Source organism: Priestia sp. SIMBA_032, from assembly GCF_046535215.1.
Classification (GTDB): Bacteria; Bacillota; Bacilli; order Bacillales; family Bacillaceae_H; genus Priestia; species Priestia aryabhattai.
In genome coordinates, this window is record NZ_JAWRXD010000007.1 from 1 (window position 1) to 57,671 (window position 57,671).

At 38.9% G+C, this 57,671-nt stretch carries 54 protein-coding genes, 1 rRNA gene and 1 riboswitch; of the genes, 46 read left to right on the forward strand and 9 right to left on the reverse strand.

What is annotated here, in order from left to right; genetic code table 11:
- The 14 genes from rrf to purD form a co-directional block, all read left to right on the forward strand.
- Positions 1-77, forward strand: a 5S ribosomal RNA gene (gene rrf, locus SB717_RS40265); the annotation flags it as partial.
- A gap of 165 nt (positions 78-242) precedes the next feature.
- A complete protein-coding gene (locus tag SB717_RS20925; RefSeq protein ID WP_016762769.1) occupies positions 243-443 on the forward strand; it encodes an NETI motif-containing protein in 201 nt (66 codons plus the stop codon).
- An 84-nt stretch (positions 444-527) separates the two neighbouring features.
- Positions 528-629: riboswitch (purine riboswitch) on the forward strand.
- A gap of 128 nt (positions 630-757) precedes the next feature.
- Complete coding sequence (purE, locus tag SB717_RS20930; protein WP_013055034.1) at positions 758-1,246, forward strand: 5-(carboxyamino)imidazole ribonucleotide mutase; 489 nt, start codon at positions 758-760, stop codon at positions 1,244-1,246.
- Positions 1,239-2,384, forward strand: a complete 1,146-nt coding sequence (gene purK / locus SB717_RS20935) for a 5-(carboxyamino)imidazole ribonucleotide synthase (protein WP_074682538.1) — start codon at positions 1,239-1,241, stop codon at positions 2,382-2,384. Before purE ends, purK begins: the two co-directional genes overlap by 8 nt.
- Positions 2,381-3,673 carry an adenylosuccinate lyase gene (purB, locus tag SB717_RS20940; protein WP_013055036.1) on the forward strand — a complete coding sequence of 431 codons (1,293 nt, stop codon included), beginning with the start codon at positions 2,381-2,383 and terminating at the stop codon, positions 3,671-3,673. The genes purK and purB overlap by 4 nt, the downstream gene beginning before the upstream one ends.
- A 74-nt stretch (positions 3,674-3,747) precedes the next feature.
- Positions 3,748-4,455: a phosphoribosylaminoimidazolesuccinocarboxamide synthase gene (purC, locus tag SB717_RS20945; RefSeq protein WP_013081439.1), complete on the forward strand. Its 708-nt coding sequence runs from the start codon at positions 3,748-3,750 to the stop codon at positions 4,453-4,455.
- 7 nt (positions 4,456-4,462) lie between these two features.
- Positions 4,463-4,714, forward strand: coding sequence for a phosphoribosylformylglycinamidine synthase subunit PurS (gene purS / locus SB717_RS20950; protein ID WP_014461938.1), 252 nt, complete (start codon positions 4,463-4,465; stop codon positions 4,712-4,714).
- Positions 4,711-5,397, forward strand: coding sequence for a phosphoribosylformylglycinamidine synthase subunit PurQ (purQ, locus tag SB717_RS20955; RefSeq protein ID WP_013055039.1), 687 nt, complete (start codon positions 4,711-4,713; stop codon positions 5,395-5,397). The genes purS and purQ overlap by 4 nt, the downstream gene beginning before the upstream one ends.
- Entirely contained in the window at positions 5,381-7,612 is a 2,232-nt protein-coding gene (purL, locus tag SB717_RS20960) for a phosphoribosylformylglycinamidine synthase subunit PurL (protein ID WP_410904590.1), read from the forward strand. Before purQ ends, purL begins: the two co-directional genes overlap by 17 nt.
- The gene (gene purF, locus SB717_RS20965; RefSeq protein WP_013055041.1) at positions 7,588-9,003 is read left to right on the forward strand and encodes an amidophosphoribosyltransferase; all 1,416 of its coding nucleotides are present in this window, start codon (positions 7,588-7,590) and stop codon (positions 9,001-9,003) included. Before purL ends, purF begins: the two co-directional genes overlap by 25 nt.
- Positions 9,004-9,029: 26 nt before the next feature.
- A complete protein-coding gene (gene purM, locus SB717_RS20970; RefSeq protein WP_045292052.1) occupies positions 9,030-10,067 on the forward strand; it encodes a phosphoribosylformylglycinamidine cyclo-ligase in 1,038 nt (345 codons plus the stop codon).
- Positions 10,064-10,642: a phosphoribosylglycinamide formyltransferase gene (gene purN / locus SB717_RS20975; RefSeq protein ID WP_014461934.1), complete on the forward strand. Its 579-nt coding sequence runs from the start codon at positions 10,064-10,066 to the stop codon at positions 10,640-10,642. Before purM ends, purN begins: the two co-directional genes overlap by 4 nt.
- Positions 10,643-10,745: 103 nt before the next feature.
- Complete coding sequence (gene purH / locus SB717_RS20980) at positions 10,746-12,284, forward strand: bifunctional phosphoribosylaminoimidazolecarboxamide formyltransferase/IMP cyclohydrolase (protein WP_025752921.1); 1,539 nt, start codon at positions 10,746-10,748, stop codon at positions 12,282-12,284.
- A 13-nt stretch (positions 12,285-12,297) separates the two neighbouring features.
- A complete protein-coding gene (purD, locus tag SB717_RS20985; protein WP_410904591.1) occupies positions 12,298-13,572 on the forward strand; it encodes a phosphoribosylamine--glycine ligase in 1,275 nt (424 codons plus the stop codon).
- A gap of 30 nt (positions 13,573-13,602) precedes the next feature.
- On the opposite strand, the gene SB717_RS20990 is transcribed toward purD, so the two are convergent.
- Complete coding sequence (locus SB717_RS20990) at positions 13,603-13,860, reverse strand: YgaP family membrane protein (RefSeq protein ID WP_016762773.1); 258 nt, start codon at positions 13,858-13,860, stop codon at positions 13,603-13,605.
- Positions 13,861-13,962: 102 nt separating this feature from the next.
- On the opposite strand from SB717_RS20990, the gene SB717_RS20995 reads away from it, so the two are divergent.
- A complete protein-coding gene (locus tag SB717_RS20995; protein WP_410904592.1) occupies positions 13,963-15,711 on the forward strand; it encodes an adenine deaminase C-terminal domain-containing protein in 1,749 nt (582 codons plus the stop codon).
- A 147-nt stretch (positions 15,712-15,858) separates the two neighbouring features.
- Complete coding sequence (locus tag SB717_RS21000) at positions 15,859-16,164, forward strand: YerC/YecD family TrpR-related protein (protein WP_013055048.1); 306 nt, start codon at positions 15,859-15,861, stop codon at positions 16,162-16,164.
- Positions 16,165-16,202: 38 nt separating this feature from the next.
- Here SB717_RS21000 and SB717_RS21005 read toward each other — a convergent pair whose 3' ends face one another.
- Positions 16,203-17,585, reverse strand: a complete 1,383-nt coding sequence (locus SB717_RS21005) for a glycine--tRNA ligase (RefSeq protein WP_410904593.1) — start codon at positions 17,583-17,585, stop codon at positions 16,203-16,205.
- Positions 17,586-18,097: 512 nt separating this feature from the next.
- Here SB717_RS21005 and pcrB point away from each other — a divergent pair.
- The 4 genes from pcrB to SB717_RS21025 are packed head-to-tail and all read left to right on the forward strand — an operon-like array spanning position 18,098 to position 24,308.
- Entirely contained in the window at positions 18,098-18,796 is a 699-nt protein-coding gene (pcrB, locus tag SB717_RS21010; RefSeq protein WP_071278091.1) for a heptaprenylglyceryl phosphate synthase, read from the forward strand.
- 52 nt (positions 18,797-18,848) lie between these two features.
- Positions 18,849-21,074 carry a DNA helicase PcrA gene (gene pcrA / locus SB717_RS21015; RefSeq protein ID WP_028412524.1) on the forward strand — a complete coding sequence of 742 codons (2,226 nt, stop codon included), beginning with the start codon at positions 18,849-18,851 and terminating at the stop codon, positions 21,072-21,074.
- Positions 21,075-21,094: 20 nt separating this feature from the next.
- A complete protein-coding gene (gene ligA / locus SB717_RS21020; RefSeq protein WP_410904594.1) occupies positions 21,095-23,101 on the forward strand; it encodes an NAD-dependent DNA ligase LigA in 2,007 nt (668 codons plus the stop codon).
- A gap of 13 nt (positions 23,102-23,114) precedes the next feature.
- Positions 23,115-24,308 (forward strand): CamS family sex pheromone protein, encoded by a 1,194-nt coding sequence (locus SB717_RS21025; RefSeq protein ID WP_074682553.1) that lies wholly within the window; start codon positions 23,115-23,117, stop codon positions 24,306-24,308.
- Between the two features lie 40 nt (positions 24,309-24,348).
- Here SB717_RS21025 and SB717_RS21030 read toward each other — a convergent pair whose 3' ends face one another.
- Entirely contained in the window at positions 24,349-24,834 is a 486-nt protein-coding gene (locus tag SB717_RS21030; RefSeq protein ID WP_074682555.1) for a DUF3920 family protein, read from the reverse strand.
- 365 nt (positions 24,835-25,199) lie between these two features.
- Here SB717_RS21030 and gatC point away from each other — a divergent pair, with 365 nt between their 5' ends.
- The 13 genes from gatC to SB717_RS21095 all read left to right on the forward strand — a co-directional run bounded on the left by gatC (position 25,200) and on the right by SB717_RS21095 (position 39,222).
- A complete protein-coding gene (gatC, locus tag SB717_RS21035; protein ID WP_013055055.1) occupies positions 25,200-25,490 on the forward strand; it encodes an Asp-tRNA(Asn)/Glu-tRNA(Gln) amidotransferase subunit GatC in 291 nt (96 codons plus the stop codon).
- 16 nt (positions 25,491-25,506) lie between these two features.
- The gene (gene gatA, locus SB717_RS21040; protein WP_013055056.1) at positions 25,507-26,964 is read left to right on the forward strand and encodes an Asp-tRNA(Asn)/Glu-tRNA(Gln) amidotransferase subunit GatA; all 1,458 of its coding nucleotides are present in this window, start codon (positions 25,507-25,509) and stop codon (positions 26,962-26,964) included.
- 14 nt (positions 26,965-26,978) lie between these two features.
- The gene (gene gatB, locus SB717_RS21045; protein ID WP_114897148.1) at positions 26,979-28,409 is read left to right on the forward strand and encodes an Asp-tRNA(Asn)/Glu-tRNA(Gln) amidotransferase subunit GatB; all 1,431 of its coding nucleotides are present in this window, start codon (positions 26,979-26,981) and stop codon (positions 28,407-28,409) included.
- A 234-nt stretch (positions 28,410-28,643) separates the two neighbouring features.
- A complete protein-coding gene (locus SB717_RS21050) occupies positions 28,644-29,576 on the forward strand; it encodes a diacylglycerol kinase (protein ID WP_028410196.1) in 933 nt (310 codons plus the stop codon).
- 95 nt (positions 29,577-29,671) lie between these two features.
- Complete coding sequence (gene rlmD / locus SB717_RS21055) at positions 29,672-31,045, forward strand: 23S rRNA (uracil(1939)-C(5))-methyltransferase RlmD (RefSeq protein WP_410904595.1); 1,374 nt, start codon at positions 29,672-29,674, stop codon at positions 31,043-31,045.
- A gap of 176 nt (positions 31,046-31,221) precedes the next feature.
- Entirely contained in the window at positions 31,222-31,659 is a 438-nt protein-coding gene (locus SB717_RS21060) for an SMI1/KNR4 family protein (RefSeq protein ID WP_410904596.1), read from the forward strand.
- Positions 31,660-31,802: 143 nt separating this feature from the next.
- Positions 31,803-31,976, forward strand: coding sequence for a hypothetical protein (locus tag SB717_RS21065; protein ID WP_410904597.1), 174 nt, complete (start codon positions 31,803-31,805; stop codon positions 31,974-31,976).
- Between the two features lie 265 nt (positions 31,977-32,241).
- A complete protein-coding gene (locus tag SB717_RS21070; protein ID WP_013055060.1) occupies positions 32,242-33,057 on the forward strand; it encodes a YitT family protein in 816 nt (271 codons plus the stop codon).
- Between the two features lie 195 nt (positions 33,058-33,252).
- The gene (locus SB717_RS21075) at positions 33,253-35,991 is read left to right on the forward strand and encodes a GTPase domain-containing protein (RefSeq protein ID WP_410904599.1); all 2,739 of its coding nucleotides are present in this window, start codon (positions 33,253-33,255) and stop codon (positions 35,989-35,991) included.
- Positions 35,992-36,004: 13 nt separating this feature from the next.
- Entirely contained in the window at positions 36,005-36,235 is a 231-nt protein-coding gene (locus SB717_RS21080; protein WP_013055062.1) for a helix-turn-helix domain-containing protein, read from the forward strand.
- Positions 36,225-36,374, forward strand: coding sequence for a hypothetical protein (locus SB717_RS21085; protein WP_176543646.1), 150 nt, complete (start codon positions 36,225-36,227; stop codon positions 36,372-36,374). The genes SB717_RS21080 and SB717_RS21085 overlap by 11 nt, the downstream gene beginning before the upstream one ends.
- Before the next feature lie 32 nt (positions 36,375-36,406).
- Positions 36,407-37,393 (forward strand): BMP family ABC transporter substrate-binding protein, encoded by a 987-nt coding sequence (locus SB717_RS21090; protein WP_410904601.1) that lies wholly within the window; start codon positions 36,407-36,409, stop codon positions 37,391-37,393.
- A 23-nt stretch (positions 37,394-37,416) separates the two neighbouring features.
- Positions 37,417-39,222 (forward strand): ATP-binding protein, encoded by a 1,806-nt coding sequence (locus tag SB717_RS21095; RefSeq protein WP_410904603.1) that lies wholly within the window; start codon positions 37,417-37,419, stop codon positions 39,220-39,222.
- Positions 39,223-39,249: 27 nt separating this feature from the next.
- Here the strand turns inward: SB717_RS21095 and map are convergent, their stop codons facing one another.
- Complete coding sequence (map, locus tag SB717_RS21100; RefSeq protein ID WP_025752900.1) at positions 39,250-39,996, reverse strand: type I methionyl aminopeptidase; 747 nt, start codon at positions 39,994-39,996, stop codon at positions 39,250-39,252.
- Positions 39,997-40,329: 333 nt separating this feature from the next.
- Here map and SB717_RS21105 point away from each other — a divergent pair, with 333 nt between their 5' ends.
- The 4 genes from SB717_RS21105 (at position 40,330) to SB717_RS21120 (ending at position 44,853) form a co-directional block, all read left to right on the forward strand.
- The gene (locus SB717_RS21105) at positions 40,330-41,394 is read left to right on the forward strand and encodes a lactonase family protein (protein WP_410904605.1); all 1,065 of its coding nucleotides are present in this window, start codon (positions 40,330-40,332) and stop codon (positions 41,392-41,394) included.
- Positions 41,395-41,666: 272 nt separating this feature from the next.
- On the forward strand, positions 41,667-42,680 hold the full coding sequence (locus SB717_RS21110; RefSeq protein WP_410904607.1) for a nitronate monooxygenase: 1,014 nt from the start codon (positions 41,667-41,669) through the stop codon (positions 42,678-42,680).
- 63 nt (positions 42,681-42,743) lie between these two features.
- Positions 42,744-43,565: a MerR family transcriptional regulator gene (locus SB717_RS21115; RefSeq protein WP_074682571.1), complete on the forward strand. Its 822-nt coding sequence runs from the start codon at positions 42,744-42,746 to the stop codon at positions 43,563-43,565.
- Positions 43,566-43,632: 67 nt separating this feature from the next.
- Positions 43,633-44,853, forward strand: a complete 1,221-nt coding sequence (locus SB717_RS21120; RefSeq protein WP_410904609.1) for a multidrug effflux MFS transporter — start codon at positions 43,633-43,635, stop codon at positions 44,851-44,853.
- A 40-nt stretch (positions 44,854-44,893) separates the two neighbouring features.
- On the opposite strand, the gene SB717_RS21125 is transcribed toward SB717_RS21120, so the two are convergent.
- Positions 44,894-45,688, reverse strand: a complete 795-nt coding sequence (locus tag SB717_RS21125) for a hypothetical protein (protein WP_410904611.1) — start codon at positions 45,686-45,688, stop codon at positions 44,894-44,896.
- A 214-nt stretch (positions 45,689-45,902) separates the two neighbouring features.
- On the opposite strand from SB717_RS21125, the gene SB717_RS21130 reads away from it, so the two are divergent.
- From SB717_RS21130 to SB717_RS21160, 7 genes are all read left to right on the forward strand, one after another.
- Positions 45,903-46,424 carry a M15 family metallopeptidase gene (locus SB717_RS21130; RefSeq protein WP_410904613.1) on the forward strand — a complete coding sequence of 174 codons (522 nt, stop codon included), beginning with the start codon at positions 45,903-45,905 and terminating at the stop codon, positions 46,422-46,424.
- Between the two features lie 477 nt (positions 46,425-46,901).
- On the forward strand, positions 46,902-47,630 hold the full coding sequence (locus tag SB717_RS21135; protein ID WP_028410185.1) for an amino acid ABC transporter ATP-binding protein: 729 nt from the start codon (positions 46,902-46,904) through the stop codon (positions 47,628-47,630).
- 21 nt (positions 47,631-47,651) lie between these two features.
- Positions 47,652-48,467 (forward strand): transporter substrate-binding domain-containing protein, encoded by an 816-nt coding sequence (locus SB717_RS21140; RefSeq protein ID WP_033580702.1) that lies wholly within the window; start codon positions 47,652-47,654, stop codon positions 48,465-48,467.
- Between the two features lie 74 nt (positions 48,468-48,541).
- The gene (locus SB717_RS21145; RefSeq protein ID WP_410904614.1) at positions 48,542-49,180 is read left to right on the forward strand and encodes an amino acid ABC transporter permease; all 639 of its coding nucleotides are present in this window, start codon (positions 48,542-48,544) and stop codon (positions 49,178-49,180) included.
- A 14-nt stretch (positions 49,181-49,194) separates the two neighbouring features.
- Positions 49,195-49,845 carry an amino acid ABC transporter permease gene (locus SB717_RS21150; protein ID WP_410904615.1) on the forward strand — a complete coding sequence of 217 codons (651 nt, stop codon included), beginning with the start codon at positions 49,195-49,197 and terminating at the stop codon, positions 49,843-49,845.
- A gap of 223 nt (positions 49,846-50,068) precedes the next feature.
- Positions 50,069-51,424, forward strand: coding sequence for an amino acid permease (locus tag SB717_RS21155; protein ID WP_410904616.1), 1,356 nt, complete (start codon positions 50,069-50,071; stop codon positions 51,422-51,424).
- Between the two features lie 128 nt (positions 51,425-51,552).
- Positions 51,553-52,830, forward strand: a complete 1,278-nt coding sequence (locus tag SB717_RS21160; protein ID WP_410904617.1) for a DUF445 domain-containing protein — start codon at positions 51,553-51,555, stop codon at positions 52,828-52,830.
- 34 nt (positions 52,831-52,864) lie between these two features.
- Here SB717_RS21160 and SB717_RS21165 read toward each other — a convergent pair whose 3' ends face one another.
- The 4 genes from SB717_RS21165 to SB717_RS21180 form a co-directional block, all read right to left on the reverse strand.
- A complete protein-coding gene (locus SB717_RS21165; RefSeq protein WP_410904618.1) occupies positions 52,865-53,404 on the reverse strand; it encodes a PepSY domain-containing protein in 540 nt (179 codons plus the stop codon).
- Between the two features lie 132 nt (positions 53,405-53,536).
- Positions 53,537-54,112, reverse strand: a complete 576-nt coding sequence (locus SB717_RS21170) for a PepSY domain-containing protein (RefSeq protein ID WP_410904619.1) — start codon at positions 54,110-54,112, stop codon at positions 53,537-53,539.
- Between the two features lie 54 nt (positions 54,113-54,166).
- Positions 54,167-55,531: a HAMP domain-containing sensor histidine kinase gene (locus SB717_RS21175; RefSeq protein WP_410904620.1), complete on the reverse strand. Its 1,365-nt coding sequence runs from the start codon at positions 55,529-55,531 to the stop codon at positions 54,167-54,169.
- Positions 55,532-55,534: 3 nt separating this feature from the next.
- Positions 55,535-56,227: a response regulator transcription factor gene (locus tag SB717_RS21180; protein ID WP_410904621.1), complete on the reverse strand. Its 693-nt coding sequence runs from the start codon at positions 56,225-56,227 to the stop codon at positions 55,535-55,537.
- A 190-nt stretch (positions 56,228-56,417) separates the two neighbouring features.
- On the opposite strand from SB717_RS21180, the gene SB717_RS21185 reads away from it, so the two are divergent.
- The gene (locus SB717_RS21185) at positions 56,418-57,011 is read left to right on the forward strand and encodes an undecaprenyl-diphosphatase (RefSeq protein ID WP_074682597.1); all 594 of its coding nucleotides are present in this window, start codon (positions 56,418-56,420) and stop codon (positions 57,009-57,011) included.
- 152 nt (positions 57,012-57,163) lie between these two features.
- A complete protein-coding gene (locus tag SB717_RS21190) occupies positions 57,164-57,583 on the forward strand; it encodes an organic hydroperoxide resistance protein (protein WP_410904622.1) in 420 nt (139 codons plus the stop codon).
- Positions 57,584-57,671 lie beyond the last annotated feature (88 nt).

Genomic DNA, 57,671 nt, shown 5'->3' on the forward strand with positions numbered 1-57,671 from the left:
CCGAACACGGAAGTTAAGCTCTTTAGCGCCAATGGTAGTTGGGACTTTGTCCCTGTGAGAGTAGGACGTTGCCAGGCCAATAAAAAGACTAGTCATTCAATGACTAGTCTTTTTTGTTTCTAAAAATTACAGCGTGAATTTAACTTTTAAATTATGTTACACTATAGTGGATTCATTTAATTTTTATTATAAAAGCTCTTTTTGACGTTGTAAGAAACTTTTTTCGAACTGGAGGCTGCATTTTGGGTAAGAAATCAAAAAAAGTACTGTATGAATTACAAGAAAATGAAACAATCGCAAGTTGTTTAGATCGGATGAAAAAAGATGGGTATATGCCCGTTCGACGAATGGAAAAGCCTATTTTTGAAGAAAAAGAAATAAATGGTAAAAAAGACTATGTTCCGGTAAAGCAACAGATTGTTTTCGAAGGGAAAAGTCTCTAAATACGAACATTTTAATGATAAAAATAGTAAACATTCGATTTTTAGGTTGACTTTTTTCTAGTTTGGCTGTTATTATTAAGTTGTCAATTGAGATATCCGAAACCTCATATAATAGTGGGAATATGGCCCACGAGTTTCTACCCGATGACCGTAAATCATTGGACTATGAGGAGAGTACAATTACTAAATAGGTAAACATGATTCCTTTTCAAAAGGAATGTTGATACATGAAACCTAGGGTAGTTGTGGCTTTCCTTTAGTGAGCCATAACTTACCCTAGGTTTTTTTATAACGTGAAAAAGGAGCTTTTATTCATGAATGTAAAAGTTGCTGTTGTAATGGGCAGTCAGTCAGACTGGAGCACTATGAAATATGCGTGTGACATTTTAGATGAATTAAATATTGAATATGAAAAGAAAGTTGTATCAGCACATCGAACGCCGGATTATATGTTTGAGTATGCTGAAACTGCTAAAGAACGAGGGATTAAAGTTATTATTGCTGGCGCTGGTGGCGCTGCTCACTTACCTGGTATGATTGCTGCAAAAACAATTTTACCTGTAATAGGTGTACCAGTTAAATCAAGTAACTTAAACGGTTTAGATTCACTTTTATCGATTGTTCAAATGCCAGGCGGCGTACCGGTAGCTACAGTAGCTATTGGAAAAGCTGGTTCTACGAACGCTGGGTTGCTAGCAGCACAAATCTTAGCAACACAGGATCCAACGTTAAGTGATCAACTTGAAAATCGTAGAGAGTCTATTAAATCATCTGTGTTAGAAAGTAGTGATCAACTTGTCTAATTTACTTATACCTCCTGGTAAAACAATTGGAATCGTAGGCGGTGGACAGCTAGGAAGAATGATTGCACTATCTGCTAAAGAAATGGGTTATTACATTGCAGTGCTTGAACCAACAGAAGATTCTCCTTGCGGTCAAGTAGCAGATATTAAAGTCATTGGCAACTATGATGATAGAAAAGCGGTTGAACAGCTTGCTGAATTGTCAGATGTCATCACTTATGAATTTGAAAACGTTGATGTTGAGATGATGAAATGGCTAGAAACAAAATGCTACGTGCCACAGGGCAGTCATTTACTAGCCGTTACACAAAATCGTCGTTTAGAAAAAGAAATGATTACAAAGCTTAATCTAGATGTTCCTGATTACGCAATCGTTACGACTGAAAAAGAACTTTTAAAAGCTGTCGAAACAATTGGTTATCCATGTGTCGTAAAAACTTGCCGAGGCGGATATGACGGTAAAGGGCAAGTTCTAGTGAAAAATGAGAATAATATTCGTGAAGCTGCTGAGCTATTAGCTCAGTCGGAATGTATTGTAGAACAGTGGATGAACTTAGATAAAGAAGTATCAGTTATTGTACACCGCAATGCAAAAGGCGAAACTGCATGTTTACCAGTAGCTGAGAACATTCATAAGCATCATATTTTGCACCAAACGATTGTTCCGGCACGTATTACAGCAGATCAAGAAGCGAAAGCTCTTCAATATGCGCAAGAAATAGCAAAAGGATTAGATTTAGTTGGTACATTAGCAGTTGAGATGTTCCTAACTGAAGAAGGTCAGCTTTATATAAATGAAATGGCACCTAGACCTCATAATTCAGGTCATTATTCAATCAATGCTTGTGATCTTTCTCAATTTCAGCAGCATGTAAGAGCCATTTGTAACTGGACCCTAGCACAGCCGACTTTATTAAAACCTGCTGTTATGGTTAACCTATTAGGGGAACATATTGAGAACACAATGGCAAAAATCGAATGTTTAGATGATATGCACTTACATTTGTACGGAAAAAAAGTTGCAAAAGAGAAGAGAAAAATGGGACATATCACGGTATTAGCTGATAAGATAGATGAGGCGATAGAAAAAGCCGAATCTCTAGGAATTTGGGAAAGAACGGAGGAAGTAACAACATGATTGAACGTTATACAAGACCAGAAATGGCAGCTATTTGGACAGAAGAAAATAAATTTAAAGCTTGGTTAGAAGTTGAAATTCTAGCTTGTGAAGCATGGTCAGAATTAGGACATATTCCGAAAGAAGATGTGAAGTTAATTCGTCAAAATGCATCTTTTGATATTAACCGCATCAATGAAATTGAACTAGAAACGCGTCATGACGTAGTAGCTTTCACTCGTGCAGTATCTGAAACGCTTGGTGAAGAGCGCAAGTGGGTACACTACGGTTTGACTTCAACTGACGTAGTTGATACAGCTCTATCTTATTTATTGAAGCAAGCTAATGAAATCTTGCTAAGTGACGTAGAGCGCTTTGTAGAAGTACTAAAGGAAAAAGCTCAAGAACATAAGTATACGGTTATGATGGGACGTACGCACGGTGTACACGCTGAGCCAACGACATTTGGTTTGAAAATGGGATTATGGTATGAAGAAATGAAGCGTAACCTAGAGCGTTTAAAACGTGCTGCAGCTGAAGTGGAATTCGGTAAAATGTCAGGAGCAGTTGGAACGTTCGCTAACATCGATCCTTTCGTTGAAAAATACGTATGTGAGAAGTTAGGAATTTCACCAGCACCAATCTCTACGCAAACATTACAGCGTGACCGTCATGCACACTATATGTCAGTACTAGCGTTAATTGCGACATCTATTGAGAAATTTGCAGTAGAAGTTCGCGGTCTTCAAAAGAGTGAAACACGTGAGGTTGAAGAGTACTTTGCAAAAGGTCAAAAAGGATCATCTGCAATGCCTCATAAACGTAATCCAATCGGTTCTGAGAACGTAACGGGACTTGCTCGCTTAATTCGCGGCTATATGGTTACAGCTTATGATAATGTACCGCTTTGGCATGAGCGTGACATCTCTCATTCATCGGCAGAGCGTGTCATCTTACCTGATGCAACGATTGCTTTAAATTACATGTTAAATCGTTTTGCAAATATTGTTAAAAACTTAACAGTATTCCCTGACAACATGAAGCGCAACATGGATCGTACACTAGGGCTAATTTATTCACAGCGTGTACTGTTAACACTAATCAATAAAGGCATGGTACGCGAAGAAGCATACGACTTAGTACAGCCAAAAGCAATGGAAGCATGGGAAACGCAAGTTCCTTTCCGTTCTTTAATTGAAGGCGAAGAGCGCATTACTCGCCACTTATCACCAGAAGAGATTGAAGATTGCTTCGATCATAAGCACCATTTAAAAAATGTAGATATGATTTTTGAACGTTTAGGTCTTTAATAAAAAAGGCAAGGCACGTCCTTGCCTTTATCTAAGAACGTGTATCTGAATATTCTGTATGTAGAGGTGACAGCATGGAAAAGCAAGAGTTACTTTATGAAGGAAAAGCGAAAAAAATTTACGCTACTGATGAGCAAGATGTATTGTGGGTTGCTTATAAAAATGAAGCTACAGCATTCAACGGTCAGAAAAAAGCAGAGATTAGCGGAAAAGCACAGTTGAACAATCAAATTAGTAGTTTACTATTTTCAATGTTACATGAGCAAGGCATTACAACTCACTTTGTGAAGCAGCTTTCAGATTATGAACAAGCGGTTAAGAAAGTAGAAATTGTTCCGCTTGAAGTTGTTGTACGAAATGCTACAGCAGGAAGCCTTGCGAAGCGAATTGGCGTAGAAGAAGGTATTCGTTTTGAACAGCCAATCGTTGAACTTTACTACAAAGATGATGCGCTTGGTGATCCATTAATTCTTGCAGAACATGCGATTTTCCTTAAGGCTGCAACTCAAGAAGAGATTGATAGTTTAAAGGCACAAGCACTTCAAATCAACGAAGTATTATCGAAATTTTTCAAGGATAAAGATATTTTCTTAGTGGATTTTAAATTAGAATTCGGCCGTACTTCTCAAGGCGACATTATTTTAGCGGATGAAATTTCACCTGACACTTGCCGCTTCTGGGATGTTCATACGAACGAAAAATTGGATAAAGATGTATTCCGCAGAGATTTAGGCGGTTTAACAGAAGCATACGAAAAAATCTTACAGCGAATCGGAGGATAACCCAACCATGTATAAAGTAAAAGTATTTGTCACATTAAGAGAAAGTGTATTAGACCCTCAAGGAGTAGCCGTTAAAAATTCATTGCACCGTATGTCTTATGAAGAAGTTCAAGAAGTACGCATCGGTAAATTTTTAGAGCTAACAATCGACAGCACAGATTCATTAGATGAACGCGTAAAAGAAATGTGTGAAAAGCTTTTAGTTAATACAGTAATTGAAGATTACCGTTACGAGGTTGAGGAGGTTGTCGTACAGTGAAATTTGCTGTAATTGTTTTTCCAGGATCAAACTGTGACGTCGATATGTATCATGCTATCAAAGATGAGCTTGGTGAAGAAGTGGATTACGTTTGGCACGATACAGAATCATTAGATCAATATGATGGTATCTTGCTTCCAGGTGGTTTCTCATATGGAGATTACCTTCGTTCAGGTGCTATCGCTCGCTTCTCAAATGTAATGGATGCTGTAAAAAAAGCAGCAAGCCAAGGAAAGCCAGTACTAGGTGTATGTAATGGATTCCAAATTTTATTAGAAGCAGGATTACTGCCAGGTGCTATGCGTCGTAATGAAAACTTAAAATTCATCTGTAAAACAGTGAATTTGAAAGTAGCTAATAATGAAACAATGTTTACAAATGCTTATGGCAAAGATGAAGTAATTGCTATTCCAGTGGCACACGGTGAAGGCAACTACTATTGTGATGAACACACGTTACAAAAATTGATTGAAAACAACCAGATTCTTTTCCAATACGCAGGTGATAATCCAAACGGAAGTCTTCAAGATATTGCAGGGATTACGAACGAAACAGGCAACGTATTAGGAATGATGCCTCACCCAGAAAGAGCGGTAAGCGATCTTTTAGGAAGCGCGGACGGACTTAAATTATTTCAATCAATCGTAAAGCAGTGGAGGGAACAAAATGTCGTTACTTCTTGAACCAAATGTAGAGCAAATTAAAGAACAAAAGTTATATCGAGACATGGGGTTAACAGACGAAGAGTTTGCAAATGTAGAGCAGCTGCTTGGTCGTACGCCTAACTATACAGAAACAGGCTTATTCTCTGTTATGTGGTCAGAGCACTGCAGCTATAAAAACTCTAAGCCTGTACTGAAAAAATTCCCTATCACGGGTGAAAAAGTATTACAAGGTCCTGGCGAAGGAGCGGGTATCGTTGATATCGGCGACAACCAAGCCGTTGTATTTAAAATCGAAAGTCATAACCATCCATCAGCGATTGAACCTTATCAAGGAGCAGCAACTGGTGTAGGTGGTATCATTCGTGACGTCTTTTCAATGGGAGCAAGACCGATTGCACTTTTAAACTCTTTACGTTTTGGTGAATTAACATCTCCAAAGGTTCGTCATTTGTTTGAGGAAGTAGTAGCGGGAATCGCAGGTTACGGTAACTGTGTAGGAATCCCAACAGTAGGCGGAGAAATTCAGTTTGAAGCTTCATATGAAGGAAATCCGCTTGTTAACGCTATGTGTGTTGGTTTAATTAACCACGAAGACATTCAAAAAGGTCAAGCCAAAGGCGTTGGCAACACGGTTATGTACGTAGGAGCAAAAACGGGCCGCGACGGTATCCACGGCGCAACATTTGCTTCTGAAGAGCTTTCTGATCAGTCAGATGAAAAACGTCCAGCTGTACAAGTAGGAGATCCATTTATGGAAAAACTTCTTCTTGAAGCTTGTTTAGAGCTTATCAAGTGCGACGCTTTAGTTGGTATTCAAGATATGGGTGCTGCGGGCTTAACGAGTTCTTCAGCAGAGATGGCAAGTAAAGCAGGTTCTGGTATTGAAATGAACCTTGATCTTGTACCTCAGCGTGAAACAGGCATGACACCATACGAAATGATGCTTTCAGAATCTCAAGAGCGCATGCTCATCGTTGTTGAAAAAGGCCGTGAAAATGAAATCGTCGAAATCGTTGAAAAATATGGATTAGAAGCTGTTTCAGTCGGTCACGTAACCGACGATAAGCGCCTTCGTTTAACTCATAACGGAGAAATAGTAGCAGATGTTCCTGTAGATGCATTAGCAGAAGATGCACCGGTATACCACAAGCCATCTCAAGAACCAGCATACTATCGTGAGTTCCAAGAGCAATCAGCATACGCTCCTACTGTTGAAAATCACAGTGATATGTTAGTAACTCTTTTAAAACAGCCTACTATTGCAAACAAAGAGTGGGTTTACAACCAATATGACTACCAAGTACGTACAAACACAGTTGTATCTCCTGGATCTGACGCGGCGGTTGTTCGTGTACGTGATACAAATAAAGCATTAGCGATGACAACAGACTGTAACTCTCGCTATTTATACCTAGATCCGGAAGTAGGCGGCCGCATCGCAGTGGCAGAAGCTGCTCGTAACCTTGTATGTTCAGGTGCACAGCCTCTTGCGATTACAGACTGCTTAAACTTCGGCAACCCTGAAAAACCAGAAATCTTCTGGCAAATTGAAAAAGCAACAGACGGTATGAGCGACGCTTGCCGTGAGCTATCGACTCCGGTTATCGGCGGTAACGTATCTCTGTACAATGAGACAAAAGGTGAAGCAATTTACCCAACTCCTGTTATCGGAATGGTTGGTCTAATCGACGATATCGACCATATTACAACTCAATATGCGAAGCAAAAAGATGACTTAATCTATGTTATTGGTAAAGCTGAAGCAGAATTTGCAGGTACTGAGCTTCAAAAAGTACTAGAAAACGGTACGGTATTCGGCCGTTCACCTAAATTAGATTTAGCAGTTGAAAAAACACGTCAAGATCAGCTTCTTCAAGCAATTCGTGAAGGTGCAGTTCAATCTGCTCATGATATTGCAGAAGGAGGATTCGCAGTAGCCCTAGCTGAAAAAGTGATGAACGGCAGCGGGTTAGGCGTAAACGTAACGGTAGACGGTGAAGCAACAGCAGAACTATTCAGTGAAACACAATCACGCTTTGTCGTAACAGTTTCACCAGAGAATAAAGAAAAATTCGAAATGCTTGTACAAGATGCAACATTAGTAGGACGCGTAACAGAAGACGCAACATTAACTGTTAAACATCAAGAAAATGTTCTTGTTCAATTATCAGTTGAAGAATTAACTACTGCTTGGAAAGGAGCGCTTCCATGCTTGCTGAAATCAAAGGCTTAAACGAAGAATGTGGCGTATTCGGTGTATGGGGACATGAAAATGCAAGCCAGATTGCTTATTACGGTTTGCATAGCTTACAACACCGCGGACAAGAAGGTGCTGGTATTGCTGTAACAGATGGTGAAAAAGTGACAGTAATGAAAGGCGTTGGTCTTGTTAACGAAGTATTTGGCCACGGAGAGTTAGAGCAACTAAACGGTAAAGCAGCAATTGGACACGTTCGTTATGCAACAGCTGGAGGCGGAGGGTTTGAAAATGTTCAACCCCTTCACTTCCGCTCTCATAGCGGAAGCCTTGCGTTAGCTCATAATGGAAACTTGGTTAATGCAAATGCATTAAAGCATCAGCTGGAAAACCAAGGGAGTATTTTTCAATCAACATCTGATACAGAAGTACTGGCTCATTTAATTAAACGAAGCGGCTATGAAGATATGAAAGATAAAGTGAAAAATGCTTTATCTATGGTTAAAGGTGCATATGCATTCGTTATTTTAACAGAAGATACAATGATGGTTGCACTCGACCCTCACGGACTGCGTCCGTTGTCAATTGGACGATTAGGTGATGCTTATGTAGTAGCTTCTGAAACATGTGCGTTTGATATTGTTGGAGCAGTCCATGAGCGTGATGTAGAGCCTGGTGAATTACTCATTATTAACGATGAAGGTATTCAATCAGAACGTTTCACATTAAACGTAAACCGTGCAATTTGCAGTATGGAATATATTTATTTCTCAAGACCAGATAGTAATATTGATGGAATTAATGTTCATTCTGCTCGTAAAAACCTTGGTAAACAACTTGCAGTTGAGTCACCGATTGAAGCAGACGTTGTAACAGGCGTTCCGGATTCAAGTATTTCAGCAGCGATCGGTTTTGCAGAACAGTCAGGAATTCCATACGAATTAGGTTTAATTAAGAATCGATACGTAGGCCGTACATTCATTCAGCCTTCACAAGAACTGCGTGAACAAGGTGTAAAAATGAAGCTGTCTCCTGTACGTAAAATTGTAGAGGGTAAACGTGTTGTTATGGTAGATGATTCTATCGTCCGCGGCACAACAAGCCGTCGCATTGTTCGTATGCTTCGAGAAGCAGGAGCAACTGAAGTACATGTACGCATCAGTTCACCACCTATTAAAAATCCATGTTTTTATGGAATTGACACGTCGTCATCCTCTGAGCTAATTGCTGCTACGCGCTCTGTTGAAGAAATTCGTGAATTGATTGAAGCTGATTCACTTGTTTTCTTAAGCAACGAAGGGTTAGTAGATGCAATCGGCAGACAGTATGAAGGCAACGGCGGACAGTGTATGGCATGTTTCACTGGAAAGTATCCAACTGAAATTTATCCAGATACTGTACACCCTCATGAAAAGGTAACTTGTTAGTTTTAACGTAAAAAAGGAGTGACAACATGTCATATTCATATAAACAAGCTGGAGTTGACTTAGAAGCAGGATACGAAGCTGTTTCACGTATTAAAAAGCACGTAGAACGCACTGCTCGTGCAGGTATTATGGGAACAGTCGGCGGCTTTGGCGGAATGTTCGATTTATCTACATTGAATTTAAAAGAGCCTGTTCTTGTTTCTGGTACAGATGGAGTAGGAACAAAATTGAAACTTGCTTTTCAAATGGATAAGCATGACACAATCGGTGTGGATGCGGTGGCCATGTGTGTAAACGACGTGTTAGCACAAGGAGCAGAGCCTCTTTACTTCTTAGATTATATTGCTTGCGGCAAAGCAGTTCCTGAAAAAATTGAATCGATTGTAAAAGGAATTGCAGACGGCTGTGAACAATCCAACTGTGCGTTAATTGGCGGAGAAACAGCTGAAATGCCAGGTTTATACGAAGAAGATGAATATGATCTTGCAGGATTTACAGTAGGAGCAGTAGAAAAGTCAGAAATTATTACTGGAGATGAGATTAAAGCTGGACAGCTGTTGATCGGTATCTCATCTAGCGGTATTCACAGCAACGGCTACTCTCTTGTACGTAAAATTGTTGATGATCAAGGATTAAATCTTCACGAAACTTACGCTGGTTTTAATGAAAAGCTCGGAGTTGAGTTATTAACGCCAACAAAAATATACGTGAAGCCAGTCCTAAAAGCATTACATGCAGCTAAAGTTGCAGGTATGGCTCATATTACTGGAGGCGGATTTGTTGAAAATATCCCTCGTATGCTTCCTGAAGGTTTAGGTGTAGAAATTGATTACGGTTCTTGGCCAATTCCATACGTGTTTGATTTCCTTGAAGAGCAAGGCAAGCTAGACCGTAAAGAAATGTTTGAAGTATTCAACATGGGAATCGGATTTGTTTTAGCTGTTGAACCTGAAGATATGAATAAAGTCATTGAAGCAATTGAAAACGAAGGCGAAAAAGCATTTGTTATCGGACGTGTAAACGAAGGAACAGGTGTTGAATTTGCTGGAGGGACGTTTGCATGATAAATATTGCAGTGTTTGCTTCTGGAAACGGCAGTAACTTTCAATCCATCTATGAAGCAACTCAGTCAGGTCGATTAAAAGCAAATATTGCGCTTGTTGTTTGTAATAAACCGGATGCATACGTAATTGAACGAGCAAAAGCATGTGGAATACCATGCTTTGTTTGTTCGCCTAAAAACTATGAAAATAAAGAAGCGTATGAAGCAGCCATTCTTGCAGAGCTTACATCAGCTAAAGTAGAATTTCTTGTTTTAGCAGGATATATGCGATTAGTTGGTTCGACGTTGCTTAAGCCATACAAAAATCGTATTGTTAATATTCACCCTTCGCTTTTACCTGCATTTCCTGGGATTGATGCTATTGGTCAAGCTTTTGATGCAGGAGTAAAAGTGATTGGAATTACCGTGCATTTTGTAGATGAAGGCATGGATACAGGACCAATTATTGACCAGCAGGCTATTCGCATTGAAAAAGGCGATACAAGAGAAACAGTTGAGGCCCGTATTCATGAAATTGAACATCAATTTTATCCCGCGGTACTGAATGAATTATTTGAACAAGCCGCAGTTAAATAAATAGGATGGAACCTTGTCAAAAAAGTTTTAATCCTTTACTATGGTAGAGTAGTAGTGAAAGAAAGATTTTAAATGAGAGATCGGATCAGGAGGAGTTTACAAAATGACAGCAAAACGCGCGCTTATTAGCGTATCTGATAAAGAAGGTATTGTTTCATTTGCACAAGAATTAAAGGACTTAGGAGTAGAAATTATTTCAACTGGCGGTACAAAGCGTACCCTAGAAGAAAACGGCATTGACGTTATCGGAATCTCTGAAGTAACTGGTTTCCCAGAAATTTTAGACGGCCGTTTAAAAACATTGCATCCTAACGTTCACGGTGCTTTATTAGCGTTACGCGATAATGAAGAGCATCAAGCTCAAATGAAAGAGCATAATATCTCGCCAATCGACTTTGTAGTTGTAAACTTATACCCATTTAAAAAGACAATTGAAAAAGAGGATGTAACGCTTGCTGAAGCGATTGAGAATATTGACATCGGTGGACCTACAATGCTTCGTTCAGCTGCGAAAAACTATCGTTCTGTCTCAGTTGTAGTAGATCCAAGCGATTACGCAACCGTAGTAGAAGAGTTAAAAGCGGATGGCAATGTTTCATTTGAAACCAACCAACGATTAGCAGCAAAAGTATTCCGTCATACGGCAGCTTATGATGCATTAATCGCTGAATACTTAACAAACATTACAGGTGAAACAACTCCTGAGAAATTAACAGTAACGTATGAGCGTGTTCAAGGCTTACGATACGGAGAAAACCCTCATCAACAAGCTTCTTTCTATAAAAAGCCGTTAACACAAAAAGGTTCTATTGCAACAGCTACGCAGCTGCATGGAAAAGAGTTGTCATACAATAATATCAACGATGCAAACGCAGCTCTTCAAATCGTAAAAGAATTCAAAGAGCCGGCTATCGTAGCGATCAAACATATGAATCCTTGCGGTGTAGGTGTGGGTGAAACAATTGCTCAAGCTTATCAAAAAGCATACGAAGCGGATCCTACATCTATCTTTGGCGGCATCGTAGCAGCTAACCGTCCTATCGACCGTGAAACGGCTATTCAGTTAAAAGAAATCTTCTTAGAAATCATCATTGCTCCTGCGTTCGATCAAGAAGCATTAGATGTATTAACAGCTAAGAAAAACCTTCGTTTACTAACGATAGAGCTTGATGAAAAAGCAGAAAAAGAAGCTTTCTTAACATCTGTAAAAGGCGGCGTGCTTGTTCAGGATGAAGACGTATTTGGATTTGATGATGCAACGATTACTGTTCCAACGAAACGTGAGCCAACAGAAAAAGAGTGGGCAGATTTAAAATTAGCATGGAAAGTTGTTAAGAATGTTAAGTCTAATGCTATTGTACTTGCAAAAGATGACATGACAATTGGCGTCGGGGCTGGTCAAATGAATCGCGTAGGCGCTGCAAAAATTGCAATTGAACAAGCTGGTGAAAAAGCACAAGGTTCAGCTTTAGGTTCAGATGCGTTCTTCCCAATGGGCGATACAGTAGAAGCAGCAGCTAAAGCAGGAATCACAGCTATTATTCAGCCGGGCGGATCAATTCGTGATGAAGAGTCAATTGCAAAAGCAGATGAATACGGCATTGCAATGGTATTTACAGGCGTAAGACATTTTAAACATTAATGAGGTGAAGAACGTGAATGTTTTAGTTATTGGAAAAGGCGGAAGAGAGCATACAATTGCATGGAAAGCTTCAAAAAGTCCACTTGTTAACGAAGTGTTTGTAGCACCAGGAAACCCAGGCATGAGAGATATGGCAACGATTGTACCAATCGATGAAAGCAGCCAAGAAGAGCTTGTGCAGTTTGCAAAAGAAAACAAGATTGGATTAACAATTGTTGGACCAGAAAATCCGCTAATTGAAGGCATTGTTGATCGGTTTGAACAAGAAGGTCTTCCAGTCTTTGGACCGCGCAAACAAGCAGCGATGATTGAAGGAAGCAAAAGCTTTGCAAAAGAGCTCATGAAAAAGTATGATATTCCAACCGCAGCGTATGAAACATTTACGTCTTACGAGGAAGCAAAAGCATATGTGGAAAAGCAAGGCGCTCCAATTGTTATTAAAGCAGACGGCTTAGCAGCTGGTAAAGGTGTAACTGTTGCTTTAACAGTAGAAGAAGCCGTAGATACATTACGTGATTTTCTAGTTGACCAAAAATTTAAAGAAGCAAGTGCAAAAGTAGTTGTAGAAGAATTTTTGGATGGTGAAGAATTTTCATTAATGGCATTTGTACGCGGTACAAATGTATATCCAATGGTAATTGCACAAGATCATAAGCGTGCTTTTGACGGCGATCAAGGTCCGAACACAGGAGGCATGGGAGCTTACTCTCCTGTTCCGCAAATCAGTGATGCAGAAGTACAAGAGGCTGTAGAAAACATCTTACTTCCAATGGCTAAAGGATTAGCTGAAGAAGGCTGCGAGTATACAGGAATTCTATACGCTGGTCTGATTCAAACACAAAAAGGACCAAAAGTGATTGAATTTAATGCGCGTTTTGGAGATCCTGAAACACAGGTTGTACTGCCGCGTATGAAAAGCGATTTAGTCGATGTGCTTCTTCGCATTTTGAAAGAAGAAAAAGTAGAAATTGAATGGGATGACGAAGCGGCTATCGGAATTGTATTAGCAGCAGCAGGCTACCCAGAAGATTATCAAAAAGGTGCGCCAATTAACGGGTTGGATGCGATTAGTGAAGACGCGCTTGTTTTCCACGCTGGTACAGCTTTAGAAAACGACACATACGTTTCAAACGGCGGCCGCGTTCTATTAGTAGGTGCCAAAGGAGCAACCCTTCAAGAAGCGCAGCAAGAGGTATACAAACAGATGGCTCATATCGATGTAGAAAAAGGCTTTTTCTATCGCAAAGACATCGGCCATCGTGCATTAACAAAAGCAGCTTTAAAATAAAAAAGGAGAGCTCCGGCTCTCCTTTTTACCTTATGAAGGGTTATACGTTTCTTCGTTTCCGTTTGGATGGTGTTCATGTTCATCATGCTTTTGACATGAATCATATGCGTACGTAAGGGGACAAAAACGCGTGATGCCTTCTGCAACTTTTAAAGCGCCCATTAACCCTAAGAAGATGTATGAATCTTTGTACGGTCTGCGAGATAAACGAGATGTTGTCCAAGAAAGAAGGGTAAAGCCCAGCGTAAGTCGAATTAATGCGTTAACAATGCCGATATTTGGTTTCATGTTTTATCACCTTTATTCATAAAATTAATAACAGTTTCTGAATGCGTTTACATCAAGGATGTGTTACGATGAAAATACATAGTAAATTAGGGGGAATTTAGCATGCCGGAACAAAGATACCGCTGGAAAAGCAAACATATTAGACAGCAGCTTTTAGTATTAAATGGTCAAAAAGCACCAACTATTGTCTTAAAAGATGCAACATATTTGAACGCTCGAATGAAGCAGTGGAAAAAAGCACATATTTGGGTTTATCAAGATCGTATTGTATACGTTGGCTCAGAGATGCCTAAGCACACAGACGCTTCTACAGAGATTATAGACTGCAGTGAGAAATATGTGGTTCCTGGGTATATTGAGCCGCATGTTCACCCGTTTCAGTTATATAATCCCCAGACTTTTTCCCAATATGCAGCCAAGCACGGAACAACGACTTTATTTAATGATAATTTAATTCTCGCTTTACAGCTTGAACAAAAAACGGCATTTTCGTTGATTGAAGAAATGAAAACGTTACCACAATCACTGTATTGGTGGTGCAGATTTGATTCGCAGACAGAAATTGATGAAGAGGCTGATATCTTCTCACATACAAACATTACTTCTTGGCTACAAAATGAAGCTGTCTTACAAGGAGGCGAACTGACAAGTTGGCCGAAGCTTTTAGACGGAGATGATTTAATGCTTCATTGGGTTCAAGAGACAAAGCGGATGAGGAAGCATATTGAAGGACATTTCCCGGGAGCGTCAGCATTTACCTTGGCAAAAATGAAATTGCTCGGGGCAGACAGCGATCATGAGTCTATGACAGGGGAAGATGTTGTTGCTCGGTTAACGCAAGGCTATGACGTTGCTTTGCGCCACTCTTCAATTCGGCCAGATTTGCCAAAATTACTGCAGGAGTTAAAAGAGCTGCAGGTAGATTATTTTGACCATATTACGATGAATACAGACGGTTCTCCGCCTTCTTTTTACCAAAACGGCGTGTCAGATATGTTAATTACATTAGCTATTTCAGAAGGAGTTCCCGTGTTAGATGCTTATAATATGGTGTCTGTAAATATTGCCCGCTATTACAACATGGAACATTTGCATGGGCATGTAGCAACAGGCTGTGTGGCTAATATTAATATTTTAGAAGATCCTATGCGGCCTACTCCGTTATCTGTGCTAGCAAAAGGAAAGTGGATGAAAAAAGAAGGCAAAGAACAAGCATTAGCCTCGGTGGAATTTCCTTGGGAAAAGTTTGGTTTTTCACCGTTAAAGTTAGACTTTGATTTAACGATGGACGATTTTCAATTTTCAATGCCAGTAGGCGTCAAAATGAAAAATGCTGTTATTATGGAGCCGTATTCAATTCACTTAAATGTGAGCGGAGATGTATTAGCCTCTGATCATGATGAAAGCTTTTTAGTGCTGGTGGACCGAGAAGGCAGGTGGCGCATCAATACGCTGTTAAAAGGGTTTGCGACAAATGTATCGGGAATGGCGAGTTCGTTTTCAAATACAGGTGATTTTATTTTAATTGGAAAATCGAAAAAAGATATGATATGTGCATTCAAACGTATGAAAGAAATTGGCGGCGGTATCGTTATTACAGAAGGTGAGAAAGTAGTATATGAACTGGATCTTCCGTTAAAAGGAGTCATGTCGAATCTGCCGATGGAAGAGCTAAGTAAACGAGAGGTGGAACTCAAGAAAGTGCTGGGTGAGCGAGGATACAAACACGATGATCCTGTCTATTCACTGCTGTTCTTTTCGTCTACACATTTGCCTTATATTCGTATCACGCCAGTAGGAATTTATGACGTTATGAATAAAAAAGTACTTTTTCCGTCTATAATGCGTTAAAATATAAAAGTATCAAAGGAATTTGAAATTTGTATGAAATTGGCTGTCTTCATACAGAATGAATGTATGTGCAAATAAATATAGAAACTGTATTTTATAGATAGAAACAACCAGTAAAGAAAGCCAATGATAAAGGAGTTCGATACGATGCAAATCAACAAACTAAGAGGAAAAGAATTAGATCAGCTATTTCAAGCGATTTTATCATTAGAAAACATTGAAGAATGCTATCAATTTTTTGATGACCTATGTACAGTTAATGAAATTCAATCATTAGCACAGCGCTTAGAAGTGGCAAGAATGCTAAGAGAAGGCAACACGTACCATAAAATTGAGACGGAAACTGGAGCAAGCACAGCGACTATTTCCCGTGTTAAACGCTGCTTGAATTATGGAAGCGATGCGTATCAAATGGTATTAGAACGCCTTCAAGAAGACTCAAATCAAAAGTAAAGCGTATGGCTGAAGCAGCCATACGCTTATTTTTTTAATTAAAATTGAGTTGCTTCTTCAATGATATTTTTAAGGTCGCTAATTGCTACACGTTTTTGTTCCATTGTGTCGCGGTTACGGATTGTTACTTGATTGTCTTCTAATGAATCGAAGTCGAATGTAATACAGAACGGCGTACCGATTTCATCATGGCGACGATAACGTTTACCAATTGAACCAGCATCATCGTAGTCAATCATAAAGTATTTTGCTAAATCTTCAAAGACAGCGCGAGCTTCGTTAGAAAGCTTTTTAGAAAGTGGTAATACAGCAGCTTTAAATGGTGCTAAAGCAGGGTGAAGCTGCATTACTGTACGAGAGGAGCCGTCTTCTAACGTTTCTTCTTCATACGCATCAATCATATAAGCTAATGTTACACGGTCAGCGCCTAAAGAAGGCTCGATGCAGTAAGGTACATAGCGTTCGTTTGTTTCTTGATCAACATATTGGAAGTCTTCTCCAGAGTGTTCCATATGCTGCTTTAAGTCATAGTCTGTACGAGAAGCTACGCCCCATAGTTCGCCCCAGCCGAATGGGAACTTATATTCAAAGTCTGTTGTTGCATTACTGTAGTGAGAAAGTTCATCATCATCATGGTCGCGAAGACGAACGTTTTCTTCTTTCATACCAAGAGAAAGAAGCCATTTGTTACATGTTTCTTTCCAGTAGCTAAACCACTCTAATTCAGTGCCTGGTTTACAGAAGAATTCAAGTTCCATTTGTTCAAATTCACGCGTACGGAATGTGAAGTTACCAGGTGTAATTTCGTTACGGAAGCTTTTACCCACTTGGCCGATACCAAATGGAAGCTTTTTACGCATTGAGCGCTGAACGTTTTTAAAGTTTACGAAAATACCTTGAGCTGTTTCAGGACGAAGGTAAATTTCATTTGTTGATGTTTCAGTTACACCTTGGTGCGTTTTGAACATTAAGTTAAATTGACGAATTTCAGTGAAGTTAGCTGAACCACACTCAGGACACGTAATTTCGTGTTCTTTAATTAAGTCAGCCATTGCATCAAATGAAAGGCCGTCCACGATCATTTCAATTCCTTTTTCTTGAAGTTTTTCTTCAATTAATTTATCGGCACGGTGACGAGCTTTACAATCCTTACAGTCGATCATTGGGTCATTAAAGTTTCCTAAGTGACCAGAAGCTTCCCATGTTTTTGGATTCATTAAAATCGCCGCGTCTAAACCAACGTTGTATGGAGATTCTTGAATGAATTTTTTCCACCATGCTTTTTTAATATTGTTTTTTAATTCTACGCCAAGCGGGCCGTAATCCCATGTATTTGCAAGACCGCCGTAAATTTCAGAACCTTGAAATACAAAGCCGCGATGTTTGGCGTGAGATACGATTTGATCCATTGTTTTTGACATTCTAATTCCTCCTGTAAATGGTAGTAATTCAAGCGAAACAAAAAGAGCGGGTACAAAAAAACTCTCGTCCCTGGGCATATCAACAATATGCCCAGGGACGAGAGTTTTTCCCGCGGTTCCACCCTGGTTGATACAAAATGTATCCACCTTCGTCTGTATATACTCCAGATTGCCTTTTCCTTAAACCATTCTCTAGGCTCCCACCGTCCCTAGTTCGCTTTGTGAAGAGGATTTAAGTACTATTGATCCTTCAGCGTATATCATATGAATTTTAGTAGCTATATATTAGCATATCCTATGCAGAGAAACAATAACCTTGTGCAAAATGGGCTTTTTTTGTGATGTTTTCTTTCAGAATTTGAGGATAAAACCGCATCTTTTATACATATTTTTTGAAAACAAAAAACGTGATGAAAAGTTCGGTTTTCCTTTCATTTCACCCTCCTAGTTTTGTTATAATGAACAAATGGACGAGCGCGAACTTTTAAGTGTAAAGAAATGGAGGAACATATATGTATGATATTAAAGAGTGGAGACATGTCTTTAAATTAGATCCTAATAAAGAGATTTCAGATGCAGATTTAGAGAGAATTTGCGAATCCGGCACGGACGCGGTTCTTGTCGGAGGATCTGACGGAGTGACTCTAGACAATGTACTGCAGCTGTTAATGCGTATTCGCCGCTACACGGTGCCGTGTGCGCTAGAAGTATCAACCATTGACTCTGTAACACCTGGTTTTGATTCTTATTTCATTCCAACCGTTTTGAACAGCAAGGATCCAAAGTGGATTGTTGACTTACATCATGCGGCGATGAAGGAGTACGGAGAGATTATGGATTGGGATGAAATTTTTGTAGAAGGATACTGCGTACTTAACCCTGAAGCAAAAGTGGCTGCGCTAACGGAAGCAAAAACTGACTTGGACGCAGAAGATGTTGTAGCGTATGCTCGCATGGCTGAACGCATGTTTCATTTGCCCGTTTTCTATCTAGAATACAGCGGAACATATGGAGACCCTGCATTAGTGGCAGAAGTGAAAAATTCGCTAAATGAGACGAAGTTATTTTACGGCGGGGGTATTGAGACAAAAGAGCAAGCGAGTGAGATGGGGGAGCTAGCCGATACGGTTATTGTAGGAAATGTTATTTATACAAATTTATCTGAAGCGTTAAAAACTGTAAAAGCAGTAAAAAAGAATATTGCACAATGAAAAATAAATAAAGTAGAATAGAGAATATATGTTCGATATAGGCGGTGAAAACGTGAATTTTTTAAGTGAAAAATTATTAACAGGATTAAACCCTCAGCAGCAAGAGGCAGTTAAAACGACTGACGGACCATTATTACTTATGGCGGGTGCAGGAAGTGGAAAAACACGTGTATTAACGCATCGAATTGCGTTTTTAATGGCAGAAAAAGAAGTTGCACCTTGGAATATTTTAGCGATTACCTTCACAAACAAAGCAGCTCGTGAAATGAGAGAGCGTGTGGCAAGTATCGTTGGCGGAGTGGCAGAAGACATTTGGATTTCAACGTTCCACTCGATGTGCGTGCGTATTTTACGAAGAGATATTGATCGTATTGGTTTTAATCGTAACTTTACGATTTTAGATTCAACGGATCAGCTGTCCGTTATTAAAAACATTTTAAAAGATCAAAACATTGATCCAAAAAAATTCGATCCGCGCTCGCTGTTAGGAAGCATTAGTTCAGCTAAAAATGAACTGAAAGTAGCGGAAGAATTTGATAAAACAGCAGCTGGACCATATGAAGAAGTTGTAAGCAAAGTCTACAAAGAGTATGAAAAGCGTTTAAAGAAAAACCAAGCGCTCGATTTTGATGATTTGATTATGACAACGATTCAGTTATTTAAACGAGTTCCTGAGGTGTTAACTTACTATCAGCGCAAGTTTCAATATATTCATGTGGACGAGTATCAAGATACAAACCATGCACAATATATGCTGGTTCGCTTGCTAGCTGCACGATTTGAAAATGTATGCGTAGTAGGGGATTCAGATCAGTCTATTTACCGCTGGCGCGGGGCTGATATTACAAATATCTTGTCATTTGAAAAAGATTACCCAAAAGCCAAAACCATTTTGCTTGAACAAAATTATCGTTCAACGAAAACGATTTTGGCTGCGGCAAACGGCGTCATTGCAAATAATATGAATCGCAAAGTGAAAAACTTATGGACGGAAAACGATGAAGGCCAGAAGATTTATCATTACCAAGCAATGAGTGAGCATGATGAGGCACAGTTTGTAGCACGTAAAATTAAAGAAGCAGTAGACAGCGGAAAGCGTAAATACAGCGATTTTGCCATTTTGTATCGTACAAATGCACAGTCTCGTGTGATGGAGGAAGTGCTGTTAAAATCCAATATTAATTATACAATTGTCGGCGGCATTAAGTTCTACGACCGCAAAGAGATTAAAGATTTGCTTGCGTACTTGCGCTTAATTGCCAACCAAGATGATGACATCAGCTTAGCTCGTATTGTAAACGTTCCAAAGCGCGGAGTTGGAGCTACTTCAGTCGATAAAGTGGCCAATTACGGAAACGTTCATGACATTTCTATTTTCAAAGCGCTGGATGAAGTGGAATTAATGGGACTAACAGGCAAAGCAACAAAGGCCCTTCGTGATTTCCAATCGATGATTTCGAATTTAGCTCAAATGCAAGACTATATGTCTGTAACAGAGCTTGTGGAACAAGTATTAGAAAGAACAGGGTATCGTGAAGCGCTTAAAGTGGAAAAAACAATTGAAGCACAAAGCCGCTTAGAGAATATTGATGAGTTTTTATCTGTCACAAAAACGTTTGAAGAAGCAAGCGAAGATAAAAGCTTAGTAGCATTTTTAACCGATTTAGCGCTCGTTGCTGATATTGATAAGCTTGACGACGAGGAAGAAGAAGAGAACGAACAAGTGATTCTTATGACGCTTCACTCAGCAAAAGGTCTAGAGTTCCCGGTTGTTTTCCTAATGGGTATGGAAGAAGGCGTATTCCCTCATAGCCGATCATTATTTGAAGATAATGAAATGGAAGAAGAACGACGATTAGCCTACGTAGGGATTACACGTGCTGAACAAGAATTGTATTTATTAAATGCTCAAATGCGTACACTATTTGGTAAAACAAACGTCAATCCAAAATCGCGCTTCATTGGAGAAATCCCAAGTGAGCTTGTGGAGTCTTTAAATGAAACGATGCGCAAGCCTGCTGCTGGTCGTTCAGGTGCTTCAGCTTCGCCTTTTGCAGCGCGCCGACAAGCGGCCGTGGCAAAAACGAAGCTTGTATCAACGGGCAGTGAATCGATTGGATGGAGCGTTGGAGATAAGGCCGAGCACAAAAAATGGGGAATTGGTACAGTTGTAAGTGTAAAAGGAGAAGGAGACTCAAAAGAATTAGACATTGCTTTTCCTAGTCCTACAGGTGTAAAAAGACTGCTTGCTAAATTTGCCCCGGTTACGAAAGTGTAATCGTGAAAAGGAGCTAGAATATGGAGTTTGAAACAGCAAAATCACGCGTTCAAGAATTACGTGACTTATTAAATCAATATGGTTATGAATATTATGTGTTAGATCAGCCATCTGTTCCAGATGCAGAATACGATAAATTAATGAATGAGTTAATTGAAATAGAAGAATCATTTCCAGAATTAAAAACAGCTGACTCACCTACTCAGCGCATCGGCGGCCAAGTGCTCGATGCGTTTGAGAAGGTTCAGCATCAAACCTCTATGCTAAGTTTAGGAAATGCATTTAATGAAGAAGACCTTCGAGATTTTGATCGCCGAGTGCGCCAAGCCGTTGAAGACGAGTTTTCTTATGTATGTGAACTTAAAATTGACGGCCTTGCTGTATCTCTTCGCTACGAAGATGGATACTTAGTGCTGGGTGCTACGCGCGGAGATGGTACGACTGGTGAAAATATTACTGAAAACTTAAAAACAATTCGATCGATTCCACTGCGAATTAAAGAACCGTTATCAATGGAAGTTCGCGGAGAAGCATTTATGCCGAGAAAATCATTCGAAGCACTTAATGAAGCAAAAATGGAAAGAGATGAAGTTCCGTTTGCTAACCCCCGTAACGCAGCTGCAGGCTCACTGCGTCAGCTAGATCCTAAAATTGCGGCAAAACGTAATTTAGATATCTTTGTCTATGCCATGACTGATACAGGAGAATTAGAAATCGACTCCCACAGCGAAAGTTTGAATCTGCTGGATGATCTTGGCTTTAAAACAAATAAAGAAAGACAGAAGTGTGAAACCATTGATGATGTGATTGCTTATATCGAAAGCTGGCAAACGAAACGTCCAGAATTATCTTATGATATTGATGGCATTGTTGTAAAAGTAGATTCATTTGATCAGCAGGCTGAGCTTGGCACTACGGCCAAAAGTCCACGCTGGGCTATTGCTTATAAGTTTCCTGCTGAAGAAGTTGTAACCAAGCTTGTAAATATTGAGCTGACGGTAGGCCGGACAGGTGTCATTACGCCAACAGCTATTTTGGAGCCGGTTCAAGTAGCAGGTACGACGGTACAGCGTGCGTCTCTTCACAATGAAGATTTGATTCGTGAAAAAGACATTCGCATCGGAGATTATGTTGTGGTGAAAAAAGCAGGAGATATTATTCCTGAAGTAGTGAATGTGATTGAAGAGAAGCGAACGGGAGAAGAGCAAGAATTTACGATGCCTACTCACTGCCCGGAATGTGAAAGTGAACTGGTACGTTTAGAAGGAGAAGTAGCGCTTCGCTGCATTAATCCAAGCTGTCCTGCTCAAATTCGTGAAGGACTGATTCATTTCGTGTCCCGCAATGCGATGAACATTGATGGACTTGGTGAAAAAGTTATATCACAATTATTTCGCGAACAGTTAATTAAAGATGTAGCAGATATTTATACGCTGACAAAACAGCAGTTAATCGAGCTTGAGCGCATGGGTGAGAAATCTGCTGATAATTTGATTGCAGCCATCGAAGCATCGAAAGAAAATTCACTTGAGCGTTTGCTTTTTGGTTTGGGCATTCGCCATGTCGGAGCAAAAGCTGCCAAGACGTTAGCTCAGCACTTTGAAACCATAGACAAGTTAACAAAAGCAACGTATGATGAATTAGTGGCAATTAATGAAATTGGTGCCAAAATGGCTGATGCTATTGTCGCTTACTTTACACAAGAAGAGGTTCAAGAACTTATACATGAATTAAAAGAGTATGGAGTAAACCTTACATACAAAGGACCCAAGCTTGTAAGTGTAGAAAATGTAGATTCTGTTTTTGCTGGTAAAACCGTTGTATTAACAGGTAAGCTTGAACAGCTATCTCGCAATGAGGCAAAAGCACAAATTGAAGCACTTGGCGGTAAAGTCACAGGAAGCGTAAGTAAAAAGACAGACCTTGTTGTGGCAGGGGAAGAGGCTGGTTCCAAACTGATAAAAGCTAACGAGCTTGAAATTGAAGTATGGGATGAGGCAAGGCTACTTACGGAATTAAATAAATAAGAGGTGTGTGTAGTTGAAAAAGATATTGTTACTTTCTCTTGCGGTCATGCTTGTAACTTCAGCGTGTGCACCGAATCTTTCGGACGATAAAGAGACTGTTCAACAAACCAATAACAAGAAAGAAAAAGCAGTTATTCCGAAGTATAGTATTTCAGATGATTATTACCGAACAATTCTTCCATTTAAAGCGGGAGTGGCAAGAGGCTTAGTAGCAGCAAACTTAAACAACCGCTTGGATGCGCAAGAATTTGAAACAGGCTTAATGCGCTTATCGACAGATAGCTATTCTCCGAAAAAATATGTGTATCAAGAAGGCCAGTACCTTGATAAAGATACTATTCGCTCTTGGTTAAGCCGTAAGCTGAGTGATAAACAGTTTAAAGATCTTCAAAGCAAAACAAAAGATGAGACGGCGAAAAAGAAGCTTAAAAACAATGGATTAAACCCAATTGATACAGAAAAAGGCGATTTGAAAACTCGTAATGAAACAAGTCCAATGTACTTAGCGAACATTACTGAGCAAGACTACCTTATTCAAGACGGAGACGACAAGGTAAAACTTGGAGGCGTCACAATTGGCCTGGCTATGAATTCCGTTCATTATTATACAGAAGAAAATGGTTATGCCCGCGAAAAACAACTAACCGATAAAAATATTGAAGAGCAAGGCAAAAAGATGGCCGATGAAATTGTGCAGCGTATGCGTAATATCAAGGGCTTAGAAAACGTTCCAATTCGAGTAGCGCTATTTAAACAAAGTGCTAAGGCTTCTTTAACGCCAGGTAACTTTATGGCTGTCGGAAATGCAGGTTCAAATGATAGGGCCGTTGGCAGCTGGGATAATTTAGACGAGAAATATTATTTATTCCCATCATCAGATGCAACAAAAGATCACCGAGATGATGCGATGAAATTTGATGAGTTTAAAGCGCAAATCGAAGACTACTTCCCGAACTTTACAAGCGTAGTAGGGAAAGGATATTACAAAGATGGACAGCTTCAAAAAATGACGATTGATATTCCCGTACAATTTTACGGAAAAGGTGAAATTGTAGGATTTACTCAGTACGTTGCTGGTTTAATGCTTGATCATTTCCCTTCATATATGGAAACGAGTATCTCTATTAACTCAGTAAGCGGACCGGAAGCTCTCATTGTTAGAAAAGCAGATGAAGACAAGCCGTTCGTTCATATTTACGAAGAGTAAGCAAAAAAAGACACTGCTCAAGCAGTGTCTTTTTCTAATTCTATGAAGGAATGGCGTGAGAATTTTGGCTTGTAAACTTAGCAAGATAATAAGCAGCAAATGCAAATGCATCTTGTTCGGTTGTCCGCTCTTCATACGTGCGTTTTTTATCCAGCTCAAACTCTTTCTGATAATAAGGGATGTGATCTTGAATATAGTGACGCAGCTCGTGAAAAATGGTTTCAACAAGCGGGAGGTAGTCATCAAATTTAAAAATAAATATAATACCGACTTCTCGCCAGTAGACGCCTGATGCAAACTGCAGGTATTCTGCTTCTTCTTCTCCAAGAGCAGAGACAATTTTATTGGCTTCGCATGAATCGCAAAAAATTATAGGAATATGAAAGGCTTTATTTAAACAAGCAAAAACATCTTTTTGCAAGGTGGGCATATCCCACTTGAATTCTTCATCTAATACAAACCATCTTCCGCTTTGCTGATACACAGGGCGCTGGTGGATGACTGACTGTATAAGTATTTTATTCAATTTTTATAGCACCTCTTTTACGGTAAAGTAGTTATTCGTTTTCTTTACTTTCCCAAAGACTAGTGAAATTAAAACATGGTGGTGTGTTCATCTGAAGCATGTTTCTCTTTCTATCTATCTTTTCTAAAAAGAAGGTTATTTTATACCTATGCAAGAGAGAAATATTTTATGACGAAGGAAAAGTATGGAATGTTGTTTGAATGAAATAGATTTGGTATAAAATAGAAGTGATAAATGTAAGCCCTGTCTTGTCTGGCGGGGTTTTTAATATTTTAGGAACTAGTCTCAGAAATGTTGCCTGTTGCTAGTGAAGTTTGGTATTATCAGTATATTGTAGTGGGACGAATATTCGGAGGTGAAGGAACATGTCAAGAATTTCTGTTGATCAAGTAAAACACGTTGCAAACTTAGCGAGACTTGCGGTGACGGATGACGAAGCAGAACTATTTACAAAACAATTAGATGCTATTATTACATATGCAGAACAATTAGATGAGTTAGATACTACAAATGTAAAACCAACTTCTCACGTATTGGATATGAAAAACGTAATGCGTGAAGATAAGCCAGCTAAAGGTTTACCAATTGAAGACGTAGTAAAAAATGCGCCAGACCACAAGGATGGCTACATTCGAGTACCAACTATTTTAGAATAAGGAAGGAGGCTTTACGATGTCTTTATTCGATCGTAAACTTTCAGAACTACATAGCCTTTTACACAAGAAAGAAGTACGTGTACAAGATTTAGTAGACGAATCATACAAACGTATTAATGAAGTAGATGATAAAGTAGGTGCGTTCTTAGCGCTTAATGAAGACAATGCTCGTGCTTATGCAAAAGAGCTAGATGAAGCATTACAAACAAAAGATGAATTTGGCCTATTATTTGGTATGCCTATCGGTGTAAAAGATAATATTGTCACAAAAGATTTACGTACAACTTGCTCTAGTAAAATTCTAGCAAACTTTGATCCGATTTATGATGCAACAGTTGTTCAAAAATTGCAGGCAGCTGAAGCGGTAACAATCGGTAAATTAAATATGGATGAATTCGCAATGGGTTCTTCAACTGAAAACTCAGGTCTTCAGTTAACGCGCAACCCATGGAATTTAGATTATGTACCAGGGGGATCTAGTGGTGGTTCAGCTGCAGCTGTAGCAGCAGGCGAAGTTCCGTTTTCTTTAGGTTCTGATACAGGTGGTTCAATTCGTCAGCCAGCTGCTTACTGCGGTGTTGTCGGATTAAAACCAACATATGGTCGCGTATCTCGTTACGGATTAGTAGCATTTGCATCTTCTTTAGATCAAATCGGACCGATCACAAATTCTGTTGAAGATAATGCATACTTACTTCAAGCAATTTCAGGCGTAGACCCAATGGATTCTACTTCTGCTAATGTTGATGTACCGGATTATGTATCTGCTTTAACAGGTGACGTAAAAGGCCTTAAAATTGCTGTTCCAAAAGAATACTTAGGCGAAGGTGTGGGCGAAGAAGCTCGCCAGTCTGTTTTAGATGCACTAAAAGTGTTAGAAGGACTAGGCGCAACTTGGGAAGAAGTATCGCTTCCACACTCTAAATACGCATTAGCTACGTATTATCTATTATCTTCTTCTGAAGCGTCTGCTAACTTATCTCGTTTTGACGGCGTTCGCTACGGATACCGTACAGATAATGCTGAGAACTTAATCGAAATGTACAAGCAGTCTCGAAGCGAAGGCTTTGGAAACGAAGTAAAACGCCGTATCATGCTTGGAACGTTTGCGTTAAGCTCTGGTTATTATGATGCTTACTATAAAAAAGCACAGCAAGTACGTACGTTAATCAAGCAAGACTTTGAGTCTGTATTTGAAAACTATGACGTTATCATTGGACCAACTACACCAACTCCATCATTCAAAATTGGTGAGAAAACAGATGATCCATTAACAATGTATGCAAACGATATTTTAACAATCCCAGTAAACCTTGCTGGAGTACCTGGTATTTCTGTGCCTTGCGGTTTATCAAATGGATTGCCATTAGGGTTACAAATTATCGGTAAGCATTTCGACGAAAGCACAATCTATCGTGTTGCTCATGCATTCGAACAAGCAACTGAGCATCATAAAGCGAAACCAGCACTGTAAGGGGTGAGATAAAGATGAACTTTGAAACGATTATTGGTCTTGAAGTACACGTTGAGCTTAAGACAAAATCTAAAATTTTCTCAGCAAGTCCAAACGCATTTGGTGCGGCTCCAAATGCTAACACAAGTGTAATTGACTTAGGTTATCCTGGCGTACTACCTGTGTTAAACAAAGAAGCAGTTGATTTTGCAATGAAAGCAGCGCTTGCGCTAAACTGTGAAATCGCAACAGATACAAAGTTTGATCGTAAAAACTATTTCTATCCGGATAACCCAAAAGCTTATCAAATCTCTCAATTTGATAAACCAATTGGCGAGAACGGTTGGATTGAAGTAGAAGTTAAAGGTGAAACGAAGCGCATTCGTATCAACCGACTTCATTTAGAAGAAGATGCTGGTAAGTTAACGCATACAGGCGATGGCTATTCACTAGTAGACTTCAACCGTCAAGGTACACCTCTAATTGAGATTGTATCGGAAGCAGATATGCGTTCCCCTGAAGAAGCATATGCTTATTTAGAAAAACTAAAATCAATCATTCAATATACAGGCGTATCTGACTGTAAAATGGAAGAAGGTTCACTTCGCTGTGATGCCAATATTTCTTTACGTCCAGTTGGACAAAAAGAGTTTGGTACAAAAGCTGAGCTAAAGAACTTAAACTCATTTAACTATGTGCGCCGCGGTCTTGAACACGAAGAAATTCGTCAAGAAAAAGTTTTATTGTCTGGTGGCTTAATCGAGCAGGAAACACGCCGTTTTGATGAGTCTACGGGCGAAACAATTCTGATGCGTGTAAAAGAAGGATCTGACGACTACCGCTACTTTCCAGAGCCTGATTTATTAGAATTACACATCGACGAAGAGTGGAAAGAACGCGTTCGTGCTTCGATTCCTGAACTTCCAGATGCTCGTAAAAAGCGCTATGTAGAAGAGCTTGGCTTACCTGCTTATGATGCAATGGTATTAACGCTAACAAAAGAAATGTCTGATTTCTTTGAAGCAACACTTGCTGCGGGCGGAGATGCGAAGCTATCTTCTAACTGGTTAATGGGTGAAGTTTCTGCTTACTTAAACTCAAACCAAAAAGAACTTTCAGATGTAGCATTAACACCTGAAGGCCTAGCTGGTATGATTCAATTAATTCAAGAAGGTACAATTTCGTCTAAAATTGCGAAAAAAGTATTCAAAGAATTAATTGAAAATGGCGGAGATGCAAAGAAAATTGTAAAAGAAAAAGGTCTTGTACAAATTTCTGATGATGCAACTTTACGTAAATTCGTAACAGATGCATTAGATGCAAACCCTCAGTCTATTGAAGATTTCAAAAACGGTAAGGATCGTGCAATTGGCTTCTTAGTTGGTCAAATTATGAAAGCTTCAAAAGGCCAAGCGAACCCACCGATGGTTAATAAAATTCTTTTAGAAGAAATTAATAAACGCTAAATTTGATAACTAAATGTGAGGTGGGTATCCATCTCACATTTATTATGAGTAAGGGCGATCGCGCTGAAGGTATGAATAAAAACCGAAACGTGAATATTGTATATCAAGGTTAATTTCTTTATAATATGTTTGTTCATGCCCCCTCTTGTTGATGAAGTAATGTGAGGGGGCATTCTTTCACTGATAAAAGTAGGCAAAGATTTGTGACAAATTATCATTATTAGGATGATGAATATGAAAAGAGCGAGAATTATTTATAACCCGACATCGGGCCGTGAAATTTTTAAGAAAAACTTACCGGAAGTTTTGCAAAAGCTAGAGCAAGCAGGCTACGAAACATCTTGTCATGCTACAACTTGCGCTGGCGATGCAACAGAAGCTGCCAAAGTAGCAGTAGAGCGCCGCTTTGATGTTGTAATTGCAGCCGGTGGAGACGGTACCATCAATGAGGTCGTAAACGGTATTGCCGGACAAGACTATCGTCCGCAGCTAGGTATTATTCCTGTTGGAACAACCAATGACTTTGCTCGTGCCATTAATGTTCCGCGTACAATTGAAGGCGCTGTTGATGTTATTGTAGAAGGCGTAACGAAGCCAATTGATTTAGGCTGTGTAACAAACGACGGAGAAACGCATTATTTTGTAAATATCGCCGGAGGCGGCCGTTTAACTGAATTAACGTATGAAGTGCCAAGCAAGTTAAAAACAATGCTTGGACAGCTAGCTTACTATTTAAAAGGTATGGAAATGCTTCCTTCTATTAAACCAACATCTGTTGAAATTGAGTATGACGGAAAATTCTTTGGCGGCGAGATTATGTTCTTCCTCGTTTCCTTAACGAACTCAGTCGGCGGTTTTGAAAAGCTGGCACCAGATTCTTCTTTAGACGACGGCATGTTTGATTTAATTATTTTAAAGAAAGCAAATTTAGCTGAATTTATTCGAATTGCGACACTTGCGCTGCGAGGAGAACATATCAATGATCCTCACATTATTTATACAAAAGCGAACCGTGTTAAAATTCATACGAATGATAAAATGCAGTTAAATCTAGATGGCGAGTACGGCGGGTTATTGCCTGGGGAATTTGTAAACTTATATCGTCATGTAGAAATCTTTGTTCCAAAAGCAACAGCTGAATTGATGGAAAAAAATGAGATCGCCTAATTGCGATCTTTTTTCATGCTTTTCTTTGTTTGGCTTTCGCTCTTATGGTACAATCAGTTCAGCATTTTCAAATGACTAAAAGGATGTAACGATAAATGGAAAAATTAAAACCACCTGTAGAAAAAAATGAATATATAGATGTTGCGTTTGAAGATTTAACGCATGACGGAGCGGGTGTAGCGAAAGTGAACGGATTTCCTATTTTCGTTCAAAATGCGCTGCCTGGCGAAAGCGGCCAAGTAAAAGTCATTAAAGTAAAAAAAGGCTATGCGTTTGGTAAGCTTATTAAGCATCATACAATTAGTGAACAGCGTGTAGAAGCACCCTGTCCGGTCTACAAGCAGTGCGGAGGCTGTCAGCTGCAGCATGTAAGCTATGAAGGACAGCTGCAATTCAAGCAAAAGCAAGTAAAAGACGTCATGGCGCGAATTGGTCATTTACCTCAAGTCCCGGTACATTCGACTTTAGGAATGAACGATCCTTGGCGCTATCGAAACAAAGCTCAAGTTCCCGTAGCAGAGCGAGAAGGCGGGTTGGTCGCTGGATTTTATCAGCAGCGAAGCCACGACATCATTAACATGGATGCCTGTTTGATTCAGCAGCAGGCAAATGATGACGTTGTTCAAGCTGTCAAATCAATTTGTGAAAAGCATGGGGTTTCTGCTTATCAAGAACAAAAACATAAAGGCTCGCTTCGTCATATCATGGCGCGCTACGGGCTTGTAACGTGTGAAATCATGGTTGTCATTGTGACTCGTACAGCTGAGCTGCCAAACAAAAAGCGTATTATAGAAGACATTATCGAAGCCGTGCCTAACGTAAAATCAATTGTTCAAAACGTAAACAGCAAGCGCACAAACGTCATTTTAGGGAACCAAACGAACGTACTTTGGGGAGAAGAATATATTTACGATTATATTGGCGACGTTAAATTTGCCATTTCAGCAAAATCATTCTACCAAGTAAACCCTGAGCAAACGAAAGTGCTTTATGACAAAGCGCTTGAGTATGCAGATTTAACAGGAGAAGAAACGGTAATTGACGCCTACTGTGGAATCGGAACAATCTCGTTATTTCTCGCTCAAAAAGCGAAAAAAGTATATGGCGTTGAAATCGTGCCTGAAGCGATTGAAGATGCCAAGCGCAACGCTGAGCTAAACGGTATTCACAATGCAGAATTCGAAGTAGGCGAAGCAGAAGTCGTCATTCCAAACTGGTACAAACAAGGCATCAAAGCGGACGTCATCGTCGTAGATCCGCCGCGAAAAGGATGCGATGAAGCTCTATTGAATACCATCATTGACATGAAGCCGAAAAAAGTTGTCTATGTTTCATGCGGACCAGCAACTCTTGCGCGTGATTTAGCTATTTTAGAAAAAGGCGGATATGAGACGGTTGAAGTTCAGCCTGTTGATATGTTTCCGCATACGACGCACGTGGAGAATGTGGCGGTGCTTACATTAAAATAAGAAAATTGTTTGAAACACCACTATCATTAGTAATGGTAGTGGTATTTTATATTGGCTTTTATTTTTAATACAGTACGGAATATGCTAAAAAAATTTATAGAGAAACAAATAAAAGCAATTATAAATGGGAGTAAAAAGATTCCTAAATATACATAAGGCAAAATGGATGAAGCAAATTGATTACGTGGGAAACGGATGAAAAAGAGGTAAGTTTAGAAACCATTTTAGATGTAGAAAAAGCATGGGATGTATTATTTCCAATCGACTTTATGGAATGTGTAACAAAGTATCATGGTGGAGAACCTTCAGCTGATGGATTTAATGTTGGAAAGAGAGAATGTTCTTTTTACCAATTACTAAGTTTTAATCAGGAGAAGAAGGATTACATTTTAAACGTGTACCATGATCTTAAATACCAGCTAGTTGATGGTATTTACCCATTTGGAGATGACATAGCGGATAATCATGTATGTTTTGACTACCGTTCTAACTCTCAGCGGCCTCTTATCGTTTTTATAGATCATGAACTAGCATACGAGAATCCTGAAAGCGGTATTTTTTTCGTCGCCCATTCATTTGAAGAATTTATTAATGGTCTATATGAAGAAGAATAAAATTAAAATAACTTTCCACCAAGAGACTGGGACAAAAGTATTTTAACCCAAGTAAAAAACGAACCATTAATCAACATGTTTGATTCGTGGTTTATTTTTTTGTTAGGGCAAATAAGTGTCGTCTGTTTCGTTCCTTTTAGCAGTTGATTGAAGGGCAAGGCGAAGACTCCTGCGGGAAAAGCGGAACAGGTGAGACCCCGCAGGAACGCAAGCGACGAGGAGGCTCAGCGGCCGCCCGCGGAAAGCGAAGTCTTGCACGGAAATCAACTGCGGTTCCATACAAGCTCATCTATACTAGTTGTTCGCCTTTAAAATAGATTCATTTCATTATGATGTCTCAACCTCTTTTAGGTTAAATAAGTACGGAAAAGGTAAAGTTAGCATTTCTATAACAAAAGCAGCAAAAGCTTGATATAAAAGCATTATCCGCTTGTATGTCCGTTTTATTTTGCCATTTGTCCGCCCCACCAACACAGTAAATTTCTGAATATACTTTTTTTAAGGTTTTCAATATTTTAGGAATTATAATAAAGAAGCAATAAATGAAAATATTATATTTGTGGTAAGAGGTGAAGGGACATCATGTATAGAGCAATTGCTATTATAGCAGGTTCTGTGTTAATTGGATTTGCATACAATTGGTTTTTAATCCCCCATAAAGTGCTAAGCAGCGGTATTAGCGGTATTGCTATGATTATAGGAATTTTAACGCCTGCAAGCACGGGAACAATGAATTTTTTGTTGAATTTACCCCTTTTAATTATTGGTTTTATGAAGTTAGGAAAGCGGTTTGTCTTACATACGCTGCTGTCCGTTGTGGCTTTATCAATTGCTTTATACGTGATTCCCTTGAGAGCTGTTAGTACAGATCCTATTCTGTCAGCTGTTTTTGGAGGAGTTTTAACTGGAATTGGCGTAGGGTTTGTTTTTCGTCAGTCAGCTTCGACAGGTGGATTTGATATTATAGCGATGCTTCTTACGCATAAAAAAGAATTTCCTCTTGGCGCTATATTATCAGCGATGAATGCCGTGGTTGTATTTGTTTCAGGTTTCTTTGTGAATTGGGACGCTGCTTTATATACGATGCTTTCGATTTTCGTCACAGGAAAAGTAGTGGATGCAATTCATACTCGCCATATTAAGCTCACCTTAACCATTATTACGAGAAAAGGCGAAGAAATGAAGCAGCAGCTTCTTACCAATTTAGTGCGCGGCGTGACGTTAATGAACGGTGAAGGAGCTTATTCAAGAGAAGACCGTAAAATATTAATGACGGTGATTTCGCGCTATGAGCTTGCAAACCTCAAGCAGTTAATTCAATCGGTTGATCCTGAAGCTTTCGTAAATATTACAGAAACGGTAGAAGTAATGGGGCTGTTTCGACGGGATGCTTATTAATATATTTGTTATTTCAGCGCCGATTTATGATAAATAGCCATTTTTATAGTATAAAAGTTATAAAAAAAGCCTTAAGAGTAGTTCTTGAGGCTTTTTTTGCGTAAAATATGAGTAAGAAAATATCGTGTATGAAAAGTATAAAAAAGGGAATTTGATAGAGTACATAAAATATTGACATCAAAAAGGAGAGACTATATGACGGTAGAATATCAGTTAACGAAAAAGAAATATTACGAAACGTTTATGCAAGAAAATGAAAATCAGCCGCCTGTAAAAGCCCTTGGACAAGCTTACTACGAAGAGCAGCAAAAAGAGTGGTACGACTTATCTCTCATTCGCTTAGCGCAGGGAGAAGTGTACTTCCATAACCAAGATTTTGAGTCCGCGATTTTTAAGTGGGAGAATGTAAATGGCGAATTTAAGCTGTGGGCGAAGAAAAATACAGCCGACGCGCATTATGAATTGGGGTTGTCTACGCTCGCTGAAGAGCTTTACTTATCCATTGAAACGGATTCAAAAGTATTAAAAGCTGAAATAGCGCTAAAGCTGTTTTCACTTTATACGGATCATAACAATATCGAACGAGCTTATGAAGTCATTAACGAGCTGGTTGCTTCTCAGCCGGATTATCCAAACGTCACGGCGATTGCGCGAAGATTTTATGAAGAGCAAGAAGACTTTAATAGTGCAGTGGAGCTTGCAGTAGATGAGTGTATTCGAACAGAATCGCTGAATTGGTTTGCGGTATTAAAGACTTACGTAGATAAAGGATATACAGCAAACTTTATCCCTAACTATTTTTATCAAGTGATGATTGCATTTTACAAAGTGGACCAAGTGTATTTCAAACAGCTTGTCTCAGCTTTATGGAAACAATATAAGAGCCAGCCTCCTTATCTTGCTTGGATTAAAACCATCAATGATATTTTCTTGAATATTGAAGTAGGCCTCTATGATTATTGGCAAGAGATTTCAACTCTTTATCAAGAAACGTACACCGACTTAATGGAAAGTGATCATTCTGTAAAAGAATTGCATGAAGTCATTCCAAACGTATTAACAAATTGGCTTAAAATTACAAATAAGTCACGTGCATTATTTCCGTCTGCAGCCGTGCTTTCATGGAATGAAAAATTTCCTTCAACTATCGATACAATCACCATCGAAAATGCAGGCAGATTAATTTTTGAGGCGCGTAACGACATTGATGGTCTCGAATATCACTACAAGCTTTGCCATGGCATTATTAAATGGGCCAATGAAAACGGCTTAGAAGTGGGACACACATTTAAATGGTGGGTAGATTTTCTATTAGATGCTCATACGACACACTTATTAATTACAGGAACAAATGCCGCAACTTCGTCATTTGTGGGATCGATTACAGAAGAAAAGGTACCGCAAAATCACGAAACAACCTTTGTGTTCATTCATGATGATGAAGAATCCATCCAGCAAATCGCTGATCAAGAAATCATTCCGATGGAAACGATTGATGGAGCGGAACAATCTTCTCACCAGGCGCTTGTAGAAGTGAAAAAACCTTTTGCGTTCCTTGATAAGCATAATTGTTCATGCATTGTTACGCCAAGCTTTACAGAACAAGAGGCACGTGAGCAGGATGCATTTAAATATGCTCCTTTAGCAGATGGTTTACTGTTTGTGCTTGATGCAAAAGAATCGCTGCTTGATGAAGAAAAAGAATTATTGCTGGAGATTAAAGAATATGCGCCAAATACGCCCGTTCATTTTGTCATCAACAATATGGACAGTCTTTATAATCAAGCAACGATTGAGCGAATTACAAAAGAATTTGAGGCAAGCATTGGAGCTGATTTCCCGCAGGCGCATGTATTAGCCTATACGCCTCACTACGTATCGAGTCAGCACCACGGAGACTTGGCTCAGTTTATTAAAGCTAATTTCTATTACGATCCAAACGACGTTGGAGTAGAAGAGCGTGCGCGCAGACTGCTGTTCTTTATTCAAAGCATGCTAAAGGGCTTAGTGGAGAAGAGAAATCAAACAGAAAATCATTTGATTGAAAGCATTAAATGGAACGAAGATATGCTTGTGCGATTAAGTGGCTTCTTGCATCGAGTGGATGACTTAGAACAAGAAAAAGCGAGTAGTATTGTTTCGGCATATCACGGCATCAAAGAGGATATTAGCAAAAAGTTAAAAAATAAAATTCCTCGTTTACTCAAAAAGTCTTCAGAATTAGTGAAGGAAGACAGTGATTTTAGTACGGTTCATATTGAGCTGAATAAACAAATGAATATGCGCGTGGAAGAGCACTTGCAGCAAGATGTCCTACCTAAGTTCCGCATTTCTTTAAAAGACTGGATTGCTACATCAAATGAAGAGTTGATTGCGAGTCAAGTAGATATTGAAGAAGTAGCAGAGTCATTAAATAAGATGTACAATGAGCAAAAATTAACGTTAGCCTGCGATTTTAAAGTGCTGGACGACTGGCGCCGCGACGTTAATCGTATGGCTAATCGGGTTCAGCTGGATGAGGAAAATATTTTACTTCGCGTTAATCCAACGCAGCTCTTGTTAAAAGGAGCAGGAAAGCTGTTTTCGTCCATTCTTCAAAACCAAACGCTGCTTTATAATCAATATAAAAAGTACATTGAAAGTCAAGACTATCAAGATATCACAGAATCTATGCTGAACAAGTTTTTTATGCAGTTTAATTTATTTGAGAAAAATTTAGAAGTTGATATTGAACTATTCTTTGAAAAGCCAAAAGAGGTTTTAAAAGAAACGATTGAAGAAACACAGGCGCATATTAATGAAAATCAAGACGTGTTAAGTCATATGAAAGCCAATCCTGAAGCTTACTATGATCCGTTAACATTATTTCAGCTTCGCTTGCGTCAGTATGAGTTAATGGTTAAAGCTACAGAAGAAGTACACTACAACGTATAAAAGGTGGAGCAGGATGTATTTAACGATAAAAGAAGCAGCAGAGTATTTATCTTTTCCTGAAGAATATGTGCAGAAATTGATTCAAGAAGGAAAAGTACGAGCTATATTTGATGGTGAAAACTACTTATTAAATAAAGAGCAGTTTAACACCCATTTAGAGCAAATGGAAAAGTACAAAAAACAAATTGAAGAATACCTAAATGAGCCTATCCCTGAAGATATGGACGTAAAAGATGAAGATTGAAGGCAGAAGCAGAAAACAGATGTTTTCTGCTTTTTCTTTTGGAGTGAAAGTGTTAAAAAAGGTAAGATATGAAAGAAATGTCGAAAAAAGTTGGAATTTCGTTAAAGATGTAGTCTTTTTAGATGCTTTTTTTATATAATGAAAGTATGCTAAACAAAAAGGAGAAGGTTTATGCAACGATCAAGACAGTTAAGGCTGATTTTATTGCTTGCCCTGATTGTTGTCGCTTCGTTTTTAATTATTATTATTTCGAAAACACATGGGATTATAAGTCAGCAAACGACAAAAAAAGTAGAAAACACAAGCGTTGCAATTCTCACCTCTGATGTACTGACAGATCAAAGCTGGGGCAGTCTAGCTTATAAAGGGAAAATCAACATTGAGCAGCAGTATCCTGTTTCGGCTCAAGTTATTAGCGAAGTAAATACGAACCAAAAAATGAAGGAAGCTGCTGAAAAAGTTATTCAAAATGGAACAAAAGTCGTAATTGGACATGGAAGAGAATTTTCTACCGTTTTTACAGAACTCGCTCCTAAGTATCCTCATGTTCATTTCGTCACCATCCACGGTACTTCAAGTTATAAAAACCAAACTGTATATACATTTGATCAAACAAAAATAGAGTATCTGGCAGGCACGGCCGCTGCCATGAAGACACAAACGAAAAAAATTGGATTAATTGATGCATTTGAAGCACGCGAAAAAAATCCAGGATTTGAAAAAGGCATAAAAGCGTCTGATTCCTCAATTGCTTTTTATTATCGAGTTGTAAACAGCCGAGACGATGGAGCAAAAGCAGTAAAGCTGCTCCGTGAGTTAAAAGATGAAGGCGTCGATATGGTTTATGCTAAAGGAAATTCGTATAATCAAGAAGTTATTCAAGAAGCGAAAGCACAAGGAATGTACGTAATAGGATATTTAGATGATCAGGCGTACATGGGTAGGTCTGTTATTTTAACCAGCGTGATCAACGATGTTCCTCAAGCTTACAACGTGATCATGAAAGACTATTTCAGTAAAAAAGGTCTTCCATCTGGAGAAGTCAAACTTGACGCCAAGGACGGTGTTTATAAGCTTGCGCCTTTTGGGCCGATGTACAGTAAACGGGAAAAACAAATTTTATATTCGAAAGTTAGAATGTCTACACAGCCGAAGTAACTATGAAAAAGAAAGAGATGATTATGAATCAATTATTTCGCAACATGTCATTCCGTAGCCAAATATTAACGATTCTTCTTTTGATTACATTCATGTTAAGCGGGTTCTCTTTAGTTTTAGTGCATGCCATTGATAAAATGAATCATGTAAGCAACGAAATTAAAGATGAAGATGTTCCTCAAATGGTATGGCTTTCTTATTGGGAAGAGCAGCTGAACATAAAAGAATACATTGTGAAAAATAATCTAAAGAACCCCACTGTCTCTTTTATAGAAGAATATCAATCATATGATACACGAGTTATTGAAGACAATGAAAAGTATAAGCAGCCTGTGCCAAAATCGTTGATTCCACTAAAGGAAAAAATTGAGCTGCTGGATTTTAAGATTTCTAATAACGTGCAGGGACTGCTGAAGTACGGAGATATAGAGGGAGCAAAAGAGTATCTTAAGAGAAATTATTTGCCGGATCTGCATCAGATAAAAAAAGATATTAATAGTTCAAAAGAAGAGACGGTTGATTCACTTGATACACTATCAGATACACTGTCTGTCATTATTAAAGATTCATTAATTTTACTATTGATTTTAACAGTAAGTGCTATTGTGGCTTCTCTTTATGTTTCTTATCGTATGAGTGCAAGTCTTACGAAACCAATTGAACAAATGATTGAAAAAGTGAATGACATTGCAGACGGAGAATACGGTCTTGTTCTTCAAGACACAAAGCAAATTGAGCTGAAGCAGCTTTCGGCTTCTATCAATCAAATGTCGGTTAGTTTAGAAGATTCATTTTGGAAAATCATTAAAGATAAAGCGTATCGCCAGCAGATCTTAAATTCACTGCCTGTTGGAATTATCACAATGGAAGATGAGACAAGTGGTATATTTGCCAATACCTCAGCAAAGCAGTTTTTAGATCTCGACGAAAAGGATATTTGCGGGTATATGGAGGAATGTCCTGAACATAATACTGAATTTTGGAGCATATTGAATTCGGGAGAAATTCACGAAAATAAAAAAGTGTTATTTGGAACGAAAGAGACGTGCTATTGCTTTTTAGTCTCTCAAACGCAGCTGTTTAATGAGAAGAACGAGAGCATTGGAAGAATTTTTTATTTTATTGATATATCGGATACCGAGGAATTAGAAAAGCGAATGCATCAGTCTGAGAAACTTGCCCTGGTTGGAGAAGTGGCAGCCGGAGCTGCTCATGAGATTCGTAATCCTCTTGCCGTGATTCATGGATTTATATCTCTTATGAATCAGTCTCTTTCTGATGAGGAGAAAAAGCGTTTTTACCTGCCTCTGCTTATGAAAGAGCTAGAGGGGATTAATTACATCATTGAAGAAATGCTGTTGTTATCAAAACCAGGGACTCCGGTGATGAAAAAAGTCAGCATGCAGGATATTATTAATGAGCTATTGCCTTTGATTACTCACTCAAGCAAATTTACAGAAAAAGATAAGCTTATCTTTGATGTGAAACTGCAGCCGCATATATTAAAGGTAGATGAAAAACAAATCAAACAAGTTCTTCATAATTTAATTCGAAACAGTATGGAAGCCATGGATGGAGAAGGAGTCATTACAATCTATTCACAGGTTCATGATGATAATTATTGTTTGTATATTGAAGATAATGGAAAAGGAATTTCTTTGCATATGCAGCAGTCGCTGTACCAGCCGTTTTCCACTTCAAAAGATAGTGGAACAGGTCTTGGTCTGCCAATTGCTCAGCGTATTCTAGAAAGCCACGGAGGACAGATTAAATTATTATCTACTTCTTCCCGCGGCACAGTTTTTGTTATTAAACTTCCTCTACATTAAAAAAACAGCCTCAAAAGGGCTGTTTTTTTAATGTGCTGTTAAAATAAGAGGGCCGTTTTTCGTAATCGCAAGCGTATGTTCAAATTGAGCGGATAATTTACCGTCTGTTGTACGAGCAGTCCAACCGTTTTTATCCATTTTAGAATGCCATGTACCAGCGTTTACCATTGGCTCAATTGTAATAACCATACCTTCTTTTAAACGTGTACCTTTGCCCGCTTTTCCATAGTGAAGAATTGTAGGCGCTTCGTGCATAGTATTTCCAATTCCGTGTCCTGTGAAGTCGCGTACGACAGAGAATTTTTCGCCTTCTACATAGCTTTGAATAGCGTGGCCGATGTCACCTGTGCGATTTCCTGGCTGTGCTTGCTCGATTCCTTTTAAAAGCGCTTCGTATGTAACATCTACTAAACGCTGTGCTTCGTCTGAAATGTCTCCAACGGTATGAGTCCATGCGGAATCTGCTAAGCCTCCGTTTAAATTTACAACCATATCAATGGTTACAATATCCCCGTCTTTTAACGGTTTAGTTGTTGGAAAACCGTGGCAAATTTCATCATTTAAAGAAGCGCACGTTGCATATTGATATCCTTTGTATCCTTTTTGTTCCGGCGTTGCTCCGTGCTTTGCTAAGTACTCTTCAACAAATTTATCAATTTGCATTGTTGTTATGCCTGGTTTGATCATTTTAGCGATTTCTTTATGACAAGAAGCTAATAGTTTACCTGCTTCGTGCATTAAATTAATTTCGCGTTCACTTTTTAATGTGATCATTGTTGTTCACTCCTTTTTTGATGTAACTTTACGAAAAAAGTTGAGCAGCGGTTATAGCGATGGAAGTCGACTATTCATCAGTTCATTTTTCTTTATTTAAAAATCTAAGAAATACAGGAACCGTCTGCTATGGGGCGATATAAAATCATCCTTAATCATAACGCCCAACGGTAGGAAAATGCAAGATGCAGGCTTAAAAAGGAAGGGTTTGACGATAGGCATGTAGGGAAAACTGATAAATGAACGTTGAATTGGAGCATTCTCTATAACAAATGCGGTATGATATAGTAAAATAAATGAAACAAAACAATTCTTTAGGAGGGGTATAGGAAAATGAGTGAACATGGAAAATTTATTGGGTTTGCAGGTACATATACAAAAGCAGGCAGTGAAGGTGTCTATACATTTACGCTAGATACGAAGGCTAAAAAGATTGTAGAAGTAAAAGCCGTGGCTAAAATTGAAAATCCTACATACTTAAATGCAAGCAAAGATAACAAACATCTTTATACAGTTGTTAAAGAAGGAGAAAAAGGCGGAGTAGCTGCTTTTAAGGTTGATCCAAACACGGGGCAACTAAAGTTTGTAAACAAACAGCTACTAGACGGCGCGCCTCCTTGCTATGTTTCAGTAAATGAAGATAATACGCTTGTTTTATCTGCTAACTTTCATAAAGGGAGCGTTGAGACGTATTCTGTTAACGAAGAAACAGGGGAAATTGAATATGTAGCATCCGTAGTGGAACATCCTCATTCAGACCTCAAAAAAGGACAAAAAGGAAAACCACACGTACACTATGCCGATTTTACTCCTGGAGAAAAGCACGTGGCCGTTGTGGACTTAGGTATTGATGAAATCGTGACATATGAAGTGGAAGATAATAAATTGAAGGAAGTCAACAGTCTTTCTACATCTGTTGGTTCGGGCCCTAGACATTTAACGTTCCATCCAAATGGCCGCTATGCCTATGCAATGACAGAATTCAGCTCTGAAGTTTTATTTTTAACTTATGACGAAAGCAAAGGAAGCTTTACTCAACAACAAGCTACTTTAGCGATCCCGGCTGATTTTACAGAAAATAATCAAGGGAGTGCGATCCACATTTCTTCAGACGGCCGCTTTGTCTATGCAGGAAACCGCGGACATAACTCCATTGCAACATTCAAAGTAGATCAGGATTCTGGACAGTTAACATTCGTAGAATGGACAGGCACTGAAGGCGACTGGCCGCGCGATTTTGTTTTGGATCCAACAGAACAATTTATTGTGGCTTCTAATCAAGAAACAGGAAACTTGGTACTGTTTGAAAGAGACCAAGAAAGTGGAAAGCTAACGCTTCTTCAATCTAACGTTACGGTTCCAGAAGCTGTATGCGTAAAGTTCCTCCATTATAAGTAATTGATGTAGACAATAAAACATAATCAAAGAACGATTATGCTTTATTGTCTAGACCTAAGCGCCTGTCACTCCCCTTGCGGGGTTAGTGCCATTCGCATAGGTGAACCTTTGAGGGAGTAGTTAAGTAGTGTGCGTCCCTTAGCATGATTTATGATTGCGGTTTTTGAAACGTGGATAATCTATATATGGAAGAAAAGCCCTTTTGGAGGGCTTTTTTTTCTGGGGTTGTAGTAGAATGAAGAGAGAACGCATGAAAGGCTGAGGTGATAATTGTGGAAGATATTTGTAAATATCCAATTGTACAAGCTCCCATGGCAGGAGGAGTTTCGACGCCTAAACTAGCAGCAGCAGTATCTAATAGCGGAGGGCTAGGATTTTTAGCTGCGGGATATAAAAGTGCGCGTGAATTGGAGCAGGAAATTATAGAAATGTACTCACTTACGAAAAAACCTTTTGGAGTAAACCTGTTCGTTCCGACAAATGAAAAAATAGCAGTTGATGCACTTGATTGTTACCAAAAAGAACTGTCAAAAGCAGCTAAATATTTGGAGTGTCAAGTTGGTATACCAAAGAATGATGATGATGAATGGAATGCCAAGCTCGACATCATTCAAAAACATCGAGTACCTGCTGTGAGCTTTACATTTGGGTGCCCGGATCGAGAGATTGTAGCAAGTTTAAAAGGAATTGGAAGCCGTGTTTTCGTTACGATTACAACACCTCAAGAAGCCGAAGTGGCTTTGAGAGCAGGAGCGGATGCTCTATGTTTGCAAGGAATTGAAGCCGGCGGCCATCGATCTACTTTTTTAGAGAGTTCGGTGGATTACCCGCTTATGAAATTACTGAAAGAAGTTCGCCCAATCACCAAAAAGCCATTGATTGCTGCAGGAGGATTGATGACGGGGTCTGACATAAAACGTGTGTTCCAAGAAGGGGCTTCTGCCGCCCAGTTAGGTACGGCTTTTATTTGTTGTCCAGAAAGCGGAGCGAGTGCTCTTCATAAAGAAAGCATTCTTCAAAAGTGTTTTAATGAAACAGGTGTCACACGAGCTTTTACAGGGAAACGTGCTAGAGGATTTGTGAATGCTTTTTTTATTTCCTATGATAAATCAGCACCATCCGCCTACCCTCATATTCATTACATGACAAAGCCTATTCGAGCAAAAGCTACACAAATGAATAATTCAGAGTATGCTTCTTTGTGGGCAGGAACTGGATTTACGCTGGCAAAAGAACTGCCTGCACATCTTATTGTGGAAGAGCTTGTACAAGAACTAAATGAATGATGAGAATTAAGGTGTTGCTTGCTTTAAGCGCAAGCAGCTTTACATAAAGAAGGTGAACTTATAGTGCAAAACAAATTTACGATTGGACAAATGGCTAGACTGCATGATATTCCGGTTAAAACACTTCGCTATTATGATGAAATTGGTCTATTTGAGCCTTACGAAGTTGATCCGCAAACCGGTTATCGATATTATACGTTAGAACAATTTAAGAAATTAGATATCATTGTCTATTTAAAGCTGATGGGAGTTCCGTTAAAAGAAATTAAAAGAAAGATGGAGCACAGCAGCTTGGATGAATTTATTGAAACTTTAGCGGAATATCAGCAGGTAACAAAAGAAAAAATTCGTCATCTTCAAAGAGTGGATGTGCAGTTAACAACTCGAATGAAGGAATTAGAACAGACGAGACATATTAACCAAATAGGAGCTCCGTTCATCAAACACCTTTCTTCTCGTGAAGTTGTTCAAGTAAAAGCGGAGGTAGGCACGTTAGACGGGACTGAAAGTGTTCTGCGTGATTTAAAAAAGAAAATTAGTCATATTACCCCGATTATGATTGGGAAAGTAGGGTTTATGCTATCGGTAGAAAACACGAAAAAACAACAGTTTACAGATTACGATGGCATTTTTTTATTGGTCGAAAGCGATATTTCTTTTAAGCATGAACTCGTTACGTTAATACCTGAAGGCGATTACGCATCTATTTATATGAGAGAAAAGAGAGATACCACAGGAGTCTATTACGATGCGTTACTGAACTTTATTAAAGCCGAAGGATACAAAGCAGAAGGGCCTTTTTTAATTCGGCGAATTGTAGATTCATTTATTTCTCATCATGAAGAAGAGCGGCTGACGGAAATTCAAATTCGAATTACGTCTTGACTATCCAGTAGCTGGAGGGTTTAAGATGAGACTATTGTAAAACTGCTGAAGGGAGAGACAACAATAGATGAATCAGCAAAGTATTTCCCAAGGAATGTCTTTAAGCCGAGGAAATCGCATTTTATTTATTTTAATTTTGGGTTCACTAAGCGCATTTGGACCGTTATCAATCGATATGTATTTGCCAGCGCTGCCGACGCTTGCTAAAGAACTGCATACGTCAGCTTCTTTAGCCCAGGTCAGTCTGACAGCTTGCTTATTGGGCTTGGCATTTGGGCAAGTGGTTATGGGGCCATTCAGTGATATCCGTGGAAGGAAAAAGCCGCTTGTAGCAGCATTAATCACCTATGCGGTTGCTTCTATTTTATGCGTGTTTGCGCCTTCTATTTGGATTTTTATCGTTTTACGATTTATTCAAGGCATGGCAGGAGCAGCAGGAATGGTTATTTCAAGAGCGAGCGTGCGAGACTTGTTTTCAGGTTCAGATTTAACAAAGTTTTTCTCCATGCTCATGCTCGTAAATGGTTTAGCTCCTATTTTGGCTCCGGTTGCCGGTGGACAGCTGCTGACGGTTATGTCGTGGCGCGGAGTTTTTGGAGTATTAGCTGTGATTGGTGCACTAATGTTTTTGGCCGTTTTATTTGGCTTAAAAGAAACGCTGCCGGTCGAACGTCGTAAAGAAGGTGGATTAACGGAAGTACTTCGTACATTTGGCGTATTGCTAAAAGACGGTATCTTCGTGGGATATGCGCTGGCGCAAGGTTTTATTATGAGCGCTATGTTTGCTTATATTTCAGGTTCTACATTTGTCCTTCAAGACATTTATGGTCTGTCTCCGCAGATGTTCAGCTTTGTTTTTGCTATTAACGGTTTTGGCCTCATTATAGCTACTCAAGTGACAGGACGTTTAGCGGGTAAAGTAAAAGAAGCTACTCTTCTTATGTATGGATTGCTTCAAGCAGCCGTTGGAAGCGTGCTTTTAGTGTCTGTAATTGCTACTCACGCGTCCGTTATTTTGGTCTGCATCTTGCTGTTCTTTGTTGTATCAAGCGTAGGAATTGTGAACACAACCGTTTTTTCACTTGCTATGCAAAATCAGGCTTCTAATGCGGGAAGTGCTTCAGCGCTTCTGGGATTGCTGCCGTTCCTGCTCGGAGCAGCCGTAGCCCCTCTTGTTGGACTCGGAGGAGGGCAAAATGCTCTGCCGATGGGCATTGTGATTATGGTCTGTGATTTATTAGCATTAGGTGTGTACATGACGTTAGTGAGAAGGAAAACTGCATCATAAAAAAGCTACTTGGCTTTCAACAGCCAAGTAGCTTTTTTAGTTATTGAGCTTTGTGCTCGTGATTTTCAAACGGCATTGTGACACCGAGTTTTTGAATTTCTTTTTTTGCATTTTCTAAAATAGTTTCGGCTTTCACTTTTGTTTCAGCATCTAAACCATTTAGAAACTCTTTCTTTTTAGCAGGAAGGTTTACGCCAAGTTTTTTTAATTTGGCTTCAGCTTGTTCCTTAGTCAGGGTGCCGTCGCGGAGCTGATCCATAATAGCTTTGGCTTTTTTCTTAGTAGCCGCATCTAAATTGTTAAAAGATCCGCCTTTATGTTCAGGAAAGTCTACGCCGAGTTCTTTTAATTTGACTTCAGCTTGTTCCTTAGTCAGGGTGCCGTCGCGAAGCTGGTCCATAATGGCTTTGGCTTTTTTCTTAGTAACCGCATCTAAATTGTTAAAAGGACCGCCTTTATGTTCAGGGAAATTCACGCCGAGTTCTTTTAATTTGGCTTCAGCTTGTTCCTTAGTCAGGGTGCCGTCGCGAAGCTGATCCATAATAGCTTTGGCTTTTTCCTTTGTACCAGCATCTAAATTGCTGAAGGGGCCTTCTTTGTGCTGAGGTAAGCTTACGCCGAGTTTCTGTAATTTTTCCTGTGCTTTTTTCATAATATCATCAACTTTTTGTTGTGTTGCATCATTCGTAGTTGTTGTATTGCCATTTGTTCGCTCTACAACCGTTGAAGAGCTTGTTTCATCTTTGCTTGCTGCAAATGCCGTGGAGTTTGCAGCGGCCATAACTCCTAGTGTTAAACCGCTTGCCATGATATAACCGAATAGTTTCTTTTTCATGCTGTTGTCACTCCTTAAAAGTTATAGAAATGTGGTCCAGAGCTGCCCACAATTGTTAATGTAACCACCAATAGTGAAAAAATGGTGAAAATAGATAAAAAACGAAAAAATATAGACGTTTGTTGAACACTACAGCTCTTTTATTGGATAACAAAATGAAATTCGATATGATTTTATCTAAGTAACAGCAAAAAAGAATGGAGACTTTATATAGATGAATGTTCTTAAAAAATTGGCAATAGCTTTGATAGTTGCGATAGCTGTAAGCCTGATGTTTTTGTTTCGCGATGAGTTAAAGCCAGGTCCAACGCTAGAAGATTTTTTAGGAGCAACTGAGTTGCATCCTGTCGTAGAAGAAAAGAAAAATAAACTTGTTCAACAAGCAAACGACCAAGGAATCTCGATTGTCATTACGGAAGGTTTCCGTTCAAAAGAAGAACAAGATAAGCTTTATGCAAAAGGCAGGACGGAAGAAGGCAACATTGTTACCTATTCAAAGGGCGGCCAGTCTTATCATAACTATGGACTAGCTATTGATTTTGCTATTCAGTTAAAAGACGGAAGAGTTATTTGGAACATGAAATATGACGGTAATAACAATAATCGGTCTGATTGGATGGAAGTTGTAGATATCGCAAAAAGTTTAGGGTTTGAATGGGGAGGAGACTGGCAAGGTTTTAAAGACTATCCGCATTTTCAAATGAGCCCGGAAAATATAAAAGACCACACACGCTAACAAAGCGTGTGTTTTTTTAGAGAGGTAATATAATTTCACTATATTTATGTCAGAACCTCTAACACGAATAGAAGCTTGTATTTACTTTTTTTATTAATTTACTGCTAAGAGAATTATATATATTAATATAATAAAATTATAGACAAATAATTAGAAAGAGGGGTGATTAGGGAGAACTGCCCCATAAAAATGAAAGACAATTCGTATAAAGATATGCGTTAACTAATATAATCTATTGATTAAGCTTATACAAGTACCTTCAGCCTAGCGAACGTATGCTTACATATCAGCAAATGCCAACAAAACCTTTTATTTTTCTAGCATATTTTATTTGAAGATAGTTCATTTTGATTACAAAAAAGAGATAATTTGTCAACTGTTGACTTTGCTTTAAGGGTAAGAATATAATTTTTAACATATTTTAAATATTTTAAAAATTTAAATATTTGTTGTTGTTCGCAGATTAGGAGGAGGAAAATGATTGTTTTTGACGGAGTGAACAAATATTACGGTGATTTTCACGTATTAAAAGATATCAATTTAACGATTAAAAAAGGTGAAGTTGTCGTCGTAATTGGACCTTCGGGTTCGGGTAAAAGCACGATGCTGCGATGTATAAATTATTTAGAAACAATATCTAACGGACAATTGACGGTAAATAATATATTGGTTGCAGATAAAAAAACAAATATTAATAAACTGCGCCGCAATATAGGCATGGTGTTTCAGCATTTTTATTTATATCCGCACAAAACGGTTTTAGAAAATATTACTTTAGCACCTATGAAAGTACTGGGACAGTCGTCAGAAGAAGCTAAGAAAACAGCTCTATACTATTTAGATAAAGTAGGAATCGGTGAAAAAGCCAACGCCTACCCATCCCAGCTTTCAGGCGGTCAGCAGCAGCGTGTAGCGATTGCTAGGGGACTTGCGATGAAACCAGAGATTATGCTTTTTGATGAGCCTACCTCTGCTCTTGATCCAGAAATGATTGGAGAAGTGCTGGATGTCATGAAAACATTGGCTAAAGAAGGAATGACGATGGTAGTTGTAACTCATGAAATGGGGTTTGCGAAAGAAGTAGCAGACCGGATTGTATTTATGGATCAAGGAAAAATCTTAGAAGAGGCAACTCCGGCTGAGTTTTATGAAAACCCGCAAGAAGAAAGGGCACGTTTATTTCTTAGCCGTATTTTAAATCATTAATTGTTTAATAGGGGGAGTAATATGAAGAAATCAAAAACGTTTTTAAAGGCAGCTGTGCTTTCATTAGCAGCGGCTATGATGTTAGCGGCTTGTGGAGGGAAAAGTGAAGAAACGAGTGGATCATCAGCTAAAAAAGATGCGCTCACTGAAATCAAAGACAGAGGAAAAATTGTCATTGGAGTTAAAAATGATACGCGTTTGTTTGGCTTAAAGAATCCAAAGACGGGTGAAGTAGAAGGTTTTGATGTTGATATTTCTAAGCAGCTGGCTAAAGAGATTTTAGGAGATGAAAACAAGGTAGAATTTAAAGAAGTTACGTCCAAAACAAGGGTTCCTCTTCTTCAAAAAGGAGATATTGACGCTGTTGTTGCGACAATGACTATTACAGACGAGCGTAAAAAAGAAGTAGATTTTACGGATGTGTATTTTCAAGCTGGCCAGTCTCTTCTTGTGAAAAAAGGCAGTAAAATTAAAAGCGTTGATGATTTGAAGAAAGGTACTAAAGTGTTGGCTGTTAAAGGATCAACTTCAGCTATTAATATTCGCGAAAAAGCACCAGAGACAACGGTGTTAGAGTTTGAAAACTATGCAGAAGCATTTACCGCTTTAAAATCTAAGCAAGGAGATGCTTTAACAACCGATGATGCTATTCTTTATGGAATGGCTGATGAAGATCCTTCTTATGAGTTAGTAGGAAAGCCGTTCACAGAAGAGCCTTATGGCATTGCTGTGAAAAAAGGAAACAAAGAGCTTGTAGATGCATTAAACGATGCGCTTAAAAAGATGAAAGACTCTGGAAAATATGATGAAATTCACGACAAGTGGATCAAACAATAAGCGTACAGTTTTCTTTTCTCAGGATGAGCAGCATTATGCTCATCCTGCTTGTTTAGTTGAAAGGAGGAAGAAAATTGTTGGATTTTTCAATTCTGACGAACAATATGGATCTTTATTTAGAAGGTTTTAAGTACACCATTATCACCAGTCTGATTGCTTTAGTGGCCAGTTTTGTACTTGGTACGATTATTGCGGTAATGCGAATAGCTCCTCTCAAAATAGTAAATGTAATTGGCACTGTCTACGTAGAGTTTATTCGAAATATCCCACTCGTGGTTATCGTCTTTTTTATTTTTATTGTGGCAGGAATCAGTGGTACAGCAGCCGGAGTGCTGGGACTAACTATTTATACGGCAGCTTTTATAGCTGAAGCGATACGAGCCGGAATTATGGCTGTTCCAAAAGGGCAGCTTGAAGCGGCTCGTTCATCTGGCCTTACGTACGGTCAGGCGATGCGGTTCATTATATTACCTCAAGCGATTAAAATCGTCATTCCTCCTCTTGGGAATCAATTTATTAATTTAGTGAAAAACTCATCCGTGTTAGGGATTGTTGCTGGTTTTGATTTAATGTATCAGGCAGATCTCGTTTCCTCTCGAACTTACGTAGTGTTTGATGTGTATATTTTTGTGGCTCTGTTCTATTTGGTTTTGACCATTCCGTTGAGTTTAGGAGTTGGTTATCTTGAGAAACGTCTTGGTAAAACAAGCTGAAAGGAGTGAAAGTGATGGATTTTATGGGTGCTTATTCTCCTGATCACCTTTCCTTCTTAATGGAAGGATTTTGGGTCACTTTAAAAGTAGCATTCATTTCGATTGTATTAAGTTTTTTTATTGGAAGTATAGTAGGTATTTTAAGGTATGCTCGCATTCCAGTTCTGTCTCATGTACTTGCTTTTATCGTAGAAATTATCCGGAATTTGCCGCTGCTTTTAATCATCTTTTTTACATACTTTGCTTTACCTGAAATCGGAATTGATATGGAAATTACGTCAGCAGCGATTGTGGCCCTCACTGTATTTGAATCTGCTATGATTTCAGAAATTATCCGAAGCGGATTGAAATCAGTTGAAAAAGGACAAATTGAAGCGGCACGTTCATCAGGTTTAAACTATTACCAAACGCTTCGTTTTATTGTATTGCCACAAGCTTTGCGACGAATGGTACCTCCTTTAGTTAGTCAATTTATTTCATTATTAAAAGATACGTCGCTTGCAGTAGTCATTGCACTTCCTGATTTGCTGCACAACGCTCAAATCATTTACGGACAGAAACAAAGTTATGTGGTGCCGATGTTTTTGGTCATCGCGATGATGTATTTTATTGTAAACTATGCTTTATCAATCATTGCACGAAGACTAGAAGTCAAAAGGGTGTAGATACTCTTTTGACTTTATTTTTGGAAAATAAATAACATTGACAATGTATTGATTCAACGCATAAAATGACTAAAGTAACAGTGGTAAAATCAGATTATTTTCATTCATCATAGAGAAGAAAAACAGTGTTGGTTCACCCCCTACTGAATATCCGGTAGGGGTTTTTGCGCAAGAAGTGATTTGGTTAAACTAACACGTAAAATGAACAGAAGGGACGGGCATCATGGAAAAACAAGATCAAAATTTAAAAAAAGGTCTGTTGCCTCGCCATGTGCAGCTCATTGCGCTTGCCGGTATGATTGGGACAGGCATTTTTAAAGGCAGTGCTGATACGCTAGGTATTGCAGGACCAAGTGTTGTACTGGCGTATTTATTTGGCGGTCTTATCTTATTTATTGTAATGACAGCATTGGCGGAGATGGCAATTGTCTATCCGAATATGAACGTACAAAATTTAGTGCATAAGGCATTCGGTACGCAAACCTCTTTTATTGTAGGGTGGCTGTACTGGGTGAACTGGATTGTCGTGACAGTTGTTGAACTGCTTGCGGGAGGAAGCTTTTTGAAGTTTTGGTTCCCTTCTGCACCTCTTTGGCTCTTAAGCTTTCTCTGTGCAGTGCTGATTGTAGGGATGAATTTATTTCAAGTGAAGTATTACGGAGAAATTGAGTTTTGGTTTGCCGGTATTAAAGTAATTGCTCTTACTGCTTTTATCATTTTGGGAGCTTTGATTTTATTCGGTGTAATTCCAAGTGATGTGCAAAACCCTTGGGCAAATTATACGGCTCATGGAGGCTTTTTCCCTCACGGCATGAGCGGTGTGCTGAGTGCCTTTTTAATTGTGATGTTCTCTTACGGCGGAGCTGAATTGATTGGTGTGGCCGTAACGGAAACAAAAGATGTGAAAAACGTCTTACCGAAAGTGATTAAAGGCACAGTATGGCGAGTGATTGGTTTTTATATTTTGCCTATTTTAATTATTTGCGGCCTTATGCCCTGGAATTCTGTGTCCGGACAGGACAGTCCATTTGTCCAAGTGTTTAGTATCACCGGACTGCCGGGTGCGGCTCATATTATGAACTTCGTTTTATTGACGGCCGTTTTATCAGCAGCGAATTCAGGAATGTATGCAACTTCTCGTACGCTCTATGCTATGGCTCAAAGCGGAGAAGCATCAAAGCGTTTCTTGAAAGTTTCGAAAAACGGTATTCCGATTAATGGTTTGATGATTACGGCTGTTTGTATTTTAATGGGTGTGTTTTTAGCGTATAAGACGCCGGATAATGTAATTAGTTATTTAATGACTATTCCGGGTTTCACGATTATTCTTATTTGGGTAAGCATTTGTTTAGCTCAATTAAAGCTGCGTAAAGGGTATAAAGAAAAACCGTTTTTTGCCTTGAAATGGTTTCCTTATACAACGCTTTTTGCAACAGCAGCACTGCTTGTTATTTTTGTATCGTTTATGTTTAATAAAAACAATGTGATTGGATCAAGCGTATGTGCAGTTATTCTCGTCGTACTCCTCATTTTTTCATTTATTAGTAAAAGTCGAAAAGAAAAAAAGTTTGAAGTATAGCAAAAAGGCAATATACTAGAAAGACGAGGGGAAAAGCTTGTCTTTCTTTTTTTTGCGGAAGTTTCTGTATTACGTTACATATTTCTAGATGAAATGTTTAGTTAAATAAATAAAGGATGAGGACTATAATGGAATCAAATAATGTATTTACAACAAACCCAAAGAAGAAATCAAAGCACTTAGCCACGATTTCTTTAGCGATTATGGGAGTGGGCTTCGTTGCCACAATGCCTTTTGGTGATTCGATTTGGGGACGTTTGCTTCAAGGTGGGTTCGAAGCTGGATTAGTCGGAGGACTAGCGGATTGGTTTGCTGTTACGGCTCTTTTTCGTCACCCTTTAGGCATTCCTATTCCACACACTGCGCTGCTTCCTAAAAACAGACAGCGTATTACAAGAGGGTTAGTCTCAACGCTTGAAAATGACTGGCTGTCAAAAGAAAGTATTCAAGAAAAAGTAAAAAGAATTGCGTTTACAAAGCGTTTGCTTCCAATTGTTCGAAAAGGTGTTCATTCGGAAGCGATTCAAACAAAAGGAACAGCACTGCTTGTTGATGCCATTAATCGTGTGGATACAGAGAAAGTCGTTCCTATTATTGAAAAAGAGCTTAAATCATCGCTTTCAGCAATAGAGTTAAAGCCTATTGTGCATTCGATTGTTGGAGAAGTGGTAAAAAATCAGTATGATGAAAAAGCGCTTGATGTTCTTTTAAATAAAGGAGAGAGCTGGATTAAAAAAGAAGAAACGCAGTATCAGCTCGGAAGTATTGCTAAAAATGCGCTTGATAATATTGAGCTTGATGGTATTTTACAATTTGCTCTCAAATCATTTCAAAGTATGATTAATGAAGAGAAGCTAGGGGCTATTCTGCAAAATCTCCTGCTTTCTATTACGGGTCGTCTTCGTAATGAAGATGATGAATACCGCCTTGCTTTGGTAAATGGAATTAGAAAAGAGCTGCAAGGCTTGGAGCAGAATGAAGAACTTCTTGAAAAATTAGAAGCATGGAAACAAAAAACGATTAATGAATTAAATGTAACGAATAAATTAACAGAAATCGTTGATAAAATGAAAGCAAAAGTGACGGCATTTATTGAAAGCCCTGAATTTATGAAAAGGTACGCCGTTCCCTACGTGGAGAGCTGGCTGAATGCTCTTGAAGCGGATGCACAGCGTCAAGAAGCAATTGATACGGCCATTCAAAAGCAAATCATGAGCTTTGTAGAAGATAATCATTCGAAAATTGGACAGCTTGTTCAAGAAAACTTAGACAAGTTAGATGATGAAACGCTTGTTGATATGATGGAAAACAATGTCGGAAAGGATTTGCAGTGGATTCGAGTGAACGGCGCTCTATGTGGATTCTTGATTGGTATTGTGTTAACGGTTATTAAATTAGCGGTATAAAAAAGCACGCTCCTTTTGGAACGTGCTTTTTCTATTAATCATCTATTTCTACACTGATTACGTCACCGTTTTTGGCATCTACTGAAACAGTTGCCTCACGTTTATCGGCTGTGTCAATTTCAATTTCATATACTAAACGGTCGTTTTCTTGGTCTAAATCCGTTTCATTGACGGTTCCTTTAGCACTCTTTAAAGCTGTTTTGATTGCTTGATCTAATGAAATAGCAGGGGAAGCGTTTTGGAGATTCTCTTCTCTCTCATCTTCATCGTCTTTTTGCTCTTCATCAAATTCAATGATTTTACCGCTGCTGCTGTCAATATCTACATCGTATTCTTTATTACCTTTTGTGATGTCTACTTCATATTGTTTAACGCCGTCATCTACGGCTAATTGGATATTTGTAATGTCACCGCCTTCTGTTTTTTGAAGAGCAATGTCTTTTGCCTTTGCTTCTTCAATCGTTGTGGTTTGCTTCTTGTCATTGCTTTTGGGCTGATCTGTCATGGCATATGCACTTGCACCTAATCCACCGACTAATACTGCACTGGCTAAAACGGTTGTAATAACTTTCATATGTTACGGCCTCCTTGGTTTGTTGTTAAGACTATCTTAGCCAATGAACTTTAAAGGAAAAGAAGAAGAAGTTTAAAATTTTCTTAGAAATAAATAAAGGTGTATAAAAAAGCACAGCTTTCCGCTGTACTTTTAATCGTCGTCATTTTCATAGGTTATGGAATCTACATGCCCAGAGTAAGCATTTATCATCACTTTAGCTTCTCTTGTTTTGGACTGATCAATTTCGACTTCGTAGAAGGTCTGGCCTTCTTCCTCTTCTATTTCAACTGAGGAAAACGTTCCTTTTACTTTTTGTAAAGCAATATCTCTTGCTTGTTCCATTGAAATGAGAGGCTCGTCGGATGTAGGAGAAACTGGTGGCTGCTCGCTCTTTTTTTGCTCTTCTTCTGTATCATTTTTAGTTTGAGTAGACGTTGGTTTCTCTACTTTTTGTTTGATTAATGACTGGACTTCTCCATTTTCTCCATTTACTGTGATGTGGTATGGAATATCATCTTTAAGCAAAGTGATTCGATAAATCGGTTCATCATCTTTTTGAGAAAAGTTTGCATTTTCAATCGTGCCGCCGTATTTTTGCTGAATCATACTGCTGACGTCAGATTCGGATAAAATAGTATCAGATCGATTCATTGCTTTTGCGATTCCGTAAAAGCAAGCTGAACCAACGGCAAGAAAGATAAGTATAAAAAGCACCGTTTTCTTCATACATTCACCTCCAGTATCTTAAAAAGTAGTATAGCAGGCAATTCTTAAAAATCTCTAAGAAACGGTGAGATTTTTAAGAGGAAAGCAAACCGTTACGGATGTCCCTTTTCCTTCATCGCTGCTAATCTCAATACTTCCGCTATGGGCTTCTACAATCTTTCGAGCAATGGATAATCCGAGTCCTGAACCACCGGTTTCTCGATTTCTTGCTTTATCTACGCGAAAAAAGCGTTCGTACACGTTTGATAAGTCTTCTTTTGGAATACCAATTCCTTGATCTGTGACCTTAATCATAAAGCTTTCGTTTCTTGCTATAGTTACTTCTACCGCTTTTTCACTATATTTAATGGCATTATCTAACAGGATGTATAGCAGCTGCTTTAACCGTTTTTCATCGGCTGTTACAATTGGATGATCAGTTTTTACGCTTAAATAAATGGTTCGTTCAAAGGCTTGTTCTAGATGCTTGATTGTTTGTGTACATATAGCGGCCGCATCTACGTGTTCCATGTGAAGCTCCCACTGAGATTCATCTTTCGCGAGTACCAACATTTGAGACGTAAGCTGTTTCATCCGCAAAGACTCCGAGTGAATGGCTTCGATGGCTTCTTCTAAAATGTCTGGCCGCTTCATTCCCCAGCGTTTTAGCATATTGGCATAGCTTTCTACCACGGTAAGGGGTGTTTTTAATTCATGAGAAGCATCCGATACAAACTGCTCTTGCTTTTTATAGTTTTCCTCTAATAAATCCATCATATTATTGAAGGTATTGGCCATTTGATCTAACTCATCTTTAGAAGGAGAAGAGAGGTCAATTTTTTTGAATGTGCGAGACACTTGAATTTCTTCCATAGTATGAATAAGAGATTTGATAGGCCGCAAAATAATTTTACTTAAAAGCCGTCCAGCAAATATAGTTGGAATTAATATAACAAGAGAGGCAATGAGCAAGATAAATTTTAATGTCTGCAGAGATTGTTCCACATCTGCCAGTTTTTCCGTGACTTCCAAAGAAACGACTTCACCGTTCGTCCAAATGACGGGAGTATGTGAAATTGCGTATAGATGACCGTCGTCTTCTTTGATAGTTGTTTGTTCATTTGAATAATAGGAATAAGGTAAGTCCTGAAGCTCTTTCGTTTGATCCGTAACGGATACAACTAAAGGACTGCCGGATTTAGGTAAAATACGAATCATTCCGTTAGGAGGCAAATAGGCACGAAGCAAATTGGCTTGTTTAACCGTCGCACTCGTTTGCTTTAGCCCATTTGTTACGTTGCTTGTTTCTGCTTGCAAACGTTCAATTGCATTGTCTTCCATGGTTTTCTTGAAAATAAAGTAAACCGAACTGTTTGCAATCACTAGCAGAATAAAAAGCAGCGCAGTTGATGTAAGGATAATCTTTGTTTGCAGTTTCATGAGCTACTCCTTAAGCATATAGCCAACGCCGCGCACTGTTTGAATGTAGGGTATTGAAAATGGAGCATCAATTTTTTTGCGCAAATACCGAATGTATACGTATACAATATTCGTGTCTCCGTAGTAATCGAATCCCCATACGTTTGTAAGAAGCTGTTCAAAGCTCAGCACTTGATTTTTGTTTTGAAGCATATAGACAAGCAAATCATATTCTTTAGGAGTCAGCTCAATAGCTTCATTTTCACGTGTAACTTCTCGCGTTTTTTCGTTAACGACTAAATTGGCTAGTTGGAGAGTGGCCGTTTCTTGTTCAGCAGACGATGCTGATGCAGGATGGCGAAGCCATACGCGAATGCGTGCAAAAAGCTCTTCAATTTGAAAAGGCTTTGTAATGTAGTCGTTCGCTCCTAAATCTAGTCCGCTTACCTTATCAGGAAGGGCGTCTCGAGCTGTTAATAAAATAACGGGCGTTTGATCATCATTTGCTCGAATGCGACGAAGTACTTCGAGTCCGCTCAGTTCAGGAAGCATCACATCTAAAAGCAGCAAATCCCAATCGTGTTCTTGAAACTCTGCCAATCCTTCTGATCCCGTGTAAGCCATGCCCGTTTCGTACCCTTCGTGTTCAAGCTCGAGCTGAATCAAACGAGCAATTTTGCGCTCATCTTCTACAATTAAAATTCTGCCTTTACTCAAAAAAATTCCCCCTTGTGTCTATGTATAGTTGCGTACATTATAGCACGGAGAGATTGGGGGTGTATAAATGATAAGGAAATCAATGGTTATTTACTAAATATATCAATAATAGCCCGAGAAATAATGTTCATTTTCGCAAGAAACTGATAAGATAGCTAATGACATTTAAAAATAAGAAAGGATTTCGATTATGTTATCAGCTATTAATTCAGTAGACTATACCATTTTCCATGCGGTGAATCAGTATGCCTCGCATGTGAAGTTTGTAGATTCGCTAATGGTATTCTTTGCAGATTACGCCCAGTATGTACTTATCGTTTTACTCGGCTTGTTTTTACTCATTAATAAAAACGGCAGCCGTGTTGTAGCATTTCAAGCTTTATGTGCTTGTGCCACAGGAGTCATTATCAATAAAGTGATTAGTTTATTTGCTTATCGAGATCGTCCGTTTATCTCTCACCACGTGAATCAGCTCATTGATCACGCCGCGAATTCTTCATTTCCAAGCGATCATGCTACATCTGCATTAGTTATCACTTTTACCATTTGGCTGCATTTCAAACGTTCAGGACGCATGTGGGTTTTCATGGGTGCACTTATTGCATTTTCACGCGTATGGGTTGGCGTTCACTATCCATTCGATGTGTTAACAGGAGCTATTTTAGGATGCGTGCTGGCGCTGTTTATTCATTATGTTATTTTTAATACGAAAATCATGAGAGCTATTACCAATTTGTCTATTTTTCGAAAATCAGCTTATGACAGGCAGTCTCAATATTATTAAGAAAAAGTCGCACATATGCGGCTTTTTTTATTGGGAAATTTTTAATGTATTTAATACTTGTTTTTTAAAATTAAATTGTGTACAATTAAATTACAGAAACGATAAATTAAAAACTTTTAATACAATTACTAAAAAAGAGGAGAGATTTATACATGAAAGCTTTATATGAAACAACAGTTGTTAACACAGGTGGAAGAACAGGAGAAGTTCACTCTTTAGATAACATCTTTAACTTAGACGTGGCAACACCGCCAGCGCTTGGTGGAGAAGCAACAACAGCAACAAACCCAGAGCAGCTATTTGCAGCTGGATACAGTGCTTGTTTCAACAGCGCGTTAGAATTTATGTTGAAAAAACATAACGTAGAAATCAAAAGCAGTGAAGTGAAAGCTACTGTTCAGCTGCTTCCTGATAAAGCTGATCAAGGAGTAAAAATTGGAGTAGCGCTTGAAGCTCATATCGAAGGCTTAGATTTAGAAACAGCTAAAAAATATATAGACCTAGCCCATTCATACTGCCCGTATTCAAAAGCAATCAGCGGCAACGTAGACGTAACGGTAGAAGTAGTTTAATTGCTTTAAAAAGCCCTGCTAAGCATGTAAAGCTTAGCAGGGCTTTTTTATTTGAATTTTCTCTATTCATTTGTAAGCGGTACTAGTA

Bases quoted from the DNA above. Each gene is read 5' to 3' on its own strand.
- SB717_RS21005 (WP_410904593.1), bottom strand. From the start codon at position 17,585: ATGTCAAAAACAATGGATCAAATCGTATCTCACGCCAAACATCGCGGC.
- purL (WP_410904590.1), top strand. From the start codon at position 5,381: ATGTCGTTACTTCTTGAACCAAATGTAGAGCAAATTAAAGAACAAAAG.
- SB717_RS21150 (WP_410904615.1), top strand. From the start codon at position 49,195: ATGGATTTTATGGGTGCTTATTCTCCTGATCACCTTTCCTTCTTAATG.
- SB717_RS21090 (WP_410904601.1), top strand. From the start codon at position 36,407: ATGCAACGATCAAGACAGTTAAGGCTGATTTTATTGCTTGCCCTGATT.
- SB717_RS21075 (WP_410904599.1), top strand. From the start codon at position 33,253: ATGACGGTAGAATATCAGTTAACGAAAAAGAAATATTACGAAACGTTT.
- SB717_RS21095 (WP_410904603.1), top strand. From the start codon at position 37,417: ATGAATCAATTATTTCGCAACATGTCATTCCGTAGCCAAATATTAACG.
- SB717_RS21120 (WP_410904609.1), top strand. From the start codon at position 43,633: ATGAATCAGCAAAGTATTTCCCAAGGAATGTCTTTAAGCCGAGGAAAT.
- gatC (WP_013055055.1), top strand. From the start codon at position 25,200: ATGTCAAGAATTTCTGTTGATCAAGTAAAACACGTTGCAAACTTAGCG.
- SB717_RS21135 (WP_028410185.1), top strand. From the start codon at position 46,902: ATGATTGTTTTTGACGGAGTGAACAAATATTACGGTGATTTTCACGTA.
- gatB (WP_114897148.1), top strand. From the start codon at position 26,979: ATGAACTTTGAAACGATTATTGGTCTTGAAGTACACGTTGAGCTTAAG.
- SB717_RS21160 (WP_410904617.1), top strand. From the start codon at position 51,553: ATGGAATCAAATAATGTATTTACAACAAACCCAAAGAAGAAATCAAAG.
- SB717_RS21080 (WP_013055062.1), top strand. From the start codon at position 36,005: ATGTATTTAACGATAAAAGAAGCAGCAGAGTATTTATCTTTTCCTGAA.
- SB717_RS21185 (WP_074682597.1), top strand. From the start codon at position 56,418: ATGTTATCAGCTATTAATTCAGTAGACTATACCATTTTCCATGCGGTG.
- SB717_RS21105 (WP_410904605.1), top strand. From the start codon at position 40,330: ATGAGTGAACATGGAAAATTTATTGGGTTTGCAGGTACATATACAAAA.
- purN (WP_014461934.1), top strand. From the start codon at position 10,064: ATGATAAATATTGCAGTGTTTGCTTCTGGAAACGGCAGTAACTTTCAA.
- SB717_RS20995 (WP_410904592.1), top strand. From the start codon at position 13,963: ATGCCGGAACAAAGATACCGCTGGAAAAGCAAACATATTAGACAGCAG.
- map (WP_025752900.1), bottom strand. From the start codon at position 39,996: ATGATCACATTAAAAAGTGAACGCGAAATTAATTTAATGCACGAAGCA.
- purH (WP_025752921.1), top strand. From the start codon at position 10,746: ATGACAGCAAAACGCGCGCTTATTAGCGTATCTGATAAAGAAGGTATT.
- SB717_RS21190 (WP_410904622.1), top strand. From the start codon at position 57,164: ATGAAAGCTTTATATGAAACAACAGTTGTTAACACAGGTGGAAGAACA.
- ligA (WP_410904594.1), top strand. From the start codon at position 21,095: ATGGAGTTTGAAACAGCAAAATCACGCGTTCAAGAATTACGTGACTTA.
- SB717_RS21125 (WP_410904611.1), bottom strand. From the start codon at position 45,688: ATGAAAAAGAAACTATTCGGTTATATCATGGCAAGCGGTTTAACACTA.
- SB717_RS21130 (WP_410904613.1), top strand. From the start codon at position 45,903: ATGAATGTTCTTAAAAAATTGGCAATAGCTTTGATAGTTGCGATAGCT.
- rlmD (WP_410904595.1), top strand. From the start codon at position 29,672: ATGGAAAAATTAAAACCACCTGTAGAAAAAAATGAATATATAGATGTT.
- pcrB (WP_071278091.1), top strand. From the start codon at position 18,098: ATGTATGATATTAAAGAGTGGAGACATGTCTTTAAATTAGATCCTAAT.
- SB717_RS21165 (WP_410904618.1), bottom strand. From the start codon at position 53,404: ATGAAAGTTATTACAACCGTTTTAGCCAGTGCAGTATTAGTCGGTGGA.
- SB717_RS21140 (WP_033580702.1), top strand. From the start codon at position 47,652: ATGAAGAAATCAAAAACGTTTTTAAAGGCAGCTGTGCTTTCATTAGCA.
- SB717_RS21170 (WP_410904619.1), bottom strand. From the start codon at position 54,112: ATGAAGAAAACGGTGCTTTTTATACTTATCTTTCTTGCCGTTGGTTCA.
- purM (WP_045292052.1), top strand. From the start codon at position 9,030: ATGTCATATTCATATAAACAAGCTGGAGTTGACTTAGAAGCAGGATAC.
- SB717_RS21175 (WP_410904620.1), bottom strand. From the start codon at position 55,531: ATGAAACTGCAAACAAAGATTATCCTTACATCAACTGCGCTGCTTTTT.
- SB717_RS21085 (WP_176543646.1), top strand. From the start codon at position 36,225: ATGAAGATTGAAGGCAGAAGCAGAAAACAGATGTTTTCTGCTTTTTCT.
- purE (WP_013055034.1), top strand. From the start codon at position 758: ATGAATGTAAAAGTTGCTGTTGTAATGGGCAGTCAGTCAGACTGGAGC.
- purB (WP_013055036.1), top strand. From the start codon at position 2,381: ATGATTGAACGTTATACAAGACCAGAAATGGCAGCTATTTGGACAGAA.
- SB717_RS21000 (WP_013055048.1), top strand. From the start codon at position 15,859: ATGCAAATCAACAAACTAAGAGGAAAAGAATTAGATCAGCTATTTCAA.
- SB717_RS21155 (WP_410904616.1), top strand. From the start codon at position 50,069: ATGGAAAAACAAGATCAAAATTTAAAAAAAGGTCTGTTGCCTCGCCAT.
- purC (WP_013081439.1), top strand. From the start codon at position 3,748: ATGGAAAAGCAAGAGTTACTTTATGAAGGAAAAGCGAAAAAAATTTAC.
- SB717_RS21050 (WP_028410196.1), top strand. From the start codon at position 28,644: ATGAAAAGAGCGAGAATTATTTATAACCCGACATCGGGCCGTGAAATT.
- SB717_RS20990 (WP_016762773.1), bottom strand. From the start codon at position 13,860: ATGAAACCAAATATCGGCATTGTTAACGCATTAATTCGACTTACGCTG.
- SB717_RS21070 (WP_013055060.1), top strand. From the start codon at position 32,242: ATGTATAGAGCAATTGCTATTATAGCAGGTTCTGTGTTAATTGGATTT.
- gatA (WP_013055056.1), top strand. From the start codon at position 25,507: ATGTCTTTATTCGATCGTAAACTTTCAGAACTACATAGCCTTTTACAC.
- purS (WP_014461938.1), top strand. From the start codon at position 4,463: ATGTATAAAGTAAAAGTATTTGTCACATTAAGAGAAAGTGTATTAGAC.
- purF (WP_013055041.1), top strand. From the start codon at position 7,588: ATGCTTGCTGAAATCAAAGGCTTAAACGAAGAATGTGGCGTATTCGGT.